Below are 57671 nucleotides of genomic sequence, written 5' to 3' on the forward strand. Positions count from 1 at the left end.
CCCGCTGGAAGTCCCGAGAAGGTAGCACCCGTTGCGCCAGTTGTCGCATAAGTAATAGCGGCTATTGGCGTGCCGGTGCAAACCGTTTGAGAGTTTGTGCCCGCTGCCGATGTTAACGCAATCGTGTTATTTGGCGTTATAGTCACATTTGTTTGGGCTACAACAGGCGATGCACAGCAAGCGCTGATTGGAATTGTATAAAAAACCGTATAAGCACCTGTAGTACTTGTACTTGGAGTAATAGTTCCCGTTACAGGATCAATAGTTAATCCTGCTGGGATTGAACTATATGTACCACCTGTATAAGCAGCAGTTCCATTTAAAGTAACTAATTGAACACCGGAAGTCTTACAATATGGAGATCCCGCATAACTAATAGTTGCAGTTGGACAAACCGCTGTTACATTAACCGTCACTGGTCTAAGATATTGACAACCGAATTGGTCAACCGCAGTTAAATTATAAATGAAAGACCCAGGGTTTGGAAAAGGTCCTATGGTAATGTTATTTGCTAGCTGATTTCCCAAACATGGGCCTGGTGCAGGACATACTCCTGGTCCAGGATTTGTGACAACTGTGCTTGTGGTTGTTTGAGCGGGCACAAGTGGTCCTGACCCACCATTAGACCATGTTGCCGTAGTAATACCCGGTGTTACTGACTGTAACGATGCGTAACAAGCCGCAGGGAAACTCAATGACCAATTAAATAACGTCCCATCGTCAAAATTCAAATTATCTGTAACCCTGATTGACCAAACACCATTTAGATCAGCACCATTAAGTACTGAAAACGGGTTCATCGAATTATAGGTTTGGGGTATATAATAATTCCCTACTTGACAAGACCCGGTATAAGTTCCACAAGCTGTAGATACTGTTGTCGTTCCAATGGTCCCTCCCGGAGGCCAAGCAATCCCGCCTGAATTCACAACCGTATAAGTAGCACCGCAACCAGCAATACCATCCCCATCGACACCATTCACACAAGTACCAAAGAGATTACTGTTTCCATACCCATTATTGTAAACCCGGACCGTTTCTCCTGAAGGGGAAATTAAATCAATAGACAAATCACCTGAATAAGAATGCTCTATATTAAAAGTCAAAGTTGGATAACAACCCGCAGACATCGTTGCTCCAGTCGGAAAAAAACCTGTATAATCAACACTGGACTGATAACTCGCTCCAGTACCATTCGGCAAAGATATTGTTGACCCAACAATACTTGGGGTTGCTTGTGTAATCGTCTGAGAAGCAGCCAATGCATTTAAAGTTGTTGAACTACCACAGGTAATATTTATCGGACCCGTAGTACTTCCCGTGAAATTTGGCGGGGGCATTACCCGAATGTTACGGGTAACAGAATTGGTACTCTCACATCCTAATGGATCAGAACTTGTAATATTATTTCTAACTTTTAACTTAACGACAAAAAATCCCATTGTAGGAAAAGTATGTGTTGTATTAGGAACTGTCGTAACACTTGTTGTACCATCACCCCAATCCCATTCCCATTTAGCAATGACTCCTGAAGACGTGGTAGAAGGCGAACCATTAAAGGGTACGGTTAAAGAGCCTGGGCTTACTGATGTTGGCGGACAAATATCAAGAGTGGCCGTGGTTGATAATGCTGCTACTGGCGGCGTACAAGGTGTTATACAGGAGACCGTTGCTGACCATCCGGCAGCTTGAGTAATATTGTCAGATATAAATTGAAAAGACAAACAACCGCTAGGATCTGAAGAAGTAACTGTAAAAGCCCCTACAGCCCCCGTAAAGTGCTCATCATTGGTCCCAACAGCTCCAACGCTACTCCCTTGCCACATGTCTAAATAATCGTATCCGTTTTCAGTATCAAATGACGTAAACGTAATCCGAATCAAATCCCCCGGTGTGGTAGGACAAAATGTAATAGTACTGTTCTGGTTAGCAGAGTAGTTTCCGGCTCCATCCCTAAATGTCCCTGAACATGAACTTATAGTACCATTTGCTCCGTTGGCCATATTATAGGTCTGAGCAAAGGCAATACTAGTAAATAAGAAAAAAACAAAAAGTAATAAGTATTTATTTTTCATAACTCTCTTTATTTAATAGTTAATAATTTATTCTTTAAATTCTGATCAAATACATAGATGTAGAATAATTCATTTTTCGTATAGAGATTTTTTACTTTATTCGAAAGATTATTAAAGTAGCTATTTGCAGTTGTATAATAATTATAATTTACAGGATCCAATTCTTTTATGGCTTCCAAATCATTATTTAAAAAAACTTTTGCGATTTTTAATTCCGAATCTTGATAACTTACAGCAGATGTTCCGCCATGAAGCTTATAAGACAAATCAAGTGTAGTAATGAATTTTTTTCCAAAAGATAAACCCGGTGGTAAATTATAATTGGCTGTGCTATTTTTATCCAAGCTGGCGTGTTGGGCTGTCATGCAAAAAGGCATAATCAGTAATAGTATTAATAACAATGTAGGTTTCATAATCTGTATTTGATTTTGGTTATGATATATGGTCTAGTTTTTAAATAGTAAAACTCTCAAAAAAATATAATTATACACTAACTAATTTGCAGTATAAACTTTACAAATTAATCCCGTGAATAAATTTTTCTAAATGATTTTTATGATAATTACGAATTAAGAGTCCCCGAAGAAAGAATCTGTTGATTCATTTTGGCTATCAAATAAAAAAGGAAAAATCAAGGAAATAGTAGGTAGAGAGTAATGGTGCTTCATAAAATTTGGTGACTAATTTATTAAAATATTGTACTATTGATAAAACAAATATGCAAAACTTATTCAATAAAAAAAATTTTTGTGAAAATTTTAATTAACAAAACTTTATCATTTTGTTAAAGACGCTATTTATATCTTCAGATAACCTTGATAAAACAAAATAAACAAAAATAAGCCTCTAGAAACAGTTGATCGCACTTCTTTGAATATCTATTTTTTAATTGAAATAAGCTACCTTTACAGCAGCAAAAAAAGAGACATAAATCTCCATTATCAAAAAAAAATAAAAATGATTAAAATAAACATAAAACAGACCCAAAATCCTACCATATTAAAATTTGAATTTCCGGATTTTATCACCCAAAACGAAAGCTTCGAGTTCAAGAATATCGACGAGGCCAAAAACTCCCCGCTTGCTCAACAATTATTTTATCTTCCGTTTGTGAAAACCGTTTATATTTCAGGGAATTTCATCGCTATCGAAAGATACAGCATTGTCGAATGGGAAGATGTTCAGGAGGCCGTAGCAGAACAAATAGAAGATTTTATCAACAAAGGCGGAATCATCGTTACTGCTGACGAAACCAAATCCAAAAAATCAGCCATTACCGTATACGGCGAAATTACCCCTAATCCGGCCGCGCTAAAATTTGTCGTAAGCCGCATGCTGACCAAAAACGCAGTCGAATTTAAAAACATTGACGAAACTGCCGCTTCGCCGCTGGCCAAAGAACTATTCGGTTTCCCATATGTTAAGGAAGTCTTTATCGACGAGAACTATATTTCGGTAACCAAATACGAAGTCAACGACTGGAGTGAAATCACGTTGGAACTGCGCTCGTTCATCAAACAATACATCGAAAATGGCGGAACCGTACTCGACGAGACAATCGCTACCGCTGATAAAAAACAGGAAAAACAACAAATCAAAAATTTCGATTCGCTGGATACCGTTTCCCAACAAATCATCAACATTCTGGAGGAATACGTAAAACCCGCCGTAGCCGCTGATGGTGGAAATATCCTGTTCGATTCTTACGACGAAAAGGAAAAGAGAGTAAAAGTAATCCTTCAGGGTGCCTGCAACGGATGCCCTTCTTCGACCTTCACGCTGAAAAACGGAATCGAAAACATGCTGAAAGACATGCTAAAAGACGAGGACATCAAGGTCGAAGCTCTAAATGCATAACTTTTTAAATCATAAAATTTCTTATATTTAAGCGTTTCTTTTAGAGACGCTTTTTTATTTTTAGGAGCTATTTCCAGCTATCCGTTGCAATCCACGCAAAAAAAGCGTGGGATTTCCACTGCTATCTGGGCTAAAAAACCATCCCATGAACCAATTACAATCCGAATCCAGCCCCTATCTTTTACAACACGCCAACAATCCCGTGCATTGGCAGGCATGGAACCCAAATTCCCTTGCAGAAGCCAAAGAAAACAACAAACTTATCATCGTTAGCATAGGCTATTCGGCCTGTCATTGGTGTCACGTCATGGAACACGAAAGTTTCGAGGACGACGAAGTGGCCCAAACGATGAACAACAATTTTGTCAGTATCAAGGTCGATCGCGAAGAACGCCCCGATGTTGATGCCGTATATATGAAAGCCGTACAGATTATGACCGGACGCGGCGGCTGGCCCTTAAACATTGTGGCACTTCCCGACGGAAGACCGGTTTGGGGCGGCACCTATTTCCGCAAAGACGAATGGATCAACACGTTAGAACAACTACAACTGCTTTACCTTAATGACCCTGAAAAAATGCTGGATTATGCCGAAAAACTGCATCAGGGAATAGAAAGCCTCAGTCCAATTACCAGTCCGGTAAGCGAAACCAAATTAAATCAGGAATTGCTAGAACCACTCATCGAAAAATGGATGCGCAGTTGCGATTGGGAGTTTGGCGGTATGGCACGCGCACCCAAATTCATGATGCCGAATAATTATCAGTTTTTATTGCGATACGGTCACCAGAAACAGAACCAGCAGGTTTTGGATTTCGTCCATCTGACCTTGACCAAAATGGCTTACGGCGGATTGTTTGATACTGTTGGCGGGGGTTTCTCAAGGTATTCGGTCGATATGAAATGGCACGTTCCACATTTTGAAAAAATGATGTATGACAATGGCCAATTGGTTTCCCTATATGCAGATGCCTACAAATTGACCAAAAATCCATTGTATAAAGAAGTCATCGAAAAAACGCTGACCTTCATTTCAAGGGAACTGACCAATACGACGAACGGTTTTTATTGTGCCCTGGATGCCGATAGTCTGAACGAAGAACATCATCCGGAAGAAGGTGCCTTTTATGTCTGGAAAAAAGACGAACTGCAAAAACTGCTAAAAGAAGATTTCAAACTGTTCAGTCTGGTTTTCAATATCAATGATTTTGGGTATTGGGAAGAGAATAATTTTGTGCTGATTCAAAATCAACCGCTGGAAGTCATAGCGAAAAATAATCAAATGGAAGTTTCCGAATTACAGTCCAAAAAGATGTTTTGGGAACAGCTCCTTTTCGCCGAAAGGGAAAAACGAAGCAAACCGAGACTGGATGATAAATCATTGACTTCGTGGAATGCGATTATGCTCAAAGGTTATGTCGATACTTACAAAGCTTTGGCAGACGAAAACTATTTGCAGACCGCACTTCAAAATGCAAATTTCATCATCAAAAACTTGTGGGCGCCCGAAGGAAATCTTTGGCACAATTACAAAAACGGAAAAAGCAACATCAACGGCTATCTTGAGGATTACTGTTTCGTGATTGACGCATTTATATCATTATATGAAGTCACATTTGATGAAATGTGGCTGCAGCATGCCAAACAATTGACTGATTATTGTTTTGACCATTTTTACGACGAAAAATCCCGTTTTTTTGCCTTTACATCCAATAAAGACGAAGTAATAATCACAAGGCATTTCGAAACCGAAGACAATGTCATTCCGGCATCGAATTCGGTGATGTCAAATAACCTGTTTAAATTGAGCATTTATTTTGACAACCAATATTATGAGACAGTCTGCCGTCGAATGCTGGAAAACGTAGTTCCAAATATCGACTATCCTTCGGCGTATTCAAATTGGCTGAATGTGTTTCTGAACTATTCCGAAGACCAGAAGGAATTGGCCATTTGCGGAGAAAGCGCTTCGGAATACGGAAAAGAAATCAATGCTCAATATATTCCGAATCTGACTATAGCCGGTTCTCAGAAACCTTCTGCCCTGCCCTTTTTACAAAATCGGTTTTCAGAAACAGAAACGCTTTTTTATGTTTGCCAAAATAAAACCTGCGGTAAACCAACAGCTAAATTTGAAGAAGTTATGTCATTGATTTAAAAAAAATGCGTAAATTCGTATATTAACCAAAAAACAAAACATCATGGGAATAGGAAGTTTTTTTAAGAATTTATTTGGCACAGCCAAAGAATCTACAAGTAATTACGCTGACAAGGCTGGAAACGCAGCCCAGGACTCTCTTGAAAAAGCAAAAGCGTCTGCGGGACCTGTTGTCGAAAAAATTGAAGAAAAAGCGAATGAATATGCTGCACAAGCTACAGAAACTTTGGATAATTTTGTTGACAACGTGAAAGAAAAAGCAGCTCCACTGATGGATAAAGCTGGGGATTTTGCTGATAAAGCCAGAGATAAAGCCGGAGAATATTCTTCCCAGGCTTCTGAAAAATTTGAAGAGTTTATCGACAATGCTAAAGAAAAAGCAGCCCCAATGATGGACAAGGTGGAAGATTTTGCTGATAGAGCAAAAGAGAAAGCAAGTGAATATTCTGCTCAGGCTTCAGAAAAAGTGAACGAATTTATGGGAAATACTAAGAATGAAGCAACCCCAGTTATGGACAAAGCAGATGAATTTGTTGAAAAAGCAAAAGATAAAGCACAAGATTTCTCTAATCAGGCTTCTGAAAAAGCCAATGATGTGATCGAAAATATTAAAGACAAAACAGCTGCCACTGCAGACAAAGCTGAAGATTGGGTAGCCGACACTTCTGAAACTGTAAAAGACAAAGCAAATTCTTTAGCCAACGACGGAGCTGATGCTGCGGATGATGCAATAGACACGGCAAAAGACAATATCAATAAAATTGAAGAAGACGCCGATTAAAAGGCAAGTGCAATGATAAAAAAAAGACCTTCTGTTTAGAAGGTCTTTTTTTATTTCGATGATTTGGTAATCATAAAATCTTTCAAATAATAAGGCTCAAAATAAGCCACATCTACAAAATCAGTCGCGATGAATTTATTAAAACTTAACGTATCCATTTCTTTTGCGGAAGGATAGATAATTTCATCCACGAACACAAAATTCTCTTTGTAAAGCACCGTTTTACACTTCTCGCTGCAATCACCCACAAAATTTATTATCTCCTTGACATCATCAAAAGAGTCTTCTGTAATAATCTCGGCTCTTACTTCCCGGATTTTTTCAAATTGGGCATTGTAAACCGCGCTATAGACTTCCATTCTTCGGGCATCAATCATTGGGACAATAATCCCTTCTGCAATGGTTACCTGAGAAGCTAACACCTGGAGGGTATCAATAGCAATCAGCGGAATGTTTAACGCAAAGCACAATCCTTTGGCTGCCGAAACACCAATACGCAATCCTGTATAAGATCCCGGACCCTGACTGACTGCCACGGCGGATAAATCTTTGAAGGTTAAATGCAATTCCTGTAATACCTCTTCAATAAAAACATGCAGTTTTTCGGCATGGGAATAACCCTGTTCCGCCATTTCCCTGCACAGGATTGTCTTCCCTTCTTTTGCTACAGCAACAGAACAATTTTTGGTGGCAGTTTCTATATTAAGAATGTACGGCATACTAGTTATCTAAAATCGTTTAGGCTTTCTTTTCGCGTTCTTTTTCTCTATCCTTGAGCTTATCAGCTTCGGTTTTTACTTTTACTGCATCACCGGAATTCAATTCCTTCGTCACCGTTGTATAAGGCCCCACAATAACCACATCACCTTTTCTCAGGCCGGATGTGATTTCGATATTGGTATCGTCCTGAATTCCGGTTTTGATGATTCTGATTTTTGCCTTATCCCCTACTTTGACAAAAACACATTCGAATTTTTTGTCGCTTTTAGGAGTTATTTTATTTTCTTTTTCTTCCGGATCCTGAACTTCAATTTTAGCTGTCGCAGCAGTATCGGATTTAATTACAATCGAACTGATTGGCACTCCCAATACTTTTTCCTTTCTGGTGGTGATGATATCGACAGTTGCGGTCATCCCGGGACGGAATGGAGAATAACTTGCCGGTTGTCCTTTCAATAAATCTGCGTAGGATTCTTTTAGGATTCTGATTTTAACTTTAAAATTGGTAACCTGATCCGCCGTTAAAGCAGAACTGGCCGAGTTGGATATACTTGTTACAATCCCTTTGAATTCTTTTTTCAGGTAGGCATCCACTTCTACTTTTGCAGAATCCCCAACATTAATTTTCACGATGTCATTTTCATTCACATCCACTTCCACTTCCATATTGTTCAGGTTGGCCACACGCAAAATTTCTGTACCTGTCATTTGCTGCGTACCCAAAACACGCTCCCCCAATTCTACAGCGAGCATTGAAACGGTTCCGTCAGCCGGGGCATAGATGGTAGTTCTACCCAAGTTGTCTTTGGCTTCGCTCACCGTTGCAGAAGCACTTTGTACATTATAGTAAGCTGATTGTTTCGATGCTTTTGCTACTTCAAAAGAAGCGATTGCCTTGTCCCAATCCGATTTGGATATAATTCCTTTTTCGAATAACGTCTTGTTTCTGTCATAATTCGATTTGGCTTCCCTGAAAGAAGCATCGGCCTGACTCAGACCAGCTTTGGTTCCTGATAAATTTGAAACCGAACGATTCAGACCAGACGTATATAAATCCGGGTTGATCTTAACCAACAAATCCCCTTTTTTTACCACTTGACCTTCTTTTACAGGTAGGGCAATAATCTCACCTGAAACCTCCGATGAAATTTTCACTTCAATTTCCGGCTGGATTTTTCCGGTAGCTGAAACTGTTTCCACAATAGTGATTTCATCTACCTTAGCAATCTCTACTTCGGTCCCGTCTTTTTTATTTCCAATTACCCCGGTTTTAGAAAGCACTAATAAAGCCACAATTAAAACTACTGCAACACCTAATAAAATATAAATTGTTTTTTTTGACATGGTTATTGTTTTTGAATGATTGGGATTCCGAAATAAAATTCTAACACTTTTACTCTAAAGATATAATCGTATTTTGTTCGCAATACTTCTGATTGCGCATTGACGAATAACGTTTGGGATTGATTGAAGTCAAAAGCATTCATCATTCCTACTGCATATTTTTCCTTTGCATAATTGTACGCTTCCTGTCTTGCTTCCAAGGCTGTCACGGCAGATTCGTAGGCCTTCAGTGCTCCTTTGGCATCGGTAAAAGCAGTAAATACATTTCTTTCCAGATCCAGTTCCTGTTGACTGAACGCGATTTTAGAACGCTCTAAAGCCACTTTGGATCTTTCGACATTATTGCGAACAGAAAATCCATTTAATATCGGAATACTTAACAGAACTCCAAAATTATGGCCTTTGTTATCGCTAAATTGATTAAAAATCGGTTCTGGCTTTCCTAAAATTGGGGTATAATTGGCTTGCATAACATTATAGTCAGTACCGTTTACATTTACTATTGCCCCACTTGAAGAATAAGGATTAGAAGCGTTGGGTTCAAATCCTACCACTCTATCCGAATATCCAGCGCTGGTGCTAAAACTATAAAAACCGCTTAAACTTGGCTGATATGCTCCTCTTGCAATCCGCATGTCCTTTTCGGCGATTTCCATGTTTGTTTTTGCAATTTTCAGTTCAACCCGCTCCTCTTTTGCTTTTTCATATATGGACGCCGGAGTTTGCAGCATTGTCGAACTTTCTGTTATCGTATTATCAGAATCCGCAATGTCGAAATCCTCAAAATTATCCAGTTGTAAAAGTTGTGCCAGGCTCAATTTTGAAATCAACAATGCGTTTTCAGCATTCACAATCGCCTGAGCGTTGGTCGCTGTTGTAGCTTTGATATCCAATAAATCCCCTCTCGGTATCACACCGGCATTGACCAATTCCTGGGAACGCTGCATTTGTCGGTCTGTGTTGGTCAATTGTTCTTTCTGCACTTTCACATTTTCCTTATTGAAAAGGATTTGTAAAAAAGCATTTGCTACATTCAACGCAACATCATCTTTCATTTTTGTCAGTTGATACTGTGCTGCAACAAGAGAAAGATTGGCTCTTCGCAGACGGTTTTGGTTTTGTAAACCATTATAAATGCTAAAACCGGAACTCAAACTCGCAGAAGTATATTGTGTAGTTTGATTCTCAGCTGCATTGGTAATAACATTTGTATTCAATCCAATATTCCAGGAATGTCTAACATCTGCACTTAATGTGGGCAGGAAATTTCCAACCGCACTTCTTTTATCAATCGCAGCGATTTGATTGTCCAATTGCGATTGTTTGATGGAAATATTATTTTTTATCGCATAATCCACACATTCCGCTAAGGTCCATTGTTTGGTTTGGGCTTGGGAAAAAACTCCTGCAAGCAAGGCAAAAATTAATGTTATTTTACTAACTACAGTTTCTTTCATAGGATGTGTATCGTGCAAAGGATAATTTTAGTGATTGCAAATTTATGTTTTTTTGTCAATTTTTTAACGAAAAACAAATTAATCTTATAAGACGATTCTCTCGAATTTATGTTACAGGATTTTTTTGTAAATGTTTCGAAATTAAAATTAAATTTACCCTGTTAAAATCTAACCTTGCATCCCTTTGAAAACTATATTTCACATCGCTTTTTTCTCCCTGATTGTACTGCTTTCAGGCTGTTCTTCGACCCAGAAAATTGCCTCTTTAAAACCGGAGCCAGATGATGCATCGCCATTGGCTTACGAAAACACCACATCTTTTATAAAAATTCCAATCGTAATCAAACTGAAGGATATCGAAAACCAGACCAACAGGACATTGACCGGGTTGATTTATGAAGACACTAATATTGAGGACGATGATATCGAAATGAAGGTCTGGAAGCTGGCCCCCATCTCAATTGAAAATCTAAACGGAAAAATAAAAACGGTTCTGCCTTTAAAAGCATTTGTAAAATACCGCATCGGAACCGACCGGTTAGGTGTTGATTTATATAACACGCGCGAATTCAACCTTAATGGTATCGTTACATTAATTAGTGATGTCAGTTTGTCCAATTGGAAATTAAACACCACGACAGAATTGAAATCACTGGACTGGAATGAATCGCCTACAACAACGGTACTGGGAAAAACAGTACCTATTACGTATTTAATTAATCCAACGGTACGTTTGTTCAAATCCAAAATCGAAAGAAAAATAGATGAATCTATTGGCACCTCAATGGATTTCAAGTCGAATGTATTGGACGCCTTGGAAAAAATCTGCGCGCCTTTTCAGATGAACGAAGCTTATGACACCTGGCTTCGTGTGGTGCCAATTGAATTATATACCACGGATGCCAAATTCAAAAAAGAAACCATCACGATGGATATGGGTTTGAAATGCACGATGGAAACCCTAATCGGGCAAAAACCAGCAACGAAGTTTGACAGAACGAAAATTATCTTAAAACCCGTAACACAAATGCCGGATCACATTTCGGCCAATATAGTTGCTGTTTCCAGTTATCAGGATGCCTCCAAAATAATGACAAAGAACTTCTCCGGACAGGAATTTGGCACCGGAAGTAAAAAAGTAACGGTGCAAAATGTTGCGCTTTGGCATAAAAACGGAAAGATGGTCATCGCACTGGATTTATTGGGAAGCCTGAACGGAACCATTTATTTGACGGGTTATCCGCAATACAACGAGACTACGAAAGAAGTGTATTTCGACCAACTGGATTATGCCATTGATACGAAAAGCCGATTGATGAAAACGGCCAACTGGTTAGCCCAAGGGTTAGTATTGCGAAAAATTCAGGAGAGTTGCCGCTATTCGATTAAGCCTAATCTGGACGAAGGCAAGCAGAGCATGATGAAATACCTGAAGAATTACTCACCGATGCCAGGCGTTTTTATCAACGGGGTCATGGAAGATATCCAGTTCCAGAAAATACAATTGACCAACAAAGCGATTATTGCTTTTATCAAGGTAAATGGAGATGTAAACGTTACCGTTGACGGCATTAAGTAAGCCAACTTCCGCGTGAGGGATGGAAGCGGCATCCCGCGCTTTTTTTGCGTGGATAAAGCGGATAGCCCGTTCGCCGCGGCGAACACGCCCAAATTATTTAGAGGAAACTGAAAAAGACTTATTTATTTTTTCGCTTTCATGCGGTAAATATAGTACCCGACTCCGCCCACCAGAATATACGGTATCGCCATTAAGTAAACGATTCCGTCATTGACTGCTTCCGCTTTTACGGCGTTCCCTTCACTTTCCAAGGCGGCGCGGCACATGGCACACTGCGCTTTAGCGGAAGGCGTTCCCAAAAACATCAGGAGCACTAAAGTAATTTTTAGTATATTTTTTTTAGTGAACATAATACGGGGAAATCATCAGATACACTACGACACCGGTAACGGCAACATACAACCAGATTGGGAATGTAATTTTAGCGATTTTCTTGTGTTTGTCGAATTTTTGAGCCAACGCCCTGACATACGTAATCAATACTAACGGGATGATCGCGATAGAAAGCACAATGTGCGTTATCAGGATAAAAAAATAGACATAGCGGCTAACTCCTTCGCCTCCATATTTGGTTGAATCAGAAGTCATGTGATAGGCTACATACATTGCTAAAAAAGCAACCGAAAGACCAATCGCAGTTTTCATCAGATTTTCATGCAGTTTTCTGTTCCCGTTTTTGATGGCGACCACTGCCGACACCAAAACCATAGCGGTAATCCCATTGATGGAAGCATAAATAGGAGGTAAAAAAGAAAGCGGAGTCACATTAAACCCCAATTTTTTTAAGTTAACCGTAAAAAGGACGGCAACCACTAACGGGATAGTAACCGATAACGCCACAATCCACTTATTATATTTTTGTTCAATCGTATTATCTTCCATGTTATTCTCTCAATAAAATTGCAATATCCTGCTGAATAGCCTTCACTCCTTCTTTTTCAATTCCGTCGTAATATAAAATCGGGTTGCCATAATCGTCTTTTCTGCAACGGATGTTTCCGTTTTTGTCGATGAGTGCAAACAATCCCGAATGTTCGAAACCACCGTTTACTTTGCTGTTTTCGCCCGCATATAAATTGAACCCTTTGTTGGCAATGTCAAAAATATACGCTTTATTTCCTGTCAGCATGTGCCAGTTGGAGGATTTTACACCCAAGAGTTCCGCATGCGACTTCAGGACTTCCGCGGTATCGTGTTCCGGATTTATGGTAATGGATGCAATTCCGAAATTAGGATTTCCAAAGAATTTATTCTGGATATCGATCATGTTCCGGTTCATCTTTGGGCAGATTGTTGGACAGGTCGTGAAGAAAAATTCGACGATATAGACTTTCCCCAGATAATCTTTATTGGAAATGGTTTTATTGTTTTGATCTTTCAGTTCAAATTTGGGTGCCGGTCCGATTTTCATCAGCTTGCCATCTTTTACGGTTTGATTCGAAACCGCATCCAGGCGTTCGCCCTTCACCACTTCATGATTCTTTACGCGATCCACGATCTTGGGAATGGCATAAATTCCAAAAACCAGGATTACCAATGAGATGCCGATATAGGATTTATTTTTTAGCATAAGAATTAGATTTTTCTTGTGGCATTATGATTCTTTTTCAAAGCTGCCCGATATTCGTACAGGATAATTTTAAAATCATCCAGCATCTCATTACTCAGCTCAGAGGGATGGAAAGTATTATAGCCTTCCTTGTAGTCTTTCTTTTCCTTTCTGCCTCTTAAGTTACGTTCTTTATCTACAATGAAGACATTTGGCGTCCCGAAATGGGAATCTAATTTCCCAACCAGCTTCAATTGATTGTAATAAGCATGGATTTCTTCTGTAGGCGCGAAAACAAAATGCCATTGGGAAACATCGGTAATAGCCGAAAGCTCATCTACAATGTATTTGGCGTCATTTTCTGTTCCTATGGGACATAATACAACAAACTGCAGATCTTTGAATTCGTGATACCGCTGGTAAATTTTTTGGTTCAGGTTAAAGTAGTTCCCCTTGTTCTTTAAAATATCTAATCCGGAAAAACCGAGAATCGTAATTTTTTTATCCAGGGTTACCGGTTTTCCATCCAAGGAATGCCAAGCGCCAAAATCAGGAATATGAGGCGTAAGTGTAGGTAATTTATTGAAACTGTTTATCCCCGATGCGAAGAAGAGGTAGGCAACAATAGGCAAGATAAACAACGTGAAAAGGACCAGATTTTTTTTCATTTTTAAATATGAAATTATTTAAGGTGCAAAAATAAAAAAAGACGGTGTAATACCGTCTTTTTTATGAATTAATATACTGTTAAAAATTCCATTTGATAGTGGCATTTTTAAAAACCTCGAAAATATAATTACCTTCTACTAAAAGGATGAATAATAAGTAAATAACCAGGAAGATAACCGGGAGTACAACTGCCCATCTTAAAGTTCCTTTTTCGCCTTCCATGTGCATAAATGCCCAGACAATATAATAAGCTTTGAAAATGGTTAAGATATAAAATATCCAATTCAGCAAATTCATTCCAAGTAAATGGTTCAAGTGCAGTGATTCCGGTTTAACAATCCCAAGGAAAACCTCTACCGTTGTTACAACAGATAATAATCCGAAAACAAACCAGATTTTTTTTGTATTAGAAACATGTTCGTGTGACATAATAATAACTTTTGAAAATTAAACTAGATAGAAAACTGTAAATACGAACACCCACACCAAATCCACAAAGTGCCAGTACAATCCAACTTTTTCTACCATCTCATAACTTCTTCTTTTCTCATACGTCCCTAAAAGAACATTAAAGAAAATGATAATATTGATAATAACCCCAGAGAATACGTGGAATCCGTGGAAACCGGTAATAAAGAAAAAGAAATCGGCAAACAATTTGCTTCCGTATTCATTATGGGTCAGGTTAGCCCCTTCGATTACAAGGCTGGCATTGCTCAATCTTGCTTCTGACTCAGCTCTGGTTAATATCGTTTTATGCTTGATTTTGGTAAGATTATGATCAATCCGGGTATCCTTTTTTGATACGGCATCGTCTTCATAAATTACCTCTGTTCTGATTAACAATTCAGGATGTGCTTTGAATCCCGCTTGTACCTCGGCTACTGAATAGCTTGGCAACGCGCTTTCTTCCATAAACCATCTTCCTGTATTTCTTTTTAACTGCACTCTCTCTTCAGGAAGCGTAGCTGCGAAATCTTCCAGTTTTACTCTATGACCTTCTTTGTCGACAAATTGAAGAAGACTTCCTCCTTTAGTTTCAATAGCGCCATATTCCCCTTTAATGAAATTTTTCCATTCCCATGCTTGTGATCCAACGAATATCAAACCTCCGATAATGGTCAAAAACATATAAAAAGCCACTTTGCTTTTTTGCATATGATGTCCTGCATCAACGGCCAAAACCATCGTTACAGATGAAAAAATCAAAATAAATGTCATTAACGCCACATAGTACATCGGCGCAGAAACACCGTGCATAAACGGGAAGTGGGTAAACACCTCATCCGCCAAAGGCCAGGTCTCAATAAATTTAAATCTTGAAAAACCATAAGCACCAAGAAATCCTGAGAACGTTAAGGCATCCGATACGATAAAAAACCACATCATCAATTTACCATAACTTGCTCCCATTGGCTCATTTCCGCCACCCCAAGTTTTTTCTTCACTATTTGCAGTAGTAACTGTCGATTCCATATTTAGTCATTCGTTAAAAAGTTCCCAAATTTACGTTTTTTTCTTATTTAAAGAAATATAAAAATAAAAACAAATAAACCCATAAGAAATCAAGAAAGTGCCAGTACATTGCACCTAGTTCAATACCAAGGGTTTGACCTGAATTGTATTTTTGTTTAAAATGATTATAAATTATTATCAAAAGCGAAATTAATCCTCCAAACAGGTGGGCCATGTGAACAATCGTAACAATATAAAGGAATGTTGTCGTAATCGAACTTTCACTTCCGGTGAAAAAATAACCGTTATCCACAATTTGTCTGAAACCTACAAACTGAAGAATTACAAACAATATTCCCAATGCTAAAGTAACTAAAAGAAATGAAGTCGTCGCCTTTTTATTGTCTTTTTGAATCGCTTTTTTAGCCAGATGAAAGGTAACGCTGCACGCAATAATCACTGCAGTACTGTAGAAAAATGCGCTTGGTAATTGAAAATCCTTCAACCAGTCGGTTCTAGATTTACTAACCACAAAGGCACTGGTTAATCCGGCAAACATCATAAACATGCTTACCATAGCAAACAACAGGATCAATTTGTATGACCGGGCTGTCCTTTGTTTATGTTCTTCAATTGTCATTTCCATAATTATCGTAAAAATTTATCTAATATATATACTAATTGCAGCAGCGTAATATAGGAAACACTCACCAGCATCAATGTTCTGGCTGCTTTTGGAGTCCGCAGCTGGTATAGTTTCACGGCATACAACAGCATCCACAACCCTAAAAGAAATACTGCCACGGCAGAAATCGGCGAGATGTGTAATTTTCCGGTATATCCTAAAACCGGTAAAAGGGATGCGACAATCAGCCAAACTGTGTAAAGAATGGTCTGCAAGGCGGTCGATTTATCTTTCTTCCCGGTTGGCAGCATGAAAAAACCTGCCTTTTCATAATCATCGTATAAAAACCAACCAATGGCCCAAAAGTGTGGAAATTGCCAGAAAAACTGAATCAAAAATAAGGTTCCGGCCTCTATCCCAAAATCATTGGTAGCCGCAACCCAGCCCAACATAAATGGAATGGCTCCCGGAAAGGCACCCACAAAAACAGAGAGCGGCGTCATCCGTTTTAACGGCGTATAAACAGAGGTATAAAGGAAAATTGAAATCGCACCAAACATAGCCGATTTCGGATTGATTGTATAAAGCAACGTAATCCCAATAATGGTCAGGATGGTCGCAATCGCTAAAGCGGAATTGACAGACATACGTCCTGAAGGAACGGGACGGTTTTTGGTGCGGTCCATCAAGATATCCAGATCTTTCTCAATGACCTGATTGAAAGCATTGGAAGCTCCCACCATGCAATACCCGCCAATGGCAAGAATAAGCAATACCGACCATTGGAAAGGATGCTCCTCGTCAAAACCCAACAAATAACCCGCAATCGACGAAAACAAGACGCTGATAGCCAATCCTGCTTTGGTGATTTCTTTAAAATCAGTAAAAACCGTTTTAAGGGAAAAGGTATTAATAGTAGCGTTCAAAGCTGATTTGATTTGGTTCTGCGTCCCAAATTTTAGGACGGGGCAAAGATACTTCAAAATTTATGTTACATCAAAATGAATCCCTGAAAATGAGTCCTGAAAAACAGATTTAACAAAAAAGGCAAACATTATTCTGTTTGCCTTTTAAAGTATTCTTTATTTAATCTAAAACATTCCTGATCTTCGCAAGTTAGTAATCAAAATACCAGTTGAACACATCCGCTCGTATACCGATTGAAAACCAAGTGGTACTTTCCTTAAATGTCGCTGCGGTTTCTTGTGTTGGATCAAAATTTCTGTAAATCAGACTTGCGAAAACCTTCATGTTCATCATAGGATTTACCAAATACCCAGCCTGCAGATCGGCAATAAAAATATTAGTTTTGTTCCCCTGACCAACCTTCACACCTTTCTCTGCATATCTGTCAATGTCATAATCCCGGTAAATATTACCGCCATAATTAGAATTTGGTCCTGAATCAGCAAAATCCAATCCCCGCTCTCCATACGTTATTTTGGCATCAGCATAATATCTACCGTTATGATAACGTGTAGTGACTATAAACTCTTTGAAATTCCCGCCCCACTGATGCCCCATGCTTTGGTTATTGTGCCCGTAATTTGTCAAAGGATCACTGTGCGCATATACATACGGACGGACATGATTGTACTCCAGCTGAAGCAAAAGATTATCAACATGAAATGCATTGAAATACTTGACCCCTAACTGATATCCAAATTTGTTTTTCCAGCTTTTCTCCTGTTTTTTGATGTCTCCAAGTGAAAACTCATCCAATAAAAACTGCCCATATAAATTAAACTGATTACTCCATTTGACCTTTGCGGTAGCACCCAAAAGTGCATTTCCGGTTCTTGCTGAAGAAGCAAACTCCACCGAACGATAAAAAATAATCGGGTTCACAAAACTCACGTCAAACCCCCGGTCATTGGTATTTGCCCAAACCACCGATTCGAAGAGACCAATATTCAACCTCTTGGCAGCATTCCAACTCAGATAATGATTCGCCATGTATTTGGTGGCATATGTACGATCTACCGTTTCGGCCGTTGTAACATCTTTCAGCCACATGTAGGTATTGGTGTATTTGATTTTCCAGAAATTGGTATTGATTTTTACATAAGGATAGGGACTCGCGCCGTCGCCTTCCAACAAAGAACGGTAGCCATCTCCTATAAAATTACGCCCGTATCCCATTTGCAGATTGATAAATTTACTTGGAGTATAGGTCAAATTGGCTTCCGCCGAAGGAAAATCATAAGCATCCGATTTGAAACCCTTAGCAATTCCGATACCGGGAATTATCGCCGGATTACCGCCATTAGGCCTGATTGACTCCGCATAACGGTTGTAGTAATCCGCAAAACGACCCTGGCTTTCATAGATTGTCGTGGTGAAGTTCAATTGTTCCAATAAACCACCCTGAATCTGAATTCCTCTGGTATTTACAAAGGTGTATTTGGCATCACTCGGATCGCTTTTTCCTAACTGTACATCAAAAATGGGATTCATCGTAAACCAATAACCGTCTCCTTGAATCTGGACTGTATTTTCATTCCATAATTTTCGGGTCACCCAACCGGACGTCTTTTTTTGGATTTTTTGATTCGCCTCTTTCAGATTGTAATATTTGGAAACTTCCGAATACGTAAATGGCTTAGAACCTGTATGATTGTTAGTGCCAACCTGATTCATCGCACCATCAAACTGGGAATAATAACTATGTGAAAAAGGAATATTCAAATGACTTTCAAACTGCGGGTTGTCAAATTTCTTGTACACGATATTGTCATATTCAGACAACTCCCTGCTTCTGTCTTTGGTCAGCGATGCTGCTTTGTTTTCTGCTTCTGCCTCCGCTTTTATCTCAGCGGCACTTTTTAGCGGAATAGAGATTCTAAGAGTATATTTTGAATACGTGGGCATTCCGTTATATGTTGGCGGTTTTATTTTTGGAAACATCCCCAAAACCTTCTTGCTTTCCTCGATCAATGCAGCGCCAACAGCATCAACGTAAAGCACCTTGAAATTTCCTTTATCATCAACTTCAAAAAGAACAGTCACATTTCCTTTGTAATTGCTTTGTTTTAAGTTTTCAGGCACCTTGAAATTATTGAAAACGAAATCCTGAACTTCGTCATAAAAACAGGCCTCGAGACTTTCGGACTGCATGTTTTCACACTTTGGAAAAACCGGGAATTGTTCCAGACTCTTATCAGTAACCTGCGCTTCAGAAAAGGCGGAGCAAAGTAAGAGTAATAAAGTACTGAATTTTTTCATTATGATTTGATCTGTATATTAATAATCACTATTGGATACGGCTCCGTCAGCAATGGCTTTTGCTCCGGAAGTTCCGATTCTCTTTACCCCCAACTGAATCATTTCAACTGCTTCTTCATATGTCCGTACTCCTCCAGCAGCTTTTATAGGAAGAGGCGAGGCATTTTCAAGCATCATGATTATCGCCGGTACTGTGGCTCCGTTTGGCAGGTTGTTTTCGGTTTTATAAAATCCAGTTGACGATTTTACAAAAACAGTCGCATAGTTTTCTTCCTTAAAATTCGTCATCACCACGTTTTTTATCAGGGCCGATAGCTGAATTATCTGCTGATTGTTTAAGGCAGCCACCTCAATAATCCATTTGACCACTTTATGATGTTTTAACCCCAGTAAGGTACATTTCAAGATTTCCTCTTTGACCAAATCCACTTGCCCATTTCTAAAAGCTTCATAATTACATACAAAATCAAGGTCATCAGCGCCGTCTTGTATTGCTTTGAAAGCTTCGTCTAATTTTATTTCGACGGTGGATCTGCCTTCCGGAAAATCAATTACTGTTCCGATATCCACTTGGGATTTGGCATCTGTAATCATTTTTTTTGCCATCGCTACCATTTCTGGCCGGACCATAACGAGCTTAAATTGTTCGTCAATAGCTTCCCGAACGAATCCCTGAACAATTTTTATATTTTCTTTCTCAGTAATCCCCGCCTGTATGGCCCTCTTCAAATAGGTTGAGTCCAAATATTGTCTGATATTCATACGATGATAAGTTTCTTTTGCTCCAGCAGTCATCTTAATTTGATTCCAAATCATCAAATGGCTCATTTCAAGGCATAAAAATAAAAAAATCCCACCGAAGCGGGACTGTTTTATGAATTTAATTACAAAGATTTTTCTTTTCTGATATATTTCTGAAATACCAATATCGATGCAGCAGCTGTCAGCGCTCCCACAGTGTTGGCTAGCACATCAAATAAATCAGCTTTTCTGGTTAATGTGAACAGTCCCTGCATGATTTCTACAGAAATTCCATAGAGAAATGACAATAAAAACACTAAAAAGATTGTTTTTGAATTACCCAATTCGTTTTTTCGGGATTCGAAGTATAGAAACCACAACCACGTAAAAACAAAATGAAAGGTAAAATGAACATATTTGTCGGCACTTTGCAAGCTCACCTTCGGCATATCGCTAAAATTTACCAAACACAAGACGGCGATAACAAAAGTCCAGATTAATGCTAACCAGAAATACGATTTATTATGCACCAATCAATTCTTTGTATGCTTCGCTGGAAAGCAATTCATTGAATTCGTCTGTATTAGAAACTTTCACTTTCACCATCCAGCCTTTACCGTAAGGATCCAAATTTACTGTTTCGGGATCACTTTCCAAACTGTCATTGAATTCAACAATTTCTCCAGATAAAGGAAGAAACAAATCCGAAACTGTTTTTACTGCCTCCACCGTTCCGAAAACTTCATCTTTCTCTAAAGTCTGATCCAATGTTTCCACCTCAACATAAACGATATCACCTAATTCTTTCTGTGCAAAATCGGTAATTCCTATAGTTGCGATATCTCCTTCTATACTAACCCATTCGTGATCTTTTGTGTATTTTAAATTTGCTGGAATGTTCATGGTGTTGCTATTTGTTTGTTTTTAATTTAATGCTGTTTTGAAGAAGCAAATGTAAAGTTTACTATTATATTTTAAAATGTTTTTTCTTTTAATTTCCGAAATTATATCGCATCGTAAATCCTGCACGGATGTTAGTCATTGGGAAAGAAGTGGATATCACCGCTTTTGAAAATGAATGGTCATAATAGAAAATCGCGGTCAGGTTTTTGCTGAACGCATAGTCTGCCGTTACTTTCCCCGACCAAATATTTTGACCACCGGCCAGTTGATTGTTATCATAATCCAAATATCTTACGATGGTCTGATTGTTACGATATGAAAAATCGACTTTGATATTGATATCACTCTTAATAATACCCGTTGGATTGTCGGCTAATCTTGAAGAAAAAATCACGTCTTTGAAACGGTACCCTACTCCAACCACGTATTCGAGTCCTTTCACTTCTGTAAGCAGATTGTTATCAAAACTCATGGATAGCGCGCGGTCTTTTTTCATTTCTGCCAAAAACTTGAACGCATTTTTCAATTCAAAATCAACCCTCATTAAAGGATTAAACTGCTCCACTAAATTAATATTCGAGATAATCGTTTTGTTTTGAAAATTCCCACCGGCATCAAAACCATTCGGACTGTAATCAAGATTAGACCGGTACGAATTCATTGTATAAGATGATCGGTAGCCGTGCTGTAGAGAGAAACGTTTGAATGCATCCTTGAATAATTTATAGCGCATCAATCCACTGTATTTCATGGTCCAGTTAGGAATTGGGATATCCCTAAAGGCACTTAATGAAATACCAGATGCTTTTTCGCCGTAAGGTGTGCTGATTAGTCCAGTGTATGCAGCTAAAAATGAAGGAATTAAAACTGCCTGACTGTTTTTTCCGAACCCAAGCGGATACCCTTCGGCATCCCTTGTATAGGGTAGGCCCGCATAATGCTGATCTGCTAAACGATTCGCGATTATTATCCTGTTCTCCCTGAAATCATCAAATGCTGAAGAGGTATTCTCATCACTGGTCTTGAATGCCGACTTCAGCATCACTGTTGAAATAGAGAAATTTCCATAGTGATACGGGGATCTCTGGTTATAAGGTTTTCCATCCACATCGTTTACTGTCACATCATATTGTTCCGAGAAATTGTCTGCAAACATTCTATCACCCGTTAAATCTATTTTGAAATCCGGGAACAAGTCCACGTTGGCCGTAAGATTCAATGTCTTATTCGTTACCTGAGTAAAGTTCTGATTGAAATTCGGATATAATGTCAGCCAGCCATTTCGTGCCGCTTCTTGCCTTACATCCTCCTGCGAACCGAAAACGAATCCTAATGTAGGTTTCGACGTACCAAAGAATCCAACTCCGGGAAGATAACCCGGCAACGCTGTTCCCCTGTTTTCAGCATAATTGACCTGAATATTTTTCACACTGGTTAAAACACCTCGTAAACCGGCAAGAAATATATTCTCTTCGGAAATAGTTGGCTGTTGTACATTAACCACTTTCTGCCCAGGCTTTGGCGCAACTGCAGGAATACCTTTTACCGGTTTTTTAGGTTTTTTCGTCAGCCCTATATATTTGTAAAAAGTCTCCATATTGAAAGCCGTATTCAATTTATGGGAAGCGGAATTCTGAATGGTATTCCCTAAATCATAACCTTCTATACTAGCCAAAGCAATCGAAGAACGTTGCCAATTGTAATTTCCTGTATAGGAATAGCTTGATTTTATAAAAGCAAATACCGGAATTTTATTGATTGGCAAATCGTAATTCACAATTAACTGCTGCATAAAGTGGTTGGGATCTCCCACACTCCAGTAATCATCCCATATTGTAACCGAATCATCCGGTACATTTTCATCGTTCAGGTAATTACGCACAATGTTGTTAGAGGAAGCATTATAACTCAGTTTTAGCGCTTTAGTCAAATTATAATTGAACCCATATTGATAATTAAACAGGAAGTTACGACGATATAGAGGATCAACTATGCCAATTACTTCCACTTGTCGGAATTGTTGTTTGTTGTACTGACGGCTAATATTGGAACTGAAAGAAATGTTTGACGGCAAATAATTGAAATTGAAATCACTCAACAGCTTCCAATAATCACTTTTCTTTAAAATTTTGGATTTCTTGAAAGGTTCAACTGTTTTTGGCTGGAAACTGTATGTGTAATCCACGGAAGTATTAACCAGTTGGTCCACATAATCCTCCACCTCATAATCATGGCGGTCCACCTGATTGTATGAATGCGATAAGGTTAAATTCTCAAAATCATAAACATGTGATTTTTTATCCGGAGCACGTTCCTTTTTAACACCGATAAAGTTGATACTCTTACGTTTGGTATAATCTATCGCTCTGTTTCTGAAATTTTCCTTTTCGGTTTCATTTGCAGTAACATTCAACAGTTGTTTCAATTTTATATCCTGATTGAATGGATCATATTCAGGAGTAATGATTTCTTCCCCAATGGCATAGTTAAACGGCAAATTAATTCCCCATTTTTTAGGCATCAGTTTACCTAAACTCAGATTGGTCACTACGTTATATTGCTGGATATCTTCCCTGCTTCTTTCGTTCGGGCCTTGCTCCAATGATCCAAAACCAATAGTGCTCTTTTTTCCTGAAGTCGAAACCGTGGCGAAATCTGCAAGATTGGAATCCACACTCAATACTGCAGCCATCCCTCCCTCATTGTCCATTCCGGAAAGGCGAAGTTCATTGAACCACACTTCCCCATAAATTCTATCGGTCACATCGGAGTTTTTATTTTTTACACCGACCATTAACGTACGGACCAATCCAAAATTGGGATTCCCTTTAATTCCTAATGTCAGTTTTCCTCTGCCGGTATTAGTGGCCAATCCCGGATCCAGCATAAAGTCATCAATAAAACGAATACCATTCGCATCTGGTGCTGGCAATGGATCTCCACTTCCAGGCATCGCCCTGATTTTCATTGTGGTTAATAGCGCCAGGGGCAAATCAATTTCATTCAGTTCCGGCCAAACCAATTCCGGACTTATATTACATGGAGCGCCAGGCATATTAGGCTGAGTAACTTTTAAAGGGATTTCTATCTGGTAAAAATTTTGGGTAAAATCATTTCCAAAACGAATAAACCCAACCAGTTCGTCATCAGCAAGGTTATGTTCAGCAGCAGAAGACAATGGTTCCGCATGTAAAAACATTTTTAAATTTTTGAACTGGCGCATATCCACACTTACATTTTTGAAAACGGCTCTTGAGTCACCACCTTCCAAACCAGCACCAGACACTCTCAATGCCAACGATTGCTCATTTTGACTGATTACCGTATTGTTGTTGTAAATTTCCTCACGGACCACTCCGGGAGGTGTTACATAATTTACCGGACATTTAGTCCCGTTTTCCTGAATGTTGACTGCTAACACATCCACATTTGTTCCATCGTTAGCTGGTGCAGGGTCAGTATTGTCTAATGTGTTAGTATATCTTCTCCATTCGCCCCGAACTAAATCCAAAGCGCCAAAACGGACCGTAATCTGGTCACTAAATCCCGTCATGAACATTCGCATAAAACTAATACTTCTGAAATCTGAAATTCCGCCTATTTCATTTCTCGCCGCATCATCTACTTGTACCGGAATCTTAAATTGAATCCATCGTGCTGTCGTCGGAATTGCTCCTGTAGGCAAATTAATTGCAGGCGTCTCCTCTATAACATCGGTGACATATCTGTCTATACCAACTTTCATGTCTTTACGCAAATGAATACTGTATTCATAATAGGCATTAATCGTATTCATGGTGTTGTCCCTATTGATATCTTCCACATCCGGGATTGTTGTAGAACCCCTATCGGTATCGGTAACATCTATCGGTGAATTTCTTTCAGTACCATTGTATTTTTTATAGCGATCCAAAACTGTTCCTGAAGCACTTAAGAAATACTGATAGTCATCAGCGGAAGGGTCTTCCTGAACTGCGAAAGCAGGGAATTTAGCCGCTTCATCATTGTTGTTCAATCCATCCAAACCGATGTCCTGATTGGACCTGTTTCCGGCATTGCTGTCAAAGGCATAAATCAAGGATTGGGATGCAGGAACATTCCCCCAGATAGGTTGTGGCTGTACCAAAATCTGGTCGGGACCTAAACCGTTCTCATATTGTTTTCTACCGTCTTTCAATACATCTTCAGAAATGGAACCTAAATTGAAATAGATATCTCCTTCATTTGTTGCGCCAGCCGCACTGCTTGGATTTCCGGAATCAACATAAGGATCTAAAATCCAAAACTGGATATATTCGACGTTCGCTTGTTCAAAATTAGTAGAATTAATGGAGCGCATAATTCCCCCGAAGTTTTCGGTAGGATTAGGCAGTTCATTCGCCGGAGTAGCTGATGGATTAAAATTATACGGTCCTCTTTCTTTTGGATAGTACGTCAGATCTAACGTATTAATCACTTGCGATTGTCCTGTTGCAATATCAGTTACCGGATATAATTCCTCACTAAAAATTCTCCTCGTGGCATTTGTTGATATATCCTGAACAGATATACCGGCTGGACGTGAAGCATAAAAAGTAGGGTCGATGGTGTACCACGAAAGTTTTGCTCTTTTAAAACCGTAATCCAATTCATAAGGATCATTAGGATGTTCATTAAAATCGTACGTCCCAAAAGGCGATGGGATTTCCGGAGTTACCGGAGTAGACGATAAACTCCACGACGAAGGCCCGCGCATATCGATTGTCGTTTGGGAACCTTCAAAATCATCCACATAAATAGTGGATTCTCCTTCAAATTGATCTCCTTTTGGAGTGTCGGGTTTCAAAAACGCTACTTCTCCTCTTATGGAAAGATTGGAAGGAACATCGGTATCCAAATTGGGGAGTTTGTTTACTAATCTTGTAAGGAAAGGAACTTCTGTGGAATAATTCCCGTTCACTCCAAAAATTGTATTATTAACCGATTCCTGTCCATAATTGGATTTTTGCGTAAACGGTTTTTCAGTCATTTTTAAAAAGGTCGCCCCAATCAAAAATTTATCTGAAAACTTATGTTCTACATTAACCCCCATAAATCTTCTGGTTTGCTGACCAAAAACAGAATTATTTTCTACCGAAACTTCTATTGGGGTATTGGAGGCCTGAAGAGCGGGATCCAGAATCTGAACCCTTCCCAATTGATAATTGACGCTATAGTCAATCCCTTCAACTAGGACCCTTCCTCCGGCGGTTACTACCACGGAACCTCTCGGCACATTAAATGCACCGATGGGAATGCCATCGCCTCCGGAAGATTTGAATTTTCCTTTTAATTGGAATTTATTTTTGTCGCTGTCCTGTAATGCCCCTGATTGTGTCAGACGATACATATTTCCAAAAACATATTTTGTTTGATTGGCATTATATACACCTCCATTAGAAGAATCCCCTTCATTATAATCTTCACCTGGATTGCTTCTTAATTTCTCGAACAAAAGTTTCCCAAAAGGTTCTATTGTTGTAAATATCAATCGGCCATTTTGCGTGTCGACAGTAATTCCCGGTACAAAATCAAAAAAACCATCACCTCCAATTTGTGGATCATTATTGTAATTCAGTCTGTCCACATTAAACACATTCAATAATGGTGTGTCGGTTACCTGGGTATCAATTGATGAATCCGGGAAAGAGGTTCCTGCTGGTACAGACGTAATAAAATTGATCGGTGAGGGGTCGGTGTAGAGGATATTAAATCTAAAATCTTCCTGCTGTAGTTGAAAAGCCCCTGGTATCTGATAGATATTTTTCATCATCAAATTCCACACGGGATTTGTCACAATAGTCAAACTACTTTTAAGCATTTTTACAATCAGTGCCTGCGAAGAAACTGTTGTTGGCTCCTCGCCTATATTCGTAGGTCCTGTTTCTGTGGCATCTACGCCATCTGTTCCAAATTCTCCTACCTGATAAACCTTATCTCCGATGGTATATTGGAAAGCTACCCCCAAAACCTCGTCATTAGCTAATCGTTGTTGCAGGGAAATGTATCCCAATTGAGGATGGAACGTAAATTCGTTCGGATTCAGTTTGCGCGCATTTTCCAATTTGGAATAATCCTGCCCTTCACTCACAGCAGTACCTGGGGGCAAAGTAAATCCTGAACTTGCCGTAACAATTTCTCTGATTTCATTATTAAGAAAACCCCCACTATTTATTAATGAAGGATCATATCTATTATTTTTATTGTCTGATGGATCATCACCGGTACTCTGATCAATAAAGAAATTCGCCGGCACAGGATTAAGCACTACTACATCATTATCGGGTATCGGAGTGCCATTGGAATCCGTTAATTGTGATTCCCCTAAATCCTGCAATGCAATTATATTCCTAAGGTTGTTGTTTGTTGTGGTAACCCTATTCTGCTTATTGGTTATCCATACTTCTACTCTTGTAATCTGAACCCTGCTATCAATGTATGGATACTTCCGAAGTGAGAAATCATACTTATTCCTGAAATATTGAGAAAGGAAGAAATGCCTGTCGGCATCGTAATCCAAAGCAAATAAATCAAAATCCTGAATGGTTCCCCCACCTTGGGCAGTAACGGTTTTCGTTTGTGATTTTTGTTCAGAAAAAATTCCTGTAACGGTCGTTTTTCCAAATTGCAATTGCGCCTTTACCCCAAACAAACTTTGCGCTCCACGAATCAGTGAACTATTGAGGGGCAAACTGACATTTCCTATTTCGATTTTTTGAATGATATCGTCTTCGGTGGGAGTGTATTCCAGTTTGATAAGATTTTGAAAAGCAAAAGTCGACTCGGTGTCATAATTGGCATTGACATTTAGACGGGTTCCTACTTTTCCCATCAGACTCATGCTGATACGCTGATCAAAATCAAAGGTAAGGCTCGAACGGTTTCTCGGCGATATGGAGGGATTATCCTGTTTGGAATATCGGATTCCCAAGTCCAATTCTACCGATCCTGTGGGTTTAACATCAATGGTATTTCCACCAAAAAGACTTTCAAAAAAGCCGGAATTGACATAATATCGAGGCAGCAAGTCTTTTTTTGCAGCTTCACTACCTTCTTTTTTGCCATCGATAGCATCCGATTTTTTTCTGAAATACTCGCGCATTGATTCGCGCATCACCAGCTCGTCGTACTCTTTAGGAGTTAGGATTATCGGGTAATTGATATTAAAGCCATCAATGGAATTAGTGTAAATATAACGGTTGGTTACCGGGTCATAGGTGTAAGCCTGTAAAATGCTCGGCGGGTTTTTAATCTGAATTTCTCCGGTGTCATATCCTGTTTTGATACTGTCCTGAGCTTCTTCGTCGACTTGTGCATGCAGACTGAAATTAGAGAATAAAACCAGTAAAAAAATACTGATCTTAAGTATGGCTTCAGGACTTTTTAAGTAAAATGTTTTCAAGTACTATAAATTTTTTAAAGCTTGTTTTATAATTGATTCCACAGTAGCATCCGGGTTTTCTTTAACTATTTTTTCTACAACTTTTTCGGCTGATTTTCTTATAAATCCAAGAACTTCCAAAGCTGATAACGCTTCATCTTTATTTGTATTGCTTTGACTCATTGAAACTTCATCCAAATCATACAGTTTTAACACCTTATCCTTTAAATCCAATATGGCTCTTTGGGCTGTTTTACTGCCAATTCCTTTAATGGATTGAATGGTTACCACATCTCCCGAAGCAAGCGCCTGAATGATTTGACGCGGCTCGAGTGAGGATAACATCGTTCGGGCAATTCCGGCACCAATTCCTGATACAGAAAGCAACATTTTAAATATTTCCCGTTCTGATTTTTCTACAAAGCCGAACAGAGTATGCGCATCCTCCTTTATCTGAAGATAGGTGTACAATTTGATCGCCTCAGAGGATGGAAGCAGCGAGTAAGTGTGTAAGGAAATATTTACATGATAGCCAACCCCATTGCAGTCAATAATGACTTCCGTTGGTGTCTTTTCCACTAATTTTCCTTGTAAGTGTGCTATCATATTGTTTAGTAAGTTTCAAATATAAGAAAAAACTCCAATCGAAAATATTCTGCACGACTATCTACAGAAATATACGCTTTAGAGTATCGTTACTTAGGTTTATTTCGTTTTTCCTTTTCCTGTGCATCAACAACTGCGACTGCCACCATATTTACCATTTCCTCCACACTGGCTCCTAATTGAAAAATATGGACCGGTTTTTCCATGCCGAGCATAATAGGCCCGATAGAATCCACTTTATAGAGTTCTTTCAGCAATTTATAAGTAATGTTGGCCGCTTCCAAATTTGGGAATATGAGCGTGTTTACTTTTTTACCGGCTAATTTGGAAAAAGGGAATTTATTTTTCAGCATTTCGTCATTCAACGCAAAATCGGCCTGCAATTCTCCATCAACAATCAGATCCGGATGATTTGTATGTAAAAAATCAACTGCCTCACGGACTTTGCTTGCGCTTTCATTATCAGAAGATCCGAAATTAGAGTAGGAAATCATTGCAATCACAGGTTCTATCCCAAACATTCGAGCGGTTCTGGCCGTCATTAAAGCAATTTTCGCCAGATTATCTGCCGTCGGATTGGGATTGATGGCCGTATCCGACAAAAACATCGGCCCACGATTGGTCATCATCATATTGGTCGTTGCTATTAGGGAGATTCCCGGAGCCTTCCCTATAAGCTGCATAATTGGTTTCACAACTGATGGATAACTTCTCGAATATCCAGAAACCATGGCATCGGCATCGCCTTCGTTGACCATCATGGCCGCGAAATAATTGCGTTCCCGCATCCATTTTTGGGCATCCAAAAGCGAGATTCCTCGTCGTTGTCTGGATTTCCAGAAAATGTCCGCATACCGGTTTCGTCGATTATCCTCTTCTTTAGTTTTAGGGTCAATAATAGGCACATCGGCTTCAAAGCCAATTTCTTCCTTAAGTTCTAAAATCGTATCGCGGTTACCTAACAAAATAGGCAATGCAATCTTATCCTCGTACGCAATTTGCGCTGCTTTCAGCACATCCAAATGATCTGCTTCCGCAAAAACCACTCGTTTTGGATCCGTCTTGGCTCTGTTCGCCAACAGTCGCACCATTTTGTTATCAGAACCCAATCGTTCCAATAATTCCTCTTCATATTTATGCCAATCTGTAATCGGGTTTAATGCAACACCGGAATCCATAGCCGCTTTTGCAACTGCGGGTGCTACCATCGAAATCAATCTCGGGTCAAAAGGTTTCGGAATGATATAATCCCTTCCAAAGACTAATTTGGTTTCACCATAAGCAATATTAACCTGCTCTGGCACCGATTGCTTGGCGAGAGCCGCAAGGGCTTTTACCGCCGCCATTTTCATGGCTTCATTTATTTTTGTCGCACGAACATCAAGTGCCCCCCGGAATATATACGGGAAACCCAAAACGTTATTTACCTGATTCGGATGATCCGAACGTCCTGTCGCCATAATGATATCTTTACGGGTAGCGATTGCCACATCGTAATCAATTTCTGGCGTGGGATTGGCCATGGCAAAAACAATCGGATCATTTGCCATTCCCAGAAGCATCTCTGACGACAGGATATTGCCGGCAGAAAGTCCAAGAAAAACATCCGCACCCTGAAGTGCTTCGCCTAACGTACTATTTTTTAACCCTTTTGAATATTTTTGTTGCAAAGGCGATAAATCGGTCCGGTCTGAAGACAGTACTCCATCTTTATCAAACATGATGATTTTGTCGGCATCTACTCCAAGTAAAACATATAAATTAGCACAAGCCAACGCTGCTGAACCGGCTCCGGATATTACGACTTTTACATTATGAATGCTTTTATCCGCTAATTCCAGTGCATTTAATAAGGCTGCCGAAGAAATAATGGCCGTTCCATGCTGATCATCGTGCATAACCGGAATATTGAGTTCTTCGACCAGTCTTCTTTCGATTTCGAAAGATTCAGGTGCTTTGATATCCTCGAGGTTAATTCCACCAAAAGTAGGTGCAATGGCTTTTACTGTTTCAACAAATTTATCAATATCGGTAGCATCCACTTCAATGTCGAAAACATCTATATCTGCGAAAATTTTGAACAGTAAAGCCTTCCCTTCCATCACCGGTTTTGATGCCTCGGGACCAATGTCTCCAAGTCCTAAAACTGCGGTTCCATTAGTGATTACAGCTACCAAATTTCCTTTGGCAGTATATTTATAAACATTGTTGATGTCTTTTGCAATCTCCAGACAAGGTTCGGCTACACCCGGGGAATACGCTAACGATAAGTCTCTTTGGGTGGCGTATTTTTTTGTTGGAACAACCTGAATTTTCCCTGGAGTTGGTTTGGCATGATATAATAGTGCTTCTCTTCTTTTACTGTACTTATTCATCTTGTAGATTTTATTCCGACTTACAAAGATAAAAGTCTGACAGTAAAAAGGAAAGTTTTATAAGGATAGTTTTGCAAAGTTTTTTTTAGGATAACCGGGGCGCAGAAAACGGTTTTTAGAACTACTCTTGGAAAATGCTTTTGCTTTTTGATAGTATACCTGAATAGTTTTTAATAAATTAGCATAATCAAAAGTTATGTCTCTATAAATCAACGATATGCATCCTGCTATTGATCTAATTTCGAAACGTTCAATATAAATTTTATGTTAGAGAAACCACATACCACTTTCGATTCAATATTACTCGTTCATAGCGGGGAAGATTATTTTTCGCGGTTGGAGCACATTATTGAAAACGCTGAAGCCGAAATTCACATGCAGACATATATCTTCGAATATGATGCTGTAGGAATCCGGATTGGCGAGGCTCTGAAAAATGCTGCTTCCCGCAATGTAAAAGTGTACCTCCTGATTGATGGTTTCGGGTCTAAATCACTTCCCGAAAAATTTATTGAAGAACTGGAGGGCTATGGCATCAACGTTCGTATATTTTCGCCCTTATTTTCTGCCAATTCCTTTTACATCGGCCGAAGACTACATCAGAAAGTTATTGTTGCTGATGCCGAAACTGCATTAATTGGCGGCATAAATATTGCCGAAAAGTATCAGGGAACCGCAACAACTGCCCCATGGCTTGATTACGCCATTCAGTTAAAAAACCCGGATCTGGGGCAACAGCTTCAGAGAATATGCAATTCGATTTATTTTAAGGAAAGAAGCCTTAGGAGAAAAAAAATACCAGCAGTTTTCTTCACTTTGGAAGGCACTAAGGTAGAAATCCTGCAGAATGACTGGCTGAAAAGGAAAAATGAAGTGTACAAAGCGTACATCAAACACATCCGATATGCTAAAAATGAAGTGATTATAGTAGGAAGTTATTTTCTTCCCGGTCGCAAACTTATTGGCGCCGTGAAAAGGGCTTCACAAAACAAAGCGCAGGTAAAAATAATCTTATCCGGAAATTCAGATGTCCCGTTGTTGCGCCATGCCTCCAATTATTTTTATACCAAAATCCTGCATTATGATATTGAATTGTATGAGTGGAACCAATCTGTCCTGCATGGAAAAGCGGCAGTTATTGACAGTCAGTGGACCACCATTGGTTCTTTTAACCTCAATAATTTAAGTTCCTATGCCAGTATTGAATTAAATGTGGGTGTTGATTCCGCTGAATTCTCCCAAAACTACCGGGCGCATCTCCATGAAATACTCGAACAATGTCATCTGATTACCCCAAAATCATTGGCTACACGACATTATTTCGGATCCAAACTCATCAACTGGAGCTGTTACCAGCTGGTTCGGTTGATTATGCTGCTTATTACGTACCTGCCGTACAAACGGTTCCTGAGCTTAAAAATGAAATGAAGCGCCACAAACTCATACGACAGACAAGAGTGTTCTTTTGGAAACTGGCACGAACACGCGACAGCGTGGAAGAAATTTCATGGGGCGCCGCGCTTGGGACCTTTATAAGCGTATTTCCGACTTTTGGCTTCGGAACATTATTAGTATTAATACTGAGTCGGTTTTTTAAATTTAACCTGATGATTGCGTTGGCGACCAGCATCATTTCCAATCCATTTACCAGTCCGTTTTTTATGATTTTGAGTTACAAAACCGGCTCGTTGATTATCGGAAATGAAATTGTCTTTGATTTAAAAAACTGGAAGTCGAATTTACAGGAAACTGGAATCAATATTCTGGTCGGTTCGTTGTTGGTCAGCGGTATTATGGGATTGGCGGCGTATTTTATCTCCAAGTTTATTGTCAGGAGATACCGTAAAAAACATCCAATCCACAAATAAAAATTTTATTTCAGGAAATCAATATTTCGTTTTAATCCGTGGAATTTTGTTCTTTTGACTGCCGAGTTTTTAAAAACGGCCCTGAAAGTTTCTTCGGTGATTTCTTCCCAATCCTGTTTGGACATCAAAAGCATTTCCGGATTGGGATTAAAAAGCGGTTCGCTGTGCGCCTTCGAAAATTTATTCCATGGGCATACGTCTTGGCAGATATCGCAGCCGAATGCCCAATCTTCGAATTTCCCTTTCATTTCCTGCGGAATATTTTCCTTGAGTTCTATCGTGAAATACGAGATGCATTTACTGCCATCAACCACATAAGGCGCAACGATGGCGTCTGTTGGACAAGCATCCAGACACGCGGTACAGCTACCGCAATGGTCAGTAGTTGCGTGGTCATATTCCAATTCAAGATCGATAATGAGTTCGGCAATGAAGTAAAAGGACCCGACTTGTTTGGTCAGCAGGTTGCTGTTTTTACCAATCCATCCCAAACCGCTTTTGGCGGCCCAGGCTTTATCGAGTACGGGCGCCGAATCGACAAAAGCACGACCTCCCACCTCTCCAATATTTTCTTGAATGGAGAACAGCAGTTCTTTCAGTTTTTCCTTGATGACAAAATGATAATCCTGTCCATAGGCATATTTCGATATTTTATACGAATCGGGATTTTGGATTTCGGAAGGGTAATAATTCAGTAAAAGGGAGATGACACTTTTGGCATCATCTACTAATAAAGTCGGATTCAATCGCTTGTCGAAATGGTTTTCCATGTACGCCATCTGACCGTTCATCTGGTTGTTCAGCCAATTTTCCAGCCGGGGCGCTTCCTGCTCCAGAAATCCTGCCGGCGATATGCCACAAGACAAAAACCCGAGGCGCTGCGCTTCGGATTTTATGAATTGGGTGTATTTTTCTTTGTTATTCATTTGCATTAGGGATTGAAGCGGCATCCTTTTTTGAGGAACGAAAAAAAGATACAGCGGAAGACCCGACCCGCAGGGTAATGCCCTAAAACAATCCGCCCTGAATATTGGTTCTTATTTTTCCAAGATGAAGATATGCTTTTTCGGTGACTTCCCTCCCACGTGGCGTCCGCATGATGAAACCTTCCTGTATCAGGAATGGTTCGTAGACCTCTTCGATGGTTTCGCTGCTTTCGGAAACCGCTGTTGCCAAAGTGGTCAATCCCACGGGTCCGCCTTTAAATTTATCAATGATGGTCGTCAATATCTTGTTATCCATTTCATCGAGACCGTGGGCATCGACATTCAGTGCTTTCAACGCATATCGGGCAATCTCGATGTCAATTTTTCCGTTGCCTTTGATTTGTGCAAAATCCCGAACCCTACGCAACAGCGCATTGGCAATACGAGGTGTTCCACGGCTTCGACCGGCAATTTCAATCGCGGCTTCCATCGTAATGGGCATTTTTATGATGGCCGCACTTCGTTCGACAATGGTCGTTAAGAGTTCGGTAGTGTAATATTGTAAACGGCTCTGAATTCCGAAACGGGCACGCATCGGCGCGGTCAATAATCCGGATCTTGTGGTGGCACCGACCAATGTAAAAGGGTTCAGGTTTATCTGAACTGATCTGGCATTGGGACCGGATTCGATCATGATATCGATTTTGAAATCTTCCATGGCGGAGTACAAATATTCCTCGACAATGGGACTCAAACGGTGGATTTCGTCTATAAACAAGACATCGCGTTCTTCGAGATTGGTAAGCAATCCGGCTAAATCGCCCGGTTTGTCCAAAACAGGCCCGGAAGTAATTTTGATGCCTACACCCAATTCATTGGCAAGAATATTGGCCAAGGTGGTTTTTCCCAATCCCGGAGGTCCGTGGAAAAGGGTATGATCGAGTGCTTCGTTGCGTTGGTTCGCCGCCTGCACAAAAACTTTTAAATTTTCTAATATTTGGTCCTGGCCCGCGAAATCATCAAAAGAAAGGGGTCTTAACTTTTTTTCAAGATCAAATTCTTCCGGATTGAAATGCTGATTGGTGGGATCTAGATTTTCATTCATCGAACAAAGATAGAAAAAGTTTGTTCGCCGATTTACATTTTATCTTACGCAACGTTAAACATGGTATCCTTTGGCCAAAAAGGAATGCCATTCGGGATGTTTGGTCACGTATTTGGCTACAAAAGAGCAAAGTGGCGCCAAGGTATAATTGTGTTCCTTCATGTACCGCAGTGCTTTTTCCACGATGGCAGAACCGACACCTTTTCCTTCAAGGGCAACAGGTACTTCGGTATGGGTCAGAAAGAGAATATTATAATTGTTGATGATGAATTCTATGAAAGCGACATGGCCATCGATGTCCATCTCAAAACGTTTTTTTTCGGGATTGATTGTCAATTTAAGAGCGGAATAGTCTTTACTCATCTACTTTTTTTTGATTATAACGAAATGACAAAGCGCCTGAGGGGCATTGCTTCACCTGGTTTACCATCGCCTCACTTGCAGCTCCATTAGGATTGATCCATGGCTTTTCTTTGGGCTTGAAAACTTCGGGCTGGCCTTTGGCACAATATCCACAATGGATACATAAATCGGGCTGCCAAATGATGGTCACCTCGCCATTGGAATATTCCTTATTTGTTTTCATAAAAAGACTTTAATAAATATAAAATTACACAAAAAACAGCAGACAGCAGTAAATAAAAAATGCCTTTCCGTATAGAAAGGCATTTTTTATATAGTATGAAAAGTTAGTGATGTAATACTTCTTCACCTTCTTTCATTGGAACATTTTGAGGAACAAAATCATCATCATGTCCAGGCTTACTGTAATCGTAAGGCCATCTGTGAACGTGAGGAATTTCTCCTGGCCAGTTTCCGTGCATGTGCTCGATTGGCGCTGTCCATTCCAATGTGTTCGATCTCCAAGGATTCTGAACTGTTCTCTTACCGTAAAAAATACTACTGAAGAAATTGTAAAGAAAAACCAATTGGAACGCTCCTCCCACTAAGGCGAAAATAGTGATCAATACGTTTACATTCTGTAAATCATCAAATAATGGAAAGTTCGTGTTGGTGTAATAACGTCTTGGCAATCCTGCCATTCCGATAAAGTGCATTGGGAAAAATACCCCATAAGCACAAATTGCAGTTACCCAAAAGTGAATGTATCCTAAATTTTTGTTTAACATTCTTCCGAACATTTTTGGGAACCAGTGGTAGATTCCGGCGAACATTCCGTAAAGAGCAGAAATACCCATTACTAAGTGGAAGTGTGCAACTACAAAATACGTATCGTGAACGTTAATATCCAAAGTACTGTCTCCAAGAATAATTCCTGTTAGACCTCCAGTAATGAAAGTCGAAACCAATCCGATAGAGAACAACATCGCAGGGTTTAGCTGTAAGTTACCTTTCCAAAGCGTTGTGATATAGTTGAACGCCTTTACTGCAGATGGGATTGCAATCAACAATGTGGTAAAGGTAAACACCGATCCAAGGAATGGATTCATCCCCGAGATAAACATGTGGTGACCCCAAACGATTGTGGATAAGAATGCAATTGCCAAAATTGACATGATCATCGCACGGTATCCAAAGATAGGCTTACGTGAATTGGTCGCGATAACTTCAGATGTGATACCTAATGCAGGTAACAATACGATATATACTTCAGGGTGTCCCAAGAACCAGAATAAGTGTTCGAATAATACTGGGGAACCTCCTTGGTAATGCAAAACCTCTCCAGCGATATAAATATCAGAAAGGAAGAAAGACGTACCAAAGCTTCTGTCAAAAATCAATAATAAAGCAGCTGATAATAAAACCGGGAAAGAAACGATACCGATGATAGCCGTTACAAAGAAAGCCCAGATAGTAAGCGGCAATCTCGTCATTGACATTCCTTTTGTTCTAAGGTTGATTACGGTAACCACATAATTAAGTGATCCCATTAATGAAGATGCAATAAAGATCGCCATTGAAACCAACCATAATGTCATTCCTAAACCTGAACCTGGAATAGCTTGTGGCAATGCGCTTAAAGGCGGATAAATTGTCCAACCTGCAGATGCTGGTCCAGCTTCTACAAATAAGGAACTAACCATAACTACACTTGATAAAAAGAATAGCCAGTAAGAGATCATATTCAAAAATCCGGAAGCCATATCGCGGGCTCCAATCTGAAGTGGGATCAATAAGTTACTGAACGTTCCACTCAGTCCGGCCGTCAGTACAAAGAAGACCATGATGGTACCGTGTATGGTAACTAAAGCCAGGTATATATCATTTGCCATTACCCCGTCAGGAGCAAATTTATCGCCTAATAGTACATTGAATATTTTAAAAGATTCTTCAGGCCAGGCCAATTGCATTCTAAAAAGCATTGACATACCCACTCCGATAACACCCATAATAATACCGGTAATAAGGTATTGTTTGGCAATCATCTTATGATCGATACTAAAGATATATTTTGTTATGAAAGTATCTTTATGGTGGTGTTCGTGTTCGTGATCGTGTCCTTCTGCTGACATATATGTTAACTTTAAATTATCTTAATTATTTTTTTGCAATTGAAGCCGCTGGAGTTTTTGCAGCAACTGCCGCAGTATCCATAGCATTAACCGGTACTTTTACTTCTTGTGGAGTTTCTTTGGAAGCTTTAAAAGCAGCCACCACTGTTGGCTTGTCTTGTAACCATTTCTTATAATCCTCCGGTGTATCCACAATAATTTTCATTTGCATGTTGTAATGCGAAGCTCCACAAATTTTATTACAAAGCAATAAATAATCGAAAGTGTAAGGATCAAGCGCCGGCTCGCCTTTGGCTAGAAGTTCAATGCTTTTTTTTGATCTAATTTCATTGATTGTATTCACTTTCTCAATCATGTAAGGAAGTTCCCTATATTCTTCAGTAGTGTAAGTTGGGGTGAAAGCAAATTCAGTTACCATACCAGGAACACAGTTCATCTGCGCTCTAAAGAAGGGCATGTATGCGGAGTGCAATACATCCTGAGAACGCATTTTGAAATGTATCTTTTTTCCTTTAGGAATATGCAATTCAGAAACTGAAATATCATCCTGTGCATTTGGATCAGCCAAATCAACACCTAAAGAGTTTACTCCGTCGATGTATCTTACATTCGCTTTTCCTAATACGTTGTCTTCACCTGAATATCGTGCTTCCCAGCTAAATTGTTTTGCATATAATTCAATAACGATAGTTTCCTCGTCCTCATCAATAAACATAATATTCGTCCAAGCGTACAATCCGTAAAGGATCAACCCGGCTAGTACAACAGCAGGGATAACGCTCCATACAAATTCCAGTTTATTATTATCTGCAAAGTACAATGCTTTATTGGTTTGCTTACCTCTGTATTTGAAAGCAAAATAATGCAATAGTGCCTGAGTTATCGCCTGTACAAGGAAAATCAACACCCATGTGATGTTCATTAAATTATCAATTAGCGGCCCGTGCTCGGAAGCTGGTGTATGAAGTACTAAATGTCCCCATTTCAACAATCCGTAAATTGTAAAAATATAGATGAACGCCAAGAAACCAAACATCAAGTATCCTTGTATGTTATTATCATTATCCGTTGCAACCTGTGAATTTTCAGTATTCCCTCCTACTTGAGTCAAATCAAATATCTTGGTCAACTGCCATAACGCAGTAGATAATAAAACTAGAACTATAATTACCAACAAACTTGTCATCTGTTTTTACTTTAAATATTAATAATGAAAATGTTTACTTTCTTCAATGAAAGGATTTCTCTTTGGCAACAAAGGTGATTTACCTAATGCTGTAAAAACAACAAAAATAAATAGTCCAAGGAAGAAAAGTACTGATCCAATTTCTGCAACTCCGATGAACCATTGGTCGCCAACAGTCCCAGGCATAATCATGTTAAAGAAATCGATATAGTGACCGGCTAAAATAACGATTCCAGCCATTACGATTACCCAAGTAATTCGTTTGAAATCAGTATTGATTAATATCAAAATAGGGAATAAGAAATTCATAACAACCGCACCAAAGAAAGGAAGATTGTACAATTCAATTCTCGTAACGAAGTACGTAACTTCCTCAGGAATATTAGCATACCAGATCAACATAAATTGAGAAAACCATAAGTACGTCCAGAATACAGAGATACCGAACATAAATTTTGCTAAATCGTGAATATGGCTTGTATTCACATATTCTAAATATCCTTTAGATTTCAGGTAAACTGTCACCAATGCAATAGTTGTTATTCCGCTTACAAAGAAACTCGCAAACACATACCATCCAAACAAAGTACTGAACCAGTGTGGGTCAATCGACATAATCCAGTCCCATGACATAATTGACTCGGATACAATAAAGAACACTAAAAACATAGCTGAGATGTTAAAATTCTTCTTGTAGAAGCTATCGTCATTTGATTCATCCTGCGCCAAACAATTTTTTCTTGAAAAATATCTATATGCATTCCATCCTAGTAAAAATACCGCTGCTCTGATGATCCAGAAAGGGAAATTTAAATATCCTGATTTCGCCTGTATCAATTCATCATGCGCGACAACATCCTTATCCATCCAAATGAATAAATGATTGGATTCAAAAACATGTAATCCCGTAAGAAGAAGAATTATAAAAAATATAATAGAGGCAACTGGCAAATATGCCGTAATACCTTGCATTACTCTGAACAGTACCGGAGACCAACCCGCTTGCGCCACTTGTTGGATTGCGTAGAAAGCTAAAACCCCCATCGAAACCAACATAAAGAAAATACATGCCACATATAAGGCAGCCCATGGCTTATTTTGCAATTGGTGCAAAACGTGCTTTAAATGTGCCTCATGTTCTGCATGAGCATCCTCATGATCAACTGCTTCTTTTTTATGTGCTGTCGTCTCTTGGTTGTCATGGTTTGCAACTGAAGGCTCTACACCAGCGGCCGTTACAGCTATAGTGTCTGTATGAACAGAATCTATTTCTTTTCCAGAAGCACTATCCGTTGCGGAAACAGCAACAGCTTCGTGTTCAACCGAGGTCTTGTGTTCAGTAGCAACTGGCTCATGAGCCGCTTCCACTTCGTAAGTAGCTGCTTCTGCATGATGTGTTCCATGGGATTCCGCAGCAAGAATTTTTTCTACTTCTTGAATATCTTTCGGGGCAGTTAAAAAACCATATCCAATTCCCAAAACACCAATTAGCATTAGGATAAAAGAAAATGTTTTTAATTTACTTGAAAATGTGTACATATCTATTACGATGAGTTTGTTCTACAATTATAATTCGCTTTTCAGTTTTAGCACATAGGCCGCTACTAACCAACGTTCGTGTGCACTTAATTGATTGGCATGAGAGCCCATCGCGTTAAGACCGTATGTTTCTACATGAAAAACACTACCTTCAGTGATTACGCGGTCTTTGTAACTTGGCACTCCTAGGAATTTTTCCTGTTTCACCAATTTACCCTTACCATCACCACCGGCACCGTGACAAATCGCGCAGTAAATTTCAAAAAGTGCCTTTCCTTTATCTAAATCTCTGGACAATGAGTCCAATGGTGATTTCAAATTGGCTTTTGCCAACTCGTAACCAGCAGTTGAATTTTCATATTCGTATACCTCATAGCCTCGGTTGATAGATCCGTTAGCAGGAAGCTGACCTTCTTTACCGTTTGGAAATACATCTGATTCAGAATACGTTTCCGCTCCTGCAGATTCATACATGTTAGGCATGTATTGGTAGTTTGGATTTTTTTTATCGTGGCAAGAAGTTACTAATGCTGACAGACCAAATAAAATCATTATTTTATATACCCTTTTCATATCTTCTATTAATGCTTATCGATTACTTTTATTTCTACCGCACCTGTGTTTTGGAAAAAAGAAATTAATTCTTCCTCATTATTATTTACAGCCACTTCCATTAGGAAATGATCGTCGGTAGTTCTTACATCCGGATTTTCAGCTTGTTTAAAAGGCCATAATTTACTTCTCATATAAAAAGTAATTACCATTAAGTGCGCTGCAAAGAATACAGTCATCTCAAACATAATTGGCACGAAAGCCGGCATATTCTGAATATAACTGAAACTAGGCTTACCTCCTATATCTTGTGGCCAATCCTGAATCATAATAAAATTCATCATCGCTGTTGCAACCGAAAGTCCCACACAACCGTATATAAAAGCACATATAGCTAATCGTGTTGGGGCAATTCCCATCGCTTTATCCAATCCGTGAACTGGAAAAGGTGTAAAAACCTCTTCAATATGGTGATGAGCTGCACGTGTTTTTTTAACCGCATCCATCAAAATATCATCGTCATTATAAATGGCGTATATTACTTTATTACTCATGATGTGAATCTTTATTTGCTTCTCTTTCTCTAATGTAATTATCTCCGGTTCCTTTCAAGATCGTTTTCACCTCTGCCTGCGCAATCACTGGGAATGTTCGGGCATATAATAAAAACAATACGAAGAAGAATCCAATTGTCCCGATAAATGTTCCAATATCTACAAATGTAGGAGAGAACATCGTCCAGGATGACGGCAGGTAATCTCTGTGCAATGAAGTCACGATAATTACGAAACGTTCGAACCACATACCAATATTTACAACAATAGAGATAATGAATGAGAACATGATACTTGTTCTTAATTTTTTAAACCACATGAACTGCGGAGAGAAAACGTTACAGGTCATCATCGCCCAGTAAGCCCACCAGTAAGGTCCGGTAGCTCTGTTCAAGAATGCATATTGTTCGTACTCCACTCCAGAATACCAAGCTACGAAAAGCTCCGTGATATAGGCAACACCCACGATAGAACCCGTAATCATAATTACAATGTTCATTAATTCGATATGTTGAACCGTGATGTAAGCTTCCAGATTAGATACTTTTCTCATAATGATAAGCAACGTATTTACCATCGCAAATCCAGAGAAAACAGCTCCGGCAACAAAGTACGGAGGGAAGATAGTAGTATGCCATCCAGGGATAACCGACGTAGCAAAGTCCATCGATACGATGGTATGTACCGAAAGCACAAGAGGAGTTGCTAATCCTGCAAGCACTAAAGAAACTTCTTCAAAACGCTGCCAGTCTTTTGCACGTCCACTCCATCCAAAACTTAATATTGTATAAATTCTTTTTGTAAAAGGCGTTACCGCTCGGTCCCTAAGCATTGCAAAATCAGGCAATAAACCTGTCCACCAGAAAACCAATGATACAGAAAGATACGTAGAAATTGCAAATACGTCCCAAAGCAATGGTGAGTTAAAGTTCACCCATAAAGAACCAAACTGGTTCGGGATCGGCAATACCCAAAATGCTAACCATGGACGACCCATGTGGATGATTGGAAATAAACCTGCCTGGATTACCGAGAAGATAGTCATGGCTTCTGCAGAACGATTAATGGCCATTCTCCATCTTTGACGGAATAATAAAAGTACAGCTGAAATCAGTGTTCCTGCATGACCAATACCAACCCACCAAACGAAGTTAGTAATATCCCAAGCCCAACCAACTGTTTTGTTTAATCCCCATGTACCAATACCGGTAGAGATGGTGTAAATGATACAACCTAATCCCCAAAGGAATGCGGTTAATGCGATTGAAAATACAATCCACCATTGTTTGTTGGCTTCACCTTCTACAGGCGCAGCTACATCTACTGTTACATCGTGATAAGACTTATCACCTATAACTAAAGGTTTTCTAATGGGAGCTTCGTAGTGAGACGACATAATCCTTTATCTTGTTACTTATTAATTATTTTTTAACTAGGTATTTCTAACTTTTACGTGATAGATAACGTTCGGTTTTGTTCCGACATGTTCCAATAAATGATACATTCTTTCATCCTGAACTAATTCAGCCACATGACTATCTTTATCATTCACATCCCCAAACACCATGGCTCCGGTAGAACAGGCATTTGAACAAGCTGTCTGGAATTCACCATCTACCACAGGTCTTCCTTCGCGTTTGGCTGTAAGAATAGTTGCTTGTGTCATTTGAATACACATAGAACATTTCTCCATAACCCCTCTTGAACGAACATTCACATCCGGATTCAATACCATACGACCTAAATCGTCATTCATATTGTAATCAAATTCGCTGTTTCCGTTATACAAGAACCAGTTGAAACGACGTACTTTATACGGACAGTTATTAGCGCAGTAACGAGTACCCACACATCGGTTGTATGCCATATGGTTTTGACCCTGACGACCGTGAGAGGTAGCAGCAACAGGGCAAACAGTCTCACATGGAGCATGGTTACAGTGCTGACACATTACCGGCTGGAAAGAAACCTGCGGGTTTTCCGCTGCAATTTCCATTTCACCGAATCCGCCTAAAGATCCTTTTTTACCAAACAATCCGTCGAAATTTTCTTTCTTTTCATTGTCTTCCGCAAAAGTATCTTCTGAAGAGTAGTATCTGTCGATACGCAACCAGTGCATATCACGACTTCTACGTACTTCCGTTTTCCCAACAACTGGAACGTTATTTTCAGAGTGACAGGCAATCACACAGGCACCACAACCGGTACATGCATTTAAGTCGATCGAAAGATTGAAATGATGTCCAACAGAACGGTCAAATGAATCCCACAAATCTACTGTTGTTGCAGCAACTTCTTTATGATCTAAAGATACCATAGGAACCATGTTCCACTCTTTGGCATCTTTTGTATTGAATATTTCTAAAGTAGTTTCTTTGATAATATCCCCTCTACCCATTAACGTTTTTTGTCCCTGAACACATGCAAATTCATGTTCTCCCGGAGCTTTTGTTAATTTGGCAGACTGAACGTCATTAAAACCTTTATATAAAGCATAGGCATTCACCCCTACTTGCATTTCTTCTTTTATAGCGGCTTTTTTACCATATCCTAAAGCAAGACCCATAGTCCCTTTAGCCTGACCTGGCTGAACAATTACTGGAACATTTTCTAATTTTGTACCGGCAACAGTAATAGTTGCATAGCTACCATTAAGACCACCATTCGCAACAATCTCATTAGACATTCCTAATTTATCAGCATCAGCTTTGGAAACGGTAACGTAATTATCCCAGGAAACTCTTGTAATCGGATCCGGAAACTCTTGTAACCAAGGGTTGTTAGCCTGCTGACCATCTCCCAGACCGGTTTTGGTATACAATACCAATTCCATATCCTGAGTTGGTTTTGATTGCGCCAAAGCACTAGCAGCTCCGCTAAAATCAGCTGATCCACCTGAAACTCCAGAAACAGTTGCGCCAACATAAACACCATCGTGAACCACTTTATTCCATGTAGCACCAGAAATGATTGTAGAAGCATTCGCTTTCAGGTAATCATAAAATGTTACTGAACTGCCATTCCAAGCTAACAATGCATCTTGGAATTGTTTGGTATTGAATAAAGGACGGATGGTAGGTTGAGTCAATGCGTAGCTTCCTTTTGTGATGCTCACATCTCCCCATGACTCTAAATAATGAGGAACAGCCGCTGCAATAGTTGCGATAGAAGCTGTTTCGTCTTCTTTTAGTGAGAACGCAACTGAAGTTTTCACTTTTTTCAAAGCGTCTTTGAATTCAGCGCTGTTTGGTAATGTATAAGCTGGATTAACGTTACTCATGATCAACGTATGAACGCTTCCTGCTTTCATATCATTAATTAACTGAGCAACTTTCTCGTTAGATCCTTTTCTGATTTGTCTTGTACCTGTTGTTGTAAAAGCTTCACTTGATAACGCCTGATTAATTGCAAGAACTAACAACTGAGCGTTTTTGTCCTGGATTCCAGAAACTAAAACCCCTTTACTTCCGGCCGCTTTTAACTGCTGAGCCGCTTTAGTAACTACTGCATCCAGTTCTTTATCAAGAGTACCTGATACACCTGAACCTGTAATTACACTATATATTTTAACTAAGGCTTGCTTTTGATTTGCGGTTGACATCGGAACACGTTTGTCAGCTGCTGCTCCGGACAATGTCATGTTTGCTTCCATTTGGAAATGACGCGACATTTTTCCGTTTTTAGGAACTCTTCCTTTTGCATAACCCGCATCGTAACCTCCACCTTGCCAATCTCCTAAGAAATCCGCACCTACAGAAACAATTAATGAAGCTTTTGAAAAGTCATAATCAACTAAAGCTCTTTCACCGTATGCAGTTTCGAATGCATCCAATGCTTCAGATGACGAAACAGCATCATAAATCACATGTTTTGCATTGTTGGCAGCAACGAATTCTCCAATTAATTTTTCAGTCGACGGACTTGCCAATGTACTGGTCAAAACCACGATTTGACCTCCTTTTGCCTTAGCTTCTGCCAAACTTGCTTTCACTTTAGTATCCACATCAGCCCAAGCTGCATTTTTACCAGCAATTTTCGGCCCTTTCAAACGCAGGCTGTCATACATTGATAAAACAGATGCATGAACTCTGGCGTTTGCAGCAAATTTTGCTCCGACTATATTATTGTTATCAATTTTGATTGGACGCCCTTCACGTGTTTTTACCAAAAGATTAGCAAAATCAAAACCATCAAACATCGTAGTTGCATAATAATCGGCAATTCCGGGAATGATTTGTTCTGGTTGTAAAACGTAAGGGATCGACTTATGCACAGGACCTTCACATGCCGCAAGCGAAGCCGCAGCAGTACTGAATCCAACGTACTTTAAGAAATCACGACGTGTTGTAGATGAAGAAGATAAAGACTCTTTATCCCCTAAAAACTCATCCGTAGGGATAGCTTCAACAAATTCGTTATTTCTAAGCGTCTCAACAATAGAACTATTTTCGTTTAGTTCTTCAACACTTTTCCAGTATTTTTTGTTTGATGACATCGTATATAAATATTAGCTTCTTAAAATTATTTTTATTTCTCAGTTATTTGGTTTAAAGTTTAAAGTTTCAGGTTTCCCACAAACTTTAAACTTAAACTTTAAACTTCTTTAGTAGTGACACTTACCGCATTCTAAACCTCCCATTTGCGCTGCAGTCAACTTGTCTACACCGTATTTTTTGGAAAGTTCATCGTGAATTTTAGTATAGTACTCATTTCCTTCCATTTTAACATCGGTTTTTCTATGGCAGTCAATACACCATCCCATTGTTAAAGGAGCAAATTGTTTCTGAATTTCGTAAGTCTGAACCGGACCGTGACACGTCTGACATTCAATACCAGCAACAGTTACGTGCTGAGAGTGGTTGAAGTAAACGAAATCAGGCAAGTTGTGGATTCGCACCCATTTAACCGGCTGTGTCTTTCCTGTGTATTTCTGACCCGCTTTATCCCATCCTACAGCGTTATATAATTTTTGGATTTCTCCATCATAGAATGCCTTTGAATGATCTGGCGTAGCGGTAGTATCCGAAACTTCAGAGATGTTTTTATGACAGTTCATACAAACATTCAAAGAAGGAATACCTGCATTTTTACTGACACGGGAAGCAGAGTGACAATATTTACAGTCAATCCCGTTGCTTCCGGCATGGATTCTGTGAGAATAATGAATTGGTTGAATCGGCTCGTAATTCTGATCAATCCCTACCTGCATAAGGAATGCATAAACAAAATACCCACTGGCAAGCAGTAAGAATATTGCGGTTACCAAAACCAGGAACTGGTTTCTGGCAAATGCTTTCCAGATTGGCGTCGTAGGTGCTTTTTCAGCAACTACAATACCGTTCGCTTTAGCAACTTTAGTCAGCACTTTATTCACCATGAACAACATCCCAACCAACATCAGCATTACAATAGCCAAGGCGATTAAGATAAAGTTGTTAGAAACCCCACCATCTTCAATTTTAGTATCTGGAGGAGTTGCAGCCCCAGTCGGCTCTGCTTTTTGTTCCGAAGTATATGCTAAGATATTATCAATATCCGCGTTCGTTAATTGAGGAAAAGCCGTCATTACAGACTTGTTGTTTTCTTCAAACAGTTTTACCGCAGCAGCATCACCTGATTTTATCATCTCAGAACTGTTGTGAATCCAATTGTACAACCAAGCCGTGTCATGCTTCTCAGCCACCCCTCTTAAGGCAGGCCCTGTAGCTTTAGCATCCAGTTTGTGACAAGCTGCACAGTTAGCATTAAACAATTGTTTTCCTTTTACAGGATCGCCACCTGAAGTAGCTGCAGGAGCAGAAGTTGCCGCAGCTGGTGCAGCTTCTTGAGCCATTGAAGTTAAGGAGAAAGTTAGCAATACTGCTAAGCTAAAAAATAAATTCCTTGAAATCGAATTATGGTTACCCACCTTTTTCATATAGTATAATGATTATCGACTAAAATTTGGTATGATTTTTTCTATATACATTATAGTAAAATCGATACTTTCTATAAAAACTGGGACAAAAATACGATATAAGAACTATTCTCAAAACCTTAAAATAGTCTTAAATATCAATTTATACTAATTCTAAATAAAAAAATCAGATCCCATAAATCATTAAATATTACATTTGTATAAAAATCACTGCTTTATGAGAATATTAACATTCAAGACCATTTTTTTCTGCGCCGTAGCATCGTGTTTTTTTAGTCCAAAAGTACTGGCACAGAGTGAAGATGTGACCGTCAATCAAGATCCAAAATTTGAGCAATTATTAAACGAAAAAAGAAAAATCAATTCGTCTATAACTGTAAATGAACGTTATAAAATTCAGATTTATAATGGTGAGAGCGATTTGGCCAAAAAGACCTTGCAGGAATTCAAGCGGGAATTTAAAGACTATGACGGAACCATTGTTTTCAATACCCCAAGTTACAAGGTTTGGATCGGAAATTTCAAAACAAGAATTGAAGCTGAAAAGAATCTGATCGATTTAAAAAAAAGGTATCCCAATGCGTTGTTGATTAAACCGAATAAGTAATTGCGTCTTTCGGTAGAAAACAGAAAAAACAAAAAGCTACAACCGAGAAGTTGTAGCTTTTTGTTTTAAACTAACTGCAATTAAAATTTAAGCGATCAATCTAATTTACTTCTTTATGAAATTAGCGACCTTAAGCCCATCAGGGGTGCGCACCCGGATAATATAGGCTCCAGATTTCAGTCCGGAAACATCTAAATCTGTGGTGTGATCAGAACTTAATATTTCCTGTCCCAAAATATTCCAAACCGAAAGGTTTTCAATACTGCTATTAGTTGCAACGCTTAACAAATTTGACGTAGGGTTCGGATACAAGACAATCCCATTATTTATAGCAAAATCTGTGATTCCTAATATGGTACTTTGCACGCCGCCAGTTAAAATTGCATTCCCTGAATTTAAATTCCCTCCGCAATTCGAACCGGTATCAGCACCATTCTCCACCCAAGTTCCTAAAGTTAGATTAGGGGGATTGGGTGTCGACGCGGCCATGTTATAATAAATAATGTACGGATTCACAAAGTCCCCGTTTCCACTATCCGCAACAAACTCCCACCGGGCATTACCGGCACTCCAAATAATCCTGAATTCACAGGTCCCTAGTCCACCGCAGGGTTGATTACCGTCCACAGGAGACGTTTTATAAATATTTCTCCCACTGCTGTCTGTGTTTTCTAAAGTAAAAGCGTAGTCCTGATTATCAAACAGCGGATGACAACCGTTAAATGTAACATTTTGCGCATTTATTGATGAAAATATCATCAATAAAAAACCATTTAGTATAACTTTCATCGCTTTAGTTATGAGGTGGATAAATCCCTTGCAATGCAATTATATACGTAACTGCCAGGTAAGGCTGTATATTATTCACAGGCTGATTGCCTCCCGTATTACCAACCATTCCCGGATTCATAGTCGTATCGGGATTTGCTGAAGAATATTCCTTGTCCAGAGCCTTTGTATTGGCCGGCAGGTTGTTTGTCGCTACATTCTGATTCCCATCCGCCGTAACGGCAAGTATCGTGTGGTTATGAGCAGGCATCTGAGACACGGTAATTGTATTTGCTTCTGAGCCGCCTGCCTGTCCCTGCTGATAATTGGAAAGACCAGGTCCAGTACCCGAATGCACGGGTACCCTGCCTCGTAAATCAGGCAATGCGAATGTGGTTTGACCGTCACCACCATACATAGTCCCTAACAGCGAAAATAAAGCAGTATTTTGTGCAATGGGCAAAAGCTGTCCATCACAAGTAGCCCATCCCGCGGGCGCATAATTACCCGCAAACATCCTTATTTCTCCCAGATAAGCATCTTGAGAAAAAGCTTTTTGAGTTCCAAAAAATGACAAAACAAGCAGGCACAAAAGTGTAATTCTTTTCATTGCAAAGATTTTTTAAGTTATCTTCATAAAACTATAAAAATATTCGCACAAAAGTCGATATTGAAAAGCAAAATCGATAAAACGCAAAAAATCCCGACGAATCGGGATTTTAAATACAAACTTTTTTAAGACTATTTCAGTTTCTTTTTTACAGCTACTTCATGATACGATTCAATAACATCTCTTTCTTCGATATCGTTATATCCTTTCACCTGAACACCACAATCATATCCCTTCGCAACGTCTTTGACATCATCCTTGAAACGTTTCAGTGCAAGAAGTTCTCCTGTGAAAACAACCACACCATCTCTGATGATTCTCATTTTGGCATTTCTGACAATTTTACCGTCCATAACCATACAACCTGCAATAGAACCTACTTTAGAAATTTTGAAAATCTCTCTAATTTCAGCCGTACCCAATATTTCTTCTTTTATTTCCGGTGCTAACATTCCTTCCATCGCGTCTTTCAAATCATCAATCGCAGCATAGATAATAGAATAATAACGGATATCGATTTCTTCTTTGTCTGCCAGTTGTCTTGCATTTCCCGCAGGACGAACATTAAATCCGATGATGATAGCATCTGATGCAGAAGCCAACATTACGTCAGTTTCTGTAATGGCTCCAACACCTTTATGGATAATATTGATTTGAATTTCTTCGGTAGATAATTTAGAGAATGAATCGGATAATGCTTCTACAGAACCATCCACGTCACCTTTAAGGATGATGTTCAATTCTTTAAACTGTCCTAAAGCAATACGACGTCCAATTTCGTCAAGCGTGATATGTCTTTGTGTACGGACTGATTGTTCACGCATCAATTGAGAACGTTTCGATGCAATTTGTTTTGCTTCTTTTTCGTCTTCAAAAATATTAAACTTATCTCCCGCCGTTGCAGCGCCGTCTAAACCTAATACAGATACCGGAGTAGAAGGACCTGCTACAGTCACGACATTTCCTCTTTCATCATGCATCGCTTTAATTTTACCGTGGTGTTTACCGGCAAGCATATAATCACCCACTTTTAAAGTACCATTTTGTACTAAAATTGTAGAAACGTATCCTTTTCCTTTATCAAGGAATGCCTCAACAACAGTCCCTGAAGCCGCTTTATTTGGATTTGATTTCAAATCTAAAATTTCTGCTTCCAATAAAACTTTTTCCAATAATTCTTTAACACCTGTTCCTACTTTCGCAGAAATATCATGCGATTGGATTTTTCCACCCCAATCTTCAACAAGCAAGTTCATCCCTGCTAATTTCTCTTTGATTTTTTCCACGTTAGAATTGGGCTTATCAATCTTGTTTATCGCAAAAATGATAGGCACATTCGCCGCCTGAGCGTGTGAAATCGCCTCTTTGGTTTGTGGCATGATATCATCATCCGCCGCAATCACAATAATAGCGATATCGGTAACCTGAGCACCACGCGCACGCATTGCCGTAAAGGCTTCGTGACCTGGTGTATCAAGAAAAGCTATTTTTTGACCACTGTCCAAAGTTACTCCGTAGGCACCAATATGCTGTGTAATTCCTCCGGATTCCCCTGCAATCACATTTTCTTTACGGATATAATCCAGTAACGATGTTTTACCGTGATCGACGTGACCCATTACGGTTACGATAGGAGCTCTTCCCACTAAATCTTCTTCTTTGTCAGCTACAACCTGAATTGCTTCTTCAATATCTACGGTAATAAACTCTACCTCATAGCCAAATTCGTCAGCTACAATGGTTAAAGTTTCCGCATCAAGACGTTGGTTCATGGTTACCATGATTCCAAGTGACATACATGTACCGATTACTTTTGTAATTGGCACATCCATCATGATCGCAATTTCACCTACGGTAACGAATTCCGTTACTTTGATGGTTTTGCTTCCTTCTTCGATGGCTCTTTGCTCGTCATCAGATTTCTGACGATGCGTATCTCTCTTGTCTCTTCTGTATTTTGCCGCTTTCGATTTACCACCTTTACCTTGCAGTTTCTCTAAAGTTTCACGGATTTGGTTTTTAACCTCTTCTTCAGTTGGCTCTACTTTGGCAACAATGGCAGGTCTGTTTCCTTTTACAAATCCAGGTCTTGCGCTTCTGTTGGCATTGAAACCACCACCGGCATTTGGTGTTATCTTGTTAGGATTGTTTGTTCCCGGTGCACCTGGTGTTCCTGTTGTTCCACCCGGTCTCGGAGCTCCAGGTTTTGGAGCAATCCGTTTTCTTTTATTTTTATTGGCATTACTCGCCGCTGAACCAGGTGCTCCGGGAGCTCCAGGTTTATTTGGTGTAATTTTAGGATCTTCTTTTTTCTTTTTCGGCTTATTGAATTGCGATAAATCAATTACCTGTCCGGTTAAAGTAGCACCTGATAATTTTTGGTATTGGGTGGTAAAAGCCTCTTCACCTTCAGCTGGAGCAGCATCATTTGATTTTGCAGTTGCATCAGTCGCTTCTTTTACTTCTTTTACCTCTTTGATTTTAGCAACAGGAGTTTCTTCTTTTTTCTCAGAAGTTTCTTTTACTGGCGCTTCTTTTACTTTCGGAGTTTCCTTGTCTTTCGGAGTTTCATTTTGAACGGGATTTTCCATGTCCGGTTTCGCTTCCGCTTTTACTGGAGCAGCCACTGGAGCCGGGGCAGGTTTTTTAGGATTCAGATCGATGGTCCCCACTTGTTTTGGACCTGCTACTACCGCTCTCGCCTTAATAACATCTTGTTGTCTTTGGCGTTCTTCATCTTGCTTGCGTTTGTCTTCGATTTCTTTTTCTCTCTCAATACGCAATGCTTCTTTTTCTTTTCTTTTCTCTTCGCCTACTTCTTTAGAAGCTTCCTTATTCCCCTTATCGCCCGCAAATTGGCTTTGTAGGATATTAAATTCCTTGTCAGAAATTTTAGCGTTTGGATTTGCATCAATAGCAATTCCCTTATCTTTAAGATAATCCACCGCTCTTTCTAACGAAATATTTAATTCCCTTAAAACCTTGTTTATTCTTATTACTCTCTCTTCAGACATATAACCTTTTTATTATTACCTTTTTTGTTGTTGTGTTGTTAGAAGCACTTAATTATGCATTAAATTCATCCTTCAATATGCGCATTACATCCAGAATCGTTTCCTCTTCCAGGTCAGTTCTTCGGACCAAATCATTTACATCCTGTTTCAGGATACTTCTTGCCGTATCCAAACCGATTTTTGCAAATTCTTCGATTACCCATGCCTCGATTTCATCGGAGAACTCTGTCAATTCAACATCATCTTCTTCTTCGGCAACATTACCTTCTCGGATAACATCCAATTCATAACCGGTCAGCTGACCCGCTAATTTTATATTGTGGCCACCTCTACCGATGGCTTTAGAAACCTCTTCCAATTTCAAGAATACCTCGGCTCTTTTGGTCTCTTCATTGATTTTGATTGAAGAAACTTTGGCAGGGCTTAATGCTCTTGTGATATACAGCTGAATGTTGCTGGTGTAGTTGATCACGTCGATATTTTCGTTTCCTAACTCACGAACAATTCCGTGAATACGGGAACCTTTCATACCTACACAAGCTCCAACTGGATCGATTCGGTCATCATAAGAATCAACCGCTACTTTTGCTTTTTCGCCAGGAATTCTCACAACGCTTTTCACCATAATCAAACCGTCAAACACTTCCGGAATTTCCTGTTCAAATAATTTTTCCAAGAACTTTTCAGAAGTTCTGGACATAATGATCTGAGGCTTATTCCCTTTCAATTCAACACTTTCAATGATTCCGCGCACGTTATCCCCTTTACGGAAGAAATCCGACGGAATTTGTTTTTCTTTCGGTAAAATGATTTCATTTCCTTCATCGTCTACCAAAATTACAACTCTTGGACGTACATGGTGTACTTCGGCAGTATAAATCTCACCGATTAAATCTTTAAATTGTTTATAAAGATTCGTATTATCATGTTCGTGGATTTTAGAAATCAGGTTCTGGCGCAAGGCCAAAATAGCTCTTCTTCCCAAGTCGATTAATTTCACTTCTTCCGAAACCTCTTCCCCGATTTCGAAATCAGGTTCGATTTTTCTGGCATCGGTCAATGTAATTTCCTCATTCTCCAGATCCAAATCATCATCGGCAACGATAACTCTTCTTCTCCAGATTTCCATGTCCCCTTTATCAGGATTAATAATTATATCAAAATTATCATCTGAACCGAATTTCTTCTTCAATGCATTTCTAAACACATCTTCCAAAATCGCCATAAGCGTTACACGATCAATAAGTTTATCGTCTTTAAACTCTGAAAATGAATCGATTAATGCTAAATTTTCCATGCCAACTTTTTAATTAAAATGTTATTGTAACAATTGCTTCTTTTATATCTGCATAAGGAATCTCCTGTCTTTTCTGGACAGTTTCTTTACCTTTTCCAATCTTTTTGGGTTCTCTTGCTTCCCATTCCAGAACGATAAAATCATCATTAGCATCCACTAATGCTGCCTCTATCGTTTCGGCGGCGGTTTTAACACGCAGGTTTCTGCCAACGTTTTTCCTGTACTGTCTCAAGTGTTTCAAAGGTTCTGAAACTCCGGCCGAAGCCACTTCCAGGGAAAAATCCTGCTCTTCCCGATCTAAATGCTGATCGATAGCGCGACTCATATCGATGCAATCCTGCAGCGTCACTCCGTTATCACCATCTAAAGTTACGATAATTTTAAAATTATCCGTAATAGTCAGGTCAATTAAAAAAACCGATGGCTTTTCTTTTAGTCCCTCTACCAGTAACTCATTTACTTTTTCTTTGAATGTCATATCTTTATAAAAAGAGGGGACAAATGTCCCCTCATTATCTAACTTTTAATAAATAACGCTGCAAATATAGTGTTTTTTTTATAAATCAAAAAATGTGTGTAATGTTAAAATATTTATTATCTTTATTTTATAAACCAAAACTATATTAATATAATTTTCTTACACTTCAAATTATGAAACGAATTCTTGTTCCTACGGACTTTTCTAAGCATGCTGAATCTGCATTAAGAGTAGCAGCCCAAATTGCCAGAAAAAACAATAGCGAGATTATCCTACTTCACATGTTAGAACTACCTCAGCAGTCAAAAGATGCACTATCAAACGGTGCCGATATTCCACAGATCATGTTTTTTAAAGATCGTGCTATCGAAAAATTGGAAGAGCTGATGGACATCGATTTCCTGGAAGGACTGAACGTATCCGAGATCATTCAGTTTCACAAAGCATTCGATGGGATTTTAGGAATCAGTCAGAAAAACCAGATTGACCTTATAGTAATGGGATCTCATGGTGCTTCCGGATTCGAGGAAATGTTTATTGGTTCCAATACCGAAAAAGTGATAAGAACATCCGATGTACCTGTTTTGGTTATTAAAAATGAAAATGGAGATTTCAAAGCAGACCGTTTGCTTTTTGCTTCAGATTTCTCATCAGAAATAAAATCATCCTTTAAAAAACTACTTGAATTTGCCAAAATATTTGACTCGCACGTCGATTTGGTAATGATCAACACGCCAAACAGTTTTAAATCGACTGCCGTGGCCGAAAAAATCATGAAAGATTTCGTGAAAGATTATGACCTTCCCAACCATACGATGCATATCTATAATGATGTCAATGTAGAAAAAGGCATTTTGAATTATGCCAGCAGCGTAAATGCTGATTTAATCGGCATGTGTACCCATGGAAGAACCGGATTTGCCCATTTTTTCAACGGTAGCATCAGCGAAGATTTGGTAAACCATGCCGTTAGACCGGTAATTACTTTTAAGATCTAATACATTTAAGTTCAGACATAAAAAAAACTCCTCAATTACTTGAGGAGTTTTTTGTTGGTCTACAAGGACTCGAACCTTGAAAGACTGCACCAAAAACAGTTGTGTTACCATTACACCATAGACCAATTCCATTGCTGTTAAGCGAGTGCAAATTTAAACTAAAATTTATGTTTCACAAATTTTTTGAGAAAAAAAATTAAAAATATTTTTTTTGCATTTCTTTAACCAAAAAAAACATTTTCTTTGTAACACCAATAAAAAACACTAAAAAATTCATACTCTAAATATGGTAAACTTCAATTTCAACAAGTGGAATACAATTTTAGGTTGGCTTACTTTTTCAATTGCATTAGTCACCTACACACTTACCGTTGAACCAACAATGAGTTTCTGGGACTGTGGGGAATATATTGCCACCGCAGCCAAACTTGAAGTAGGCCATCCGCCAGGAGCTCCTCTATACCAAATGATTGGCGCCTTTTTTGCGATGTTTGCGATTGATGAAAAACATGTTGCGTTGATGGTTAATATGATGTCCGTATTTTCGAGCGCCTTTACCATATTACTGTTATTTTGGTCTTCTTCAATAGTATTGAAAAAAATTGTTTTACGATTTGCTGACTCTGACGACTCTGATAAAGAACACAAAACACTAAGTAAAAACAATGCTATAGTTATTTTAGGAAGCTCTTTTGTTGGGGCTTTAGCCTACACATTTTCGGATAGTTTCTGGTTTAATGCGGTCGAAGCCGAAGTTTATGCAATGGCAACCTTATTGATAGCCTTGTTATTCTGGTTGGGATTACGCTGGGAACAGGACATGTACAATCCAAGAGCCAACAGATGGTTGTTGATTATTTCTCTAGTAATTGGACTTTCGTTTGGGGTACATTTCATGGCCTTGCTGACCATTCCTTCGATTGGATTTTTATATTTTTTTAAAAACTATGAAAAAATAACAGTTAAAAATTTTATCATTGCCAACGTAGTAGTGGTGTCCATTTTATTGTTCATTTTTAAATTACTGTTGCCGTTAACGATGGCTTTCTTTGCCAATGCAGAGGTTTTTATGGTAAACGACATGGGAATGCCATTTGATTCAGGGACTATTTTTGTTGCCTTAATTTTCATAGCATTTTTTTATTTTGGATTGAATTATACCAAAAAGAAAGGATATGCTCATATAAACACAGCAATACTGTGCATTTTATTCATCTTAATCGGGTTTTCTACCTGGATGATGTTGCCAATACGTGCCAATGCCAATACGGTTATCAACGAAAACAAACCTTCCGATGCACGCGAAGTTCTTGCCTATTACAACAGAGAACAATATGGCGTTAACCCTTTGTTTTACGGCCCCCAATATTCAGATTCTTTTGCAGGATTAGACAAAGAGAATCCTTACTTGGATAAAGCACCCAATTACGAAAGAGATTATAAATCCGGAAAATACGTAATTGTAAACAATTATAAAAATGCCGAGCAGAACAGCGACAACAACCACAAAGCAATTTTGCCCAGAATGTGGAGTACAGAACATGTCGAAAACTACATGAATTTTACGCATGTTCTTGAATTCAAGATAGATCCAAATTATCCCTATGAAGATGAACTAGGCAAATACGGAATTGACATCAATCAATTAAACGAGGAGGAAATTGGCAAAGCTACCGCTCAATTGCGAAATGAAGTTGAAAAAACAGTTTCGGAATTCAGAAATGCTTATGCATCCAAACAAATTGACAACGAAGGCTACGTGTCATTCCTGAAAAGTTATGGCGATTATTTAATTATTGAAAAACCTACAACCGCAGATAATTTAGGCTTTATGTTCGAATACCAATTCGGATACATGTATTGGAGATATCTGATGTGGAATTTTACCGGAAGACAAAACGACATCCAGGGAAAATATGACAACCTGAACGGAAACTGGCTGAGCGGAATCAATTTTATAGATGAAATGCATGTCGGTTCCCAAGTGGATTTACCATCCGATGCACGGCACAATAAAGGACGCAATCTTTATTATTTCTTACCCTTTTTATTAGGAGTTATCGGTTTGTTGTATCACGCCAAAAAAGACCAAAAGAGTTTCTATGTTTTATTAGCTTTATTCTTATTTACCGGACTGGCTCTAAAAATCTACCTTAACGAAAGGCCTTTCGAACCTCGTGAAAGAGACTATGCTTTAGTAGGATCTTTTTATGTGTTTGCCATTTGGATTGGTATGGGGGTTTATGCCATTTTTGATTCA

At 39.1% G+C, this 57671-nt stretch carries 46 protein-coding genes and 1 tRNA gene (1 of these 47 running past the window's edge); 9 read left to right on the plus strand and 38 right to left on the minus strand.

The genetic code is table 11. The features are described from left to right. Together FNW07_RS00005 and FNW07_RS00010 are read right to left on the minus strand one after the other, a co-directional pair. A partial coding sequence (locus FNW07_RS00005; protein ID WP_144265606.1) for a PKD domain-containing protein occupies positions 1-2075 on the minus strand: 2075 nt, incomplete at its 3' end. A gap of 8 nt (positions 2076-2083) precedes the next feature. Then, complete coding sequence (locus tag FNW07_RS00010; RefSeq protein WP_126744455.1) at positions 2084-2488, minus strand: hypothetical protein; 405 nt, start codon at positions 2486-2488, stop codon at positions 2084-2086. Positions 2489-3032: 544 nt separating this feature from the next. Here FNW07_RS00010 and FNW07_RS00015 point away from each other — a divergent pair. The 3 genes from FNW07_RS00015 to FNW07_RS00025 all read left to right on the plus strand — a co-directional run bounded on the left by FNW07_RS00015 (position 3033) and on the right by FNW07_RS00025 (position 6871). After that, the gene (locus tag FNW07_RS00015; protein ID WP_126744456.1) at positions 3033-3932 is read left to right on the plus strand and encodes a NifU family protein; all 900 of its coding nucleotides are present in this window, start codon (positions 3033-3035) and stop codon (positions 3930-3932) included. A 145-nt stretch (positions 3933-4077) separates the two neighbouring features. Further along, on the plus strand, positions 4078-6090 hold the full coding sequence (locus tag FNW07_RS00020) for a thioredoxin domain-containing protein (RefSeq protein WP_126744457.1): 2013 nt from the start codon (positions 4078-4080) through the stop codon (positions 6088-6090). 43 nt (positions 6091-6133) lie between these two features. Beyond that, positions 6134-6871, plus strand: coding sequence for a hypothetical protein (locus FNW07_RS00025; protein ID WP_126744458.1), 738 nt, complete (start codon positions 6134-6136; stop codon positions 6869-6871). Between the two features lie 50 nt (positions 6872-6921). On the opposite strand, the gene tsaB is transcribed toward FNW07_RS00025, so the two are convergent. Genes tsaB through FNW07_RS00040 form a run of 3 tightly spaced genes read right to left on the minus strand, consistent with a single transcriptional unit; the run spans position 6922 to position 10392 of the window. Beyond that, the gene (gene tsaB, locus FNW07_RS00030) at positions 6922-7590 is read right to left on the minus strand and encodes a tRNA (adenosine(37)-N6)-threonylcarbamoyltransferase complex dimerization subunit type 1 TsaB (protein WP_126744459.1); all 669 of its coding nucleotides are present in this window, start codon (positions 7588-7590) and stop codon (positions 6922-6924) included. 19 nt (positions 7591-7609) lie between these two features. Next, the gene (locus FNW07_RS00035; protein ID WP_126744460.1) at positions 7610-8935 is read right to left on the minus strand and encodes an efflux RND transporter periplasmic adaptor subunit; all 1326 of its coding nucleotides are present in this window, start codon (positions 8933-8935) and stop codon (positions 7610-7612) included. Between the two features lie 2 nt (positions 8936-8937). After that, complete coding sequence (locus FNW07_RS00040; protein WP_126744461.1) at positions 8938-10392, minus strand: TolC family protein; 1455 nt, start codon at positions 10390-10392, stop codon at positions 8938-8940. A gap of 184 nt (positions 10393-10576) precedes the next feature. Here FNW07_RS00040 and FNW07_RS00045 point away from each other — a divergent pair, with 184 nt between their 5' ends. Next, positions 10577-11971: a DUF4403 family protein gene (locus FNW07_RS00045; RefSeq protein ID WP_126744462.1), complete on the plus strand. Its 1395-nt coding sequence runs from the start codon at positions 10577-10579 to the stop codon at positions 11969-11971. A 122-nt stretch (positions 11972-12093) separates the two neighbouring features. On the opposite strand, the gene FNW07_RS00050 is transcribed toward FNW07_RS00045, so the two are convergent. The 15 genes from FNW07_RS00050 to FNW07_RS00120 form a co-directional block, all read right to left on the minus strand. Then, the gene (locus FNW07_RS00050; protein ID WP_255512706.1) at positions 12094-12321 is read right to left on the minus strand and encodes a hypothetical protein; all 228 of its coding nucleotides are present in this window, start codon (positions 12319-12321) and stop codon (positions 12094-12096) included. Further along, positions 12311-12853, minus strand: coding sequence for a DUF420 domain-containing protein (locus tag FNW07_RS00055; protein ID WP_126744463.1), 543 nt, complete (start codon positions 12851-12853; stop codon positions 12311-12313). The genes FNW07_RS00050 and FNW07_RS00055 overlap by 11 nt, the downstream gene beginning before the upstream one ends. A gap of 1 nt (position 12854) precedes the next feature. Beyond that, the gene (locus FNW07_RS00060; protein ID WP_126744464.1) at positions 12855-13541 is read right to left on the minus strand and encodes an SCO family protein; all 687 of its coding nucleotides are present in this window, start codon (positions 13539-13541) and stop codon (positions 12855-12857) included. 5 nt (positions 13542-13546) lie between these two features. Next, complete coding sequence (locus FNW07_RS00065) at positions 13547-14188, minus strand: hypothetical protein (RefSeq protein ID WP_126744465.1); 642 nt, start codon at positions 14186-14188, stop codon at positions 13547-13549. Between the two features lie 79 nt (positions 14189-14267). Next, complete coding sequence (locus FNW07_RS00070) at positions 14268-14618, minus strand: cytochrome C oxidase subunit IV family protein (RefSeq protein WP_126744466.1); 351 nt, start codon at positions 14616-14618, stop codon at positions 14268-14270. A gap of 18 nt (positions 14619-14636) precedes the next feature. After that, a complete protein-coding gene (locus FNW07_RS00075; RefSeq protein WP_126744467.1) occupies positions 14637-15665 on the minus strand; it encodes a cytochrome c oxidase subunit 3 in 1029 nt (342 codons plus the stop codon). 43 nt (positions 15666-15708) lie between these two features. Further along, positions 15709-16290: a cytochrome c oxidase subunit 3 gene (locus FNW07_RS00080; RefSeq protein ID WP_126744468.1), complete on the minus strand. Its 582-nt coding sequence runs from the start codon at positions 16288-16290 to the stop codon at positions 15709-15711. Between the two features lie 2 nt (positions 16291-16292). After that, positions 16293-17195, minus strand: coding sequence for a heme o synthase (gene cyoE, locus FNW07_RS00085; protein ID WP_185964600.1), 903 nt, complete (start codon positions 17193-17195; stop codon positions 16293-16295). A 190-nt stretch (positions 17196-17385) separates the two neighbouring features. Next, entirely contained in the window at positions 17386-19494 is a 2109-nt protein-coding gene (locus FNW07_RS00090; protein WP_126744469.1) for a gliding motility protein RemB, read from the minus strand. An 18-nt stretch (positions 19495-19512) separates the two neighbouring features. Then, complete coding sequence (gene deoC, locus FNW07_RS00095; protein ID WP_126744502.1) at positions 19513-20256, minus strand: deoxyribose-phosphate aldolase; 744 nt, start codon at positions 20254-20256, stop codon at positions 19513-19515. A 122-nt stretch (positions 20257-20378) separates the two neighbouring features. Then, positions 20379-20684, minus strand: coding sequence for a VanZ family protein (locus tag FNW07_RS00100; RefSeq protein ID WP_126744470.1), 306 nt, complete (start codon positions 20682-20684; stop codon positions 20379-20381). Positions 20685-20757: 73 nt separating this feature from the next. Beyond that, a complete protein-coding gene (gcvH, locus tag FNW07_RS00105; RefSeq protein WP_126744471.1) occupies positions 20758-21138 on the minus strand; it encodes a glycine cleavage system protein GcvH in 381 nt (126 codons plus the stop codon). 88 nt (positions 21139-21226) lie between these two features. Continuing rightward, on the minus strand, positions 21227-28558 hold the full coding sequence (gene sprA, locus FNW07_RS00110) for a cell surface protein SprA (protein WP_370511469.1): 7332 nt from the start codon (positions 28556-28558) through the stop codon (positions 21227-21229). A 3-nt stretch (positions 28559-28561) separates the two neighbouring features. Further along, entirely contained in the window at positions 28562-29143 is a 582-nt protein-coding gene (ruvA, locus tag FNW07_RS00115) for a Holliday junction branch migration protein RuvA (RefSeq protein WP_126744472.1), read from the minus strand. A gap of 89 nt (positions 29144-29232) precedes the next feature. Next, entirely contained in the window at positions 29233-31518 is a 2286-nt protein-coding gene (locus tag FNW07_RS00120) for an NADP-dependent malic enzyme (RefSeq protein ID WP_126744473.1), read from the minus strand. 264 nt (positions 31519-31782) lie between these two features. Here FNW07_RS00120 and FNW07_RS00125 point away from each other — a divergent pair, with 264 nt between their 5' ends. After that, positions 31783-32946 carry a phosphatidylserine/phosphatidylglycerophosphate/cardiolipin synthase family protein gene (locus tag FNW07_RS00125; protein WP_126744474.1) on the plus strand — a complete coding sequence of 388 codons (1164 nt, stop codon included), beginning with the start codon at positions 31783-31785 and terminating at the stop codon, positions 32944-32946. Beyond that, positions 32943-33386: a DUF2062 domain-containing protein gene (locus FNW07_RS00130; RefSeq protein ID WP_158626860.1), complete on the plus strand. Its 444-nt coding sequence runs from the start codon at positions 32943-32945 to the stop codon at positions 33384-33386. The genes FNW07_RS00125 and FNW07_RS00130 overlap by 4 nt, the downstream gene beginning before the upstream one ends. Before the next feature lie 5 nt (positions 33387-33391). On the opposite strand, the gene queG is transcribed toward FNW07_RS00130, so the two are convergent. The 12 genes from queG to FNW07_RS00190 form a co-directional block, all read right to left on the minus strand. Continuing rightward, on the minus strand, positions 33392-34318 hold the full coding sequence (gene queG, locus FNW07_RS00135) for a tRNA epoxyqueuosine(34) reductase QueG (RefSeq protein ID WP_185964601.1): 927 nt from the start codon (positions 34316-34318) through the stop codon (positions 33392-33394). Between the two features lie 76 nt (positions 34319-34394). Continuing rightward, complete coding sequence (gene ruvB / locus FNW07_RS00140; RefSeq protein WP_126744477.1) at positions 34395-35417, minus strand: Holliday junction branch migration DNA helicase RuvB; 1023 nt, start codon at positions 35415-35417, stop codon at positions 34395-34397. A 54-nt stretch (positions 35418-35471) separates the two neighbouring features. Next, positions 35472-35780: a GNAT family N-acetyltransferase gene (locus FNW07_RS00145; protein ID WP_126744478.1), complete on the minus strand. Its 309-nt coding sequence runs from the start codon at positions 35778-35780 to the stop codon at positions 35472-35474. Then, complete coding sequence (locus tag FNW07_RS00150) at positions 35773-36003, minus strand: (4Fe-4S)-binding protein (RefSeq protein ID WP_126744479.1); 231 nt, start codon at positions 36001-36003, stop codon at positions 35773-35775. Before FNW07_RS00150 ends, FNW07_RS00145 begins: the two co-directional genes overlap by 8 nt. A gap of 103 nt (positions 36004-36106) precedes the next feature. Continuing rightward, positions 36107-37891, minus strand: a complete 1785-nt coding sequence (locus FNW07_RS00155) for a cbb3-type cytochrome c oxidase subunit I (protein WP_126744480.1) — start codon at positions 37889-37891, stop codon at positions 36107-36109. Positions 37892-37916: 25 nt separating this feature from the next. After that, complete coding sequence (locus FNW07_RS00160) at positions 37917-39077, minus strand: cytochrome c oxidase subunit II (RefSeq protein ID WP_126744481.1); 1161 nt, start codon at positions 39075-39077, stop codon at positions 37917-37919. A gap of 18 nt (positions 39078-39095) precedes the next feature. After that, positions 39096-40616 (minus strand): quinol:cytochrome C oxidoreductase, encoded by a 1521-nt coding sequence (locus FNW07_RS00165; protein ID WP_126744482.1) that lies wholly within the window; start codon positions 40614-40616, stop codon positions 39096-39098. A 27-nt stretch (positions 40617-40643) separates the two neighbouring features. Beyond that, positions 40644-41189 carry a cytochrome c gene (locus tag FNW07_RS00170; RefSeq protein ID WP_126744483.1) on the minus strand — a complete coding sequence of 182 codons (546 nt, stop codon included), beginning with the start codon at positions 41187-41189 and terminating at the stop codon, positions 40644-40646. Positions 41190-41197: 8 nt separating this feature from the next. Next, entirely contained in the window at positions 41198-41722 is a 525-nt protein-coding gene (locus tag FNW07_RS00175; RefSeq protein WP_126744484.1) for a DUF3341 domain-containing protein, read from the minus strand. After that, entirely contained in the window at positions 41715-43118 is a 1404-nt protein-coding gene (gene nrfD / locus FNW07_RS00180; protein WP_126744485.1) for an NrfD/PsrC family molybdoenzyme membrane anchor subunit, read from the minus strand. Before nrfD ends, FNW07_RS00175 begins: the two co-directional genes overlap by 8 nt. Positions 43119-43154: 36 nt before the next feature. After that, positions 43155-46217, minus strand: a complete 3063-nt coding sequence (locus FNW07_RS00185) for a TAT-variant-translocated molybdopterin oxidoreductase (RefSeq protein WP_126744486.1) — start codon at positions 46215-46217, stop codon at positions 43155-43157. A gap of 108 nt (positions 46218-46325) precedes the next feature. Beyond that, a complete protein-coding gene (locus FNW07_RS00190) occupies positions 46326-47639 on the minus strand; it encodes a c-type cytochrome (RefSeq protein WP_126744487.1) in 1314 nt (437 codons plus the stop codon). A 217-nt stretch (positions 47640-47856) separates the two neighbouring features. On the opposite strand from FNW07_RS00190, the gene FNW07_RS00195 reads away from it, so the two are divergent. After that, entirely contained in the window at positions 47857-48246 is a 390-nt protein-coding gene (locus FNW07_RS00195) for an SPOR domain-containing protein (protein WP_126744488.1), read from the plus strand. A gap of 105 nt (positions 48247-48351) precedes the next feature. Here FNW07_RS00195 and FNW07_RS00200 read toward each other — a convergent pair whose 3' ends face one another. The 5 genes from FNW07_RS00200 to rimP all read right to left on the minus strand — a co-directional run bounded on the left by FNW07_RS00200 (position 48352) and on the right by rimP (position 54413). Next, a complete protein-coding gene (locus tag FNW07_RS00200) occupies positions 48352-49035 on the minus strand; it encodes a T9SS type A sorting domain-containing protein (RefSeq protein ID WP_126744489.1) in 684 nt (227 codons plus the stop codon). Between the two features lie 4 nt (positions 49036-49039). Beyond that, positions 49040-49624, minus strand: a complete 585-nt coding sequence (locus FNW07_RS00205; RefSeq protein WP_255512707.1) for a phage tail protein — start codon at positions 49622-49624, stop codon at positions 49040-49042. 131 nt (positions 49625-49755) lie between these two features. Continuing rightward, positions 49756-52638, minus strand: a complete 2883-nt coding sequence (gene infB, locus FNW07_RS00210) for a translation initiation factor IF-2 (RefSeq protein ID WP_126744490.1) — start codon at positions 52636-52638, stop codon at positions 49756-49758. Between the two features lie 52 nt (positions 52639-52690). After that, a complete protein-coding gene (gene nusA / locus FNW07_RS00215) occupies positions 52691-53935 on the minus strand; it encodes a transcription termination factor NusA (RefSeq protein WP_126744491.1) in 1245 nt (414 codons plus the stop codon). Positions 53936-53948: 13 nt separating this feature from the next. Further along, complete coding sequence (gene rimP / locus FNW07_RS00220) at positions 53949-54413, minus strand: ribosome assembly cofactor RimP (protein ID WP_126744492.1); 465 nt, start codon at positions 54411-54413, stop codon at positions 53949-53951. Between the two features lie 173 nt (positions 54414-54586). Here rimP and FNW07_RS00225 point away from each other — a divergent pair, with 173 nt between their 5' ends. Beyond that, complete coding sequence (locus tag FNW07_RS00225) at positions 54587-55411, plus strand: universal stress protein (RefSeq protein WP_126744493.1); 825 nt, start codon at positions 54587-54589, stop codon at positions 55409-55411. A gap of 54 nt (positions 55412-55465) precedes the next feature. Here FNW07_RS00225 and FNW07_RS00230 read toward each other — a convergent pair. After that, a tRNA-Gln gene (locus FNW07_RS00230) sits at positions 55466-55536 on the minus strand. Positions 55537-55697: 161 nt separating this feature from the next. Between FNW07_RS00230 and FNW07_RS00235 the strand changes: the two genes are divergently transcribed. Further along, positions 55698-57671: the 5' portion of a DUF2723 domain-containing protein gene (locus tag FNW07_RS00235; protein WP_126744494.1), read on the plus strand. The gene runs 1338 nt beyond the window's last position; 1974 of the gene's 3312 nt are visible here — the first part of the coding sequence; the start codon lies at positions 55698-55700; the stop codon falls past the right edge of the window.

The sequence above is a fragment of the Flavobacterium sp. GT3R68 genome (assembly GCF_007109225.1).
Classification (GTDB): Bacteria; Bacteroidota; Bacteroidia; order Flavobacteriales; family Flavobacteriaceae; genus Flavobacterium.

Coding starts and splice junctions, on each gene's coding strand:
- FNW07_RS00145 (WP_126744478.1), bottom strand. CDS start 35,780: ATGAGTAAAGACTATTCCGCTCTTAAATTGACAATCAATCCCGAAAAA.
- FNW07_RS00025 (WP_126744458.1), top strand. CDS start 6,134: ATGGGAATAGGAAGTTTTTTTAAGAATTTATTTGGCACAGCCAAAGAA.
- FNW07_RS00225 (WP_126744493.1), top strand. CDS start 54,587: ATGAAACGAATTCTTGTTCCTACGGACTTTTCTAAGCATGCTGAATCT.
- ruvB (WP_126744477.1), bottom strand. CDS start 35,417: ATGAATGAAAATCTAGATCCCACCAATCAGCATTTCAATCCGGAAGAA.
- tsaB (WP_126744459.1), bottom strand. CDS start 7,590: ATGCCGTACATTCTTAATATAGAAACTGCCACCAAAAATTGTTCTGTT.
- FNW07_RS00175 (WP_126744484.1), bottom strand. CDS start 41,722: ATGAGTAATAAAGTAATATACGCCATTTATAATGACGATGATATTTTG.
- FNW07_RS00155 (WP_126744480.1), bottom strand. CDS start 37,891: ATGTCAGCAGAAGGACACGATCACGAACACGAACACCACCATAAAGAT.
- gcvH (WP_126744471.1), bottom strand. CDS start 21,138: ATGAACATTCCAGCAAATTTAAAATACACAAAAGATCACGAATGGGTT.
- FNW07_RS00060 (WP_126744464.1), bottom strand. CDS start 13,541: ATGCTAAAAAATAAATCCTATATCGGCATCTCATTGGTAATCCTGGTT.
- FNW07_RS00015 (WP_126744456.1), top strand. CDS start 3,033: ATGATTAAAATAAACATAAAACAGACCCAAAATCCTACCATATTAAAA.
- FNW07_RS00190 (WP_126744487.1), bottom strand. CDS start 47,639: ATGAAAAAGGTGGGTAACCATAATTCGATTTCAAGGAATTTATTTTTT.
- FNW07_RS00090 (WP_126744469.1), bottom strand. CDS start 19,494: ATGAAAAAATTCAGTACTTTATTACTCTTACTTTGCTCCGCCTTTTCT.
- FNW07_RS00080 (WP_126744468.1), bottom strand. CDS start 16,290: ATGGAAATGACAATTGAAGAACATAAACAAAGGACAGCCCGGTCATAC.
- rimP (WP_126744492.1), bottom strand. CDS start 54,413: ATGACATTCAAAGAAAAAGTAAATGAGTTACTGGTAGAGGGACTAAAA.
- FNW07_RS00120 (WP_126744473.1), bottom strand. CDS start 31,518: ATGAATAAGTACAGTAAAAGAAGAGAAGCACTATTATATCATGCCAAA.
- infB (WP_126744490.1), bottom strand. CDS start 52,638: ATGTCTGAAGAGAGAGTAATAAGAATAAACAAGGTTTTAAGGGAATTA.
- FNW07_RS00035 (WP_126744460.1), bottom strand. CDS start 8,935: ATGTCAAAAAAAACAATTTATATTTTATTAGGTGTTGCAGTAGTTTTA.
- FNW07_RS00170 (WP_126744483.1), bottom strand. CDS start 41,189: ATGAAAAGGGTATATAAAATAATGATTTTATTTGGTCTGTCAGCATTA.
- FNW07_RS00040 (WP_126744461.1), bottom strand. CDS start 10,392: ATGAAAGAAACTGTAGTTAGTAAAATAACATTAATTTTTGCCTTGCTT.
- FNW07_RS00065 (WP_126744465.1), bottom strand. CDS start 14,188: ATGAAAAAAAATCTGGTCCTTTTCACGTTGTTTATCTTGCCTATTGTT.
- FNW07_RS00125 (WP_126744474.1), top strand. CDS start 31,783: ATGTTAGAGAAACCACATACCACTTTCGATTCAATATTACTCGTTCAT.
- FNW07_RS00205 (WP_255512707.1), bottom strand. CDS start 49,624: ATGAAAAGAATTACACTTTTGTGCCTGCTTGTTTTGTCATTTTTTGGA.
- nusA (WP_126744491.1), bottom strand. CDS start 53,935: ATGGAAAATTTAGCATTAATCGATTCATTTTCAGAGTTTAAAGACGAT.
- FNW07_RS00130 (WP_158626860.1), top strand. CDS start 32,943: ATGAAGCGCCACAAACTCATACGACAGACAAGAGTGTTCTTTTGGAAA.
- FNW07_RS00055 (WP_126744463.1), bottom strand. CDS start 12,853: ATGGAAGATAATACGATTGAACAAAAATATAATAAGTGGATTGTGGCG.
- FNW07_RS00020 (WP_126744457.1), top strand. CDS start 4,078: ATGAACCAATTACAATCCGAATCCAGCCCCTATCTTTTACAACACGCC.
- FNW07_RS00150 (WP_126744479.1), bottom strand. CDS start 36,003: ATGAAAACAAATAAGGAATATTCCAATGGCGAGGTGACCATCATTTGG.
- FNW07_RS00160 (WP_126744481.1), bottom strand. CDS start 39,077: ATGACAAGTTTGTTGGTAATTATAGTTCTAGTTTTATTATCTACTGCG.
- FNW07_RS00050 (WP_255512706.1), bottom strand. CDS start 12,321: ATGTTCACTAAAAAAAATATACTAAAAATTACTTTAGTGCTCCTGATG.
- nrfD (WP_126744485.1), bottom strand. CDS start 43,118: ATGTCGTCTCACTACGAAGCTCCCATTAGAAAACCTTTAGTTATAGGT.
- queG (WP_185964601.1), bottom strand. CDS start 34,318: ATGCAAATGAATAACAAAGAAAAATACACCCAATTCATAAAATCCGAA.
- FNW07_RS00100 (WP_126744470.1), bottom strand. CDS start 20,684: ATGCCGAAGGTGAGCTTGCAAAGTGCCGACAAATATGTTCATTTTACC.
- FNW07_RS00165 (WP_126744482.1), bottom strand. CDS start 40,616: ATGTACACATTTTCAAGTAAATTAAAAACATTTTCTTTTATCCTAATG.
- ruvA (WP_126744472.1), bottom strand. CDS start 29,143: ATGATAGCACACTTACAAGGAAAATTAGTGGAAAAGACACCAACGGAA.
- deoC (WP_126744502.1), bottom strand. CDS start 20,256: ATGAATATCAGACAATATTTGGACTCAACCTATTTGAAGAGGGCCATA.
- FNW07_RS00195 (WP_126744488.1), top strand. CDS start 47,857: ATGAGAATATTAACATTCAAGACCATTTTTTTCTGCGCCGTAGCATCG.
- FNW07_RS00200 (WP_126744489.1), bottom strand. CDS start 49,035: ATGAAAGTTATACTAAATGGTTTTTTATTGATGATATTTTCATCAATA.
- FNW07_RS00075 (WP_126744467.1), bottom strand. CDS start 15,665: ATGGAATCGACAGTTACTACTGCAAATAGTGAAGAAAAAACTTGGGGT.
- FNW07_RS00185 (WP_126744486.1), bottom strand. CDS start 46,217: ATGTCATCAAACAAAAAATACTGGAAAAGTGTTGAAGAACTAAACGAA.
- FNW07_RS00010 (WP_126744455.1), bottom strand. CDS start 2,488: ATGAAACCTACATTGTTATTAATACTATTACTGATTATGCCTTTTTGC.
- FNW07_RS00070 (WP_126744466.1), bottom strand. CDS start 14,618: ATGTCACACGAACATGTTTCTAATACAAAAAAAATCTGGTTTGTTTTC.